The sequence below is a fragment of the Micromonospora jinlongensis genome (assembly GCF_013410645.1).
GTDB lineage: Bacteria > Actinomycetota > Actinomycetes > Mycobacteriales > Micromonosporaceae > Micromonospora > Micromonospora zamorensis.
This window is the reverse complement of sequence record NZ_JACCHK010000001.1, coordinates 5413445-5468486: the sequence shown is the minus strand read 5'-3', so window position 1 is coordinate 5468486 and position 55042 is coordinate 5413445. Positions and strand designations below refer to the sequence as shown.

The following is a 55042-nucleotide window of genomic DNA, read 5'->3' as shown; positions in this document are numbered from 1 at the left end:
CGGCGACCCCGGCCTCCAGGTGCAGACCGGGCAGGGTGCCGGTCTTTCCGGAGACCCGGACGCCCGGCGGAAACCCGGAGGCCAGCCGGGTCCAGAAGATCTGCCGGGCCATCCAGGTGCGGACCATCGCGCAGGCGGCAGCCGGCCCCGCCTCGTCCCGCCAGATCAGGGTGAGCAACCGGGTGATCTCCCGGGCGGTGCTGGAGGTGGTGTGCTCGGGGTCGAAGACCCGCATCGCCCGGACCCGGTCCGCCGACAACGTGGGGAAGATCCGGGCGAACTCCGCCTCGGTGCGTGCGCCCACGTCGGCGAGCATCAACTCGACCAGGTCCCGAGGGCCGCCGAGGACGCGGGTACGGCTCAGCCCCAGCTCGGCGGCGAGCATCGGCAGCAGGTCCGGGCCGACCCGGCGCAGCAGCAGGTCGGCGGCGGTGTTGTCGGTGACCGACATGGCGAAGTACGCGAGGTCGCGCAGCGACACCTCGGCGTCGTCGGTGCAGCCGGCCAGACCCCACCCGCCGAGCCGGTCGTCGGCGGTGACCAGGACCCGTTCGGTCGGGTCCAGTTGACCGGCCTCGACCTGCCGGGCGAACTCCAGCACCAGCAGGACCTTGAAGATCGAGGCGATAACCACCTGGTCGTCGGCCCGCACCCCGATCTCCAGAACGTCGCCGGGGGTCGGGTCGGTGGCGTCCACGTCCACCACGTGCAGGCTGGCCGTCACCCCCACGGCGGCGAAGATGGCCTCGATGCGCTCGCTGACGTCCACGTCAGCACGGTATCCAGCGGCCCGGCGCCGGCGCTGGCGTAGGGTCCGGCCGTGGATCTGCTCCGGCACCTGCGGCACTTCGTGGTGGTCGCGCACGAGCTGCACTTCGGGCGGGCCGCGGAGCTGCTCGGGATGGCCCAGCCGCCCCTGAGTCAGTCGATCCAGCGGCTGGAACGGGAGCTGACCGTCGAGTTGTTCGACCGGTCCCGCCGCCAGGTACGCCTCACCACCGCCGGTGAGCTGCTGCTCGGCGAGGCGGAGGAGTTGCTCGCCGGTGAGGGTCGGCTCCGCAACCTGATGGGGCAGGTCCGGGCGGGTGAGCTGGGCGTACTCCGGGCCGGGGTGCCACCCGAGACGCCCGCGGTGACGCTGCGCGCGCTGCTGGACGGGCTCACCACCCGGGCAGCCGGCCTGGACGTGGAGCTGCACGAGCTGACGACCGCCGAGCAGGTGCGGATGCTCGCCGAACGGACCCTGGACGTGGGGCTCGTGCACCACCCGGTGGCGGCGGACGGGCTGCGCTTCGGCGCCCCGGTCGACGTACCCCTGGGGGTGTTGCTGCCGCGCACCTCGCCGCTGGCCCGCGACCGGGAGGTGGCCCTCGCGTCGCTGGCCGGTCTGGATCTGGTGGCCGCGCCCCGGGCCACCGCCCCGGGCTGGCACGACCACCTGCTGGCGGTGTGCCGACAGCAGGGTTGGCGACCGGCCCGGGTGCGCCCCGCCCGCAACCCGGAGTTCCTCTTCGGGCTGGTGCTGGCCGGCGGCGCGGTGGCCGTGGAACCGGCGACGGTGGCGCGACGGGAACCCCGCGTCGCCTGGCGGCCGATCGCCGCCGCGCCGCTGGCCAAGCGGACGTCGGCGGCCTGGCCGGACCGGTCGGCACACCCGGCGGCGTCGATGTTCGGGCAGCTCGCCGCCGAGGTGCTGGCCGACGCCGAGCCCGCGCCGCCCGCGTCCGCCGCGACGTCGCCGCCGGCGGCACGGCCCTGGCCTGTGCTCTTCGACACGACCGGGTGAACCGTCCCGGCGTTGCGCTCGTCACCTCGGTTTGGGCGGTGCACCGGCCGCCCACCCGGGTATGGATGACAGGCAACGAAGATGACGCGAAGGAGCCGCAGTGGCAATCACCATTCCCGACATCAGCCTGAACGACGGCACCACCATTCCGCAGCTCGGCTTCGGGGTGTTCCAGATCGAGCCGAAGGACACCGTCGCGGCGGTGACGACGGCCCTTGAGACGGGCTACCGGCACATCGACACCGCCGAGATGTACGGCAACGAGGCCGAGGTCGGCGAGGCGGTCCGGATGTCCGGCCTCGACCGGGGTTCGGTGTACGTGACCAGCAAGCTGAACAACGGCTTCCACCGCCCCGACGACGCCCGCAAGGCGTTCGACTCGACGCTCGCGGCGCTGAAGATGGACTACATCGACCTGTTCCTGATCCACTGGCCGCTGCCGACCCTGTACGACGGCGACTACGTCTCGACCTGGAAGGTGCTGGAGGAGTTCCAGCGCGACGGCCGCGCCCGCTCGATCGGCGTGTCGAACTTCCAGGTGGCGCACCTGGAGCGGCTGGCCGCCGAGGCGGACGTCGTGCCGGCGGTCAACCAGATCGAGGCACACCCGTACTTCGGTAACGACGAGGTCCGCGCCTACGGCCGCGAGCACAACATCCTCACCGAGGCGTGGTCACCCATCGCGCAGGGCAAGGTGCTGGACGACCCGACGGTGGTCGACATCGCCGGTCAGCTCGACCGGACCCCGGCGCAGGTGGTGCTCCGCTGGCACGTGCAGCGCGGCGACATCATCTTCCCGAAGTCGACCACCCCGAAGCGGATCGAGGAGAACACCCGGATCTTCGACTTCGAGCTGGACGACACGGCGATGGAGCGGATCACCGCGCTGAACCGGGGCGAGGCCGGACGGCAGGGCCCGAACCCGGACACCTTCGCCTACGTCCCCCGCTGACCTGAGCCCGCCGCTCGGCGGACGGGTCTCCTGAATGCGTGATGCCTCACCGTCATCTTGATGACTGTGAGGCATCACGCTGTTCCCGGCGGGTCAATCACGCTGTTCCCGGCGGTCAGGAGCCGACGCGCTCGGCGAGCCGGCGGAACAGCGCCTGAGTGGGCGAGCCGGGCTCGGGGACGTAGACGATCATCCGCTGGTCGGTCTCCGAAACGTGCAGCACCCGGCACTCGAACTCCAACGATCCCAGCTCCGGGTGCGGCACCCGCTTGACGATGGGGCGGCGTTCCTCGACATCGTGCTCGGCCCAGAGCCGGGCGAACCGGGGCGAGGTGCCGAGCAGCTCGGTGACCAGCTCGCGGATCGCCGGGTCGGCCGGGTAGCGCCCGTAGGCGGCCCGCAGGTCCGCCACGGTGCTGCGGACGAAGCAGATGGTCTCGGCGTCGGTCCAGTGGCTGTTGGTCGCCGGACGCCGGAAGGTCCAGCGGATCATGTTGCGGTCCGCGTCCGGCACGGCCGTGAGGTCGCCCATGAAGTACGTGGCGAGCCGGTTCCAGGCCAACACCTGGTACGCGGCGTCGACGAGGTACGCCGGAGTCTCAGTCATGGCGTCGAGCAGGTGCCGCAGCCCGGGGGTCACCTCCCGGCTCGGCCCGCCGGCCGGCAGCGGATTCTCCCCGGCGATCCGGAACAGGTACTCGCGCTCGTCCTGACTGAGCAGCAGCGCTCGGGCCATCGACGCGAGCACCTGCCGGGACGGGTGCGGTCCGCGGCCCTGCTCCAGCCGGATGTAGTAGTCGATGGACATCCCCGCGAGTTGGGCGACCTCCTGCCGGCGCAGCCCGGGGGTGCGTCGGCGTTCGCCCTCGGGGAGCCCGACCTCGGCGGGGCGCAGCCGGGCGCGGCGGGTGCGCAGAAAGGCCGCCAGTTCGTCACGCCGCAGCCCGCTGCTCGTCATGCCTCCAGCATGCCCCGGTCCCGGCCGGCGAAGGTGGTACCGCCGGTCCCAGCCTCCGCCCGTCTCTCCCCCGGCGCGGCCAGCCCGGCGAGGCTCGACGGCATGACGAACATGATCGCCCTGATCACCGGGGCCAACAAGGGGATCGGCTTCGCCACCGCCCGCCAGCTCGGCGCCCTCGGGATGACCGTGCTGGTGGGCGCGCGAGACGCCGAGCGGGGTCGGGCCGCGGAGCGGGAGCTGCGCGACGGAGGCGCGGACGCGGTGTTCCTGCCGCTCGACATCACCGATGCCGAGTCGGTGACGGCCGCGGCGAAACAGGTGGAGGCGGAGTACGGCCGACTGGACGTGCTGGTCAACAACGCCGGCATCATGCTGGCTGACGGTGCACGGGGGCTGCCCAGCGAGACGACCCTGGCGACGCTGCGCACCGTCTACGAGACGAACGTCTTCGGGGTGGCGACGGTGACCAACGCGCTGCTGCCGCTGCTGCGCCGGGCGCCGGCCGCCCGCATCGTCAACGTGTCGAGCGAGGTCGGCTCGATCGCGGTCATGACCGACCCGGCGGGCGCGCTGTTCGAGCTGACCTCCGTGCCGTACCCGTCGTCGAAGGCGGCGCTGAACATGCTCACCGCGATGTACGCCAAGGAGCTGCGGGACACCCCGATCAAGGTGAACGCGGCGAACCCGGGCTACTGCGCCACCGACATGAACAGCAACAGCGGCTTCCGCACCGCCGAGCAGGGTGCCGAGGTGAGCGTGCACCTGGCGACGCTGCCGGCCGACGAGCCGAGCGGGCTGCTCTGGGGCTTCCAGATGGACGCCGGCGGCGGGTACGGCGTGCTGCCCTGGTGAGACACCGTGCGCCGCCCCGCCGACCTCAGCTCCCGGTCGGTGGGGCGGTCAGGTCGAGTTGCCAGTCGTTGGCGCGCATCAGCTGCCCCGGCGGGTATTCGAAGTCCGTCTCGCCGAGCAGGCTGAAACCGGCCTTGCGGCAGACCGCGTTCGAGGCGGGATTGTCGACCGAGGGGTAGGCGTGGGCGTAGCGCCGGTCCTGCCGGGCGCGCAACACGTCGATGACCGCCCGCACCGCGACGGTCGCCAGCCCCTGCCCCCGGTACGTGGGCAGCACCGCCCAGCCCAGCTCGTACACCGGTTGGTCGCGCCAGTCTCGGCCCCAGTAGCCGACACTGCCGGCCCGCGCGCCGTCCGGCAGCACGAGCGTGAACATCGCGCCCTGCCCGGTCCCGGCGAAGTGCACGTACCGGTCGTGCCGGGCGAGCACCTGCTCGTCGGTTTCCGGGCCGCCGGTGTGCTTGCGGGTATCCGGTGAGTTGAGCTCCCGCAGCAGGTCGAGGTCGTCCTCGTGCCACGGTGCGATGCGTACCTGTGCCATGCCCACTCCCCTGTCCGTCGACCACAGTCAAGCCGACCCCACTGACATTCCGCCCCGAAACGCCGCCCGCTAGATCCGATCTAGCGGGCGGCGTGTTGCTTTCTCGCGCCGAAGAGGTGGCACCGACAACTCGGGAGGGGGGATGATGACACCGCTCAGGATCGCCGTGATCATCGGCAGCACCCGGGAGGGGCGGGCCGGCGACCGGGTCACCAGTTGGTTCACCGAACAGGCCGCGCGGCACGACGACCTGGCGGTGACCGTCGTTGACCTGACCGAGTACGACTTCCCGGCCAGCTACCCCGCCGAACCGACCGCCTCGATCCGGGCGTTCGTCCGCGAGGTGGGTCGAGCGGACGCGTTCGTCGTGGTCACCCCCGAGTACAACCACAGCTTCCCCGCACCGCTGAAACAAGCAATCGACTACGCGTACGACGAGTGGCAGGCCAAACCGGTCGGCTTCGTGTCGTACGGCTGTCGGTCCACCGGCCGGTACGCGGTCGACCAGCTCCGCACCGTCTTCACGGCGCTGCACGCGATGACGGTGCGTGACGTCGTCGGGATCGACCTGCTGGCCGGCGAACCGACACCGCAGTGCACCGACGAGCTGCGCCGGGACGCCCGCGTCCTGCTCGACCAGCTCCGCTGGTGGGGTCTGGCCCTGCGCGACGCCCGGGCCGCTCGACCGTACGTCTCCTGAACACCTCCAAGACGCTGACACGTCCAGATCGAAGGGTAAGGATCATGAGTAGACGCACCACCGGCCTGGCCATCGAGGCCGAGGGGCTCACCCGATCGTTCGGGGACACCCGGGCGCTGGCCGGGATCGACCTTCAGGTGCCCGCCGGCACCGTCTACGGTCTGCTCGGCCCCAACGGGGCGGGCAAGACCACCGCGGTGCGGGTGCTCGCGACGTTGCTGCGTCCTGATGGCGGTTCGGCCCGGGTCTTCGGCCACGACGTGGTCACCGAGGCCGACAAGGTCCGTTCCCGGGTCAGCCTCACCGGCCAGTACGCCTCGGTCGACGAGGACCTGACCGGCACGGAGAACCTGGTGCTCCTCGCCCGCCTGCTCGGCCTGCGCAAGCCGGCCGCCCGGGAGCGCGCGGCGGCCCTGCTCGCCGCGTTCGGACTGACCGAGGCGAGTGACCGTCAGGTGAAGAAGTACTCGGGTGGGATGCGGCGGCGCATCGACATCGCCGCCAGCATCCTGAACACGCCCGACCTGCTCTTCCTCGACGAGCCGACGACCGGCCTCGACCCGCGCAGCCGCAACCAGGTGTGGGAGATCGTCCGGGCGGTGGTGTCGCACGGCACCACTGTGCTGCTGACCACCCAGTACCTCGACGAGGCCGACCAGCTCGCCGGGCGGATCGCGGTCGTCGACCACGGCCGGGTGATCGCGGAGGGCACCCCGGGTGAGTTGAAGTCGTCGATCGGCTCCGGCACGGTCCACCTGCGACTGCGGGACCCCGGCCAGCGGCCCGACGCGGAGAGGGTGCTCCGGGAGGCGCTCGGCGTGCCGGTGCAGCTCGCCGCCGACCCGGTGGCGTTGACCGCCCGCGTCGGTGAGGCCGGCACCGACCTCGATGCCAGCGCCCAGGCCTCGCGCGCGCTCGGCGAGCTGGCCCGTGCCGGCATCGTCGTGGACAACTTCTCCCTCGGCCAGCCGAGCCTCGACGAGGTCTTCCTGGCCCTGACCGATCACCCCGCCGTGCCGGCCGACGCGCCCGACAACGAGCTGGAGGCAGCCCGATGAGCGACACCACGACCACCACGACCGAACGGGCGCCGTCCGTCTACGTCCCGTCCGCCGAGGCGCTGGCGACCGTACTCGCGCCCGGTACCCGACCGCCCCGACCCAGCGCGCTGGGCGCGTCGCTCACCTTCGGCTGGCGGGCCATGCTGAAGATCAAGCACGTGCCGGAGCAGCTCTTCGACGTCACCGCGTTCCCGATCATCATGGTGCTGATGTTCACGTACCTGTTCGGTGGCGCCCTCGCCGGCAGCCCGCGCGAATATCTGCAGTTCTTCCTGCCCGGCATCATGGTGACCAGCGTCGTGATGATCACCATGTACACCGGCGTCGGCCTCAACACCGACATCGAGAAGGGCATCTTCGACCGGTTCCGGACGCTGCCCGTCTGGCGTCCGTCCGCCCTGGTCGGCATGATCTTCGGCGACGTGCTGCGCTACATCCTCGCCGCCCTGGTGATCCTGGGCCTGGGGCTGGCGCTCGGCTTCCGGCCCGCTGGCGGGGTCGTCGGGGTCGCCGTCGGGATCGGGCTGCTGGTGGTCTTCTCGTTCGCCTTCTCCTGGGTGTGGACGTTCTTCGGGCTGATCCTGCGCAGCGAGAAGTCGGTGATGGGGGTCAGCATGATGGTGCTGTTCCCGCTGACGTTCCTGAGCAACGTCTTCGTCGACCCGAGCACCATGCCCGGCTGGCTCCAGGCGTTCGTGAAGGTCAACCCGGTGACGCAGCTGGTCGCGGCGATCCGTGGGGCGATGAGCGGCGACTCCGACCCGTCGGCCACCATGTGGTTGCTGCTCTGGAGCGCCGGCTTCCTGGCCGTCTTCGGCACCCTGACGATGTACAGGTACAACCGCCGCTGACCCGGCCCCGACCCCGTCGACGGGCGCCGCCACGGCTGTGGTGGCGCCCGTCGGCTGTCTTCTGGGCGCCCGGGTGAACGCTGGCGGTCAGACCACCGCCGGCACCTCGGCCCGGATGGTGCCCCGCAGACGGGTGGCGTCCTGGCTGGGGGGCGCGCCGAACTGACGACGATATTCGCGGCTGAACTGCGACGGGCTCTCGTAGCCAACTCGGATGCCCACCCCGGTGACGTCGTTGGGGTGCGTGGCTAGCAGGAGCCGCGCCTCCTGCAGTCGGATCTGCTTCTGGAACTGGATCGGACTCATGGCCGTCACTGCCTGGAAGTTGCGATAGAACGCCGACACGCTCATTCCGGTCAGCCGCGCCAGATCCTCCACCCGGAACGGCTGCGAATAGTGGTCACGGATCCACCGGACCGCTCGGGCGATGTGACTGAGGCTGCTGTCGGCCAGACCGAGCTGCCGTACGGCCGCGCCCTGCTCCCCGGTGAGCAGCCGCCACAGGATCTCCCGCTTGATCAGGGGCGCGAGCACCGTGACGTCCCGGGGCCGGTCCAGCAGCCGAAGCAGTCGGATCACCGCGTCGCCGAGCTCGTCGGGAGCATCGCTCACCACCATCCCCGACGGCGTCGGCCCGGCCAGGGGCGGGAGGTCGCCCGGCGCCGCCTGCAACAGCAGCTCCGCGACCATGGCCGGGTGTAGCACCAGCCCGAAACCCAGAGCCGGCGCGTCGGCGCTTGCCTGGGTGAAGCGGCCGGTGACCGGCAGGTCGACCGACGCGACAAGGTACTGGCCGGCCCGGTACTCGTACACGCGGTCGCCCAGCGCCATCTGTTTGGCGCCTTGAGCGATGAGTGCCAGCACGGTGCCCGACATCGACGTGGTCGGTGCCGTCCGCTGCTCGACCTTGGAGATCAGCACCCCCTCGATGGCGGTGCTCATGTCCGGTCGCGCGTGCCGGGCCAGCAGTGCCCGCAGCTCGTCGAGGTCCACGACCCGATTGAAGCACAGGACCGATCCTCGCCACAACGAGAGGATCAGGCAAGAACCAGCGAGCATCCTTCTAACGTTTCGGCTGCTAAATGGGCTTCCATAGGAGTGTCAGTTTCCCGCACATTGCAGCACAGCTCAACGATCAGGAGTTTCCACGATGTCTGTCCACCACGGGTTCCAGGCCACCATGACCGCTCAGCCGGGCAAGGCGGACGAGCTGATCCAGTTGTTGCTGGACGCACCGTCCCTGCCGCACGACGACTGCGTGGTCTTCCTCGTGGCCCGCTCGGCGTCCGACCGCGACGTCGTCCACGTCATCGAAGGCTGGACCAGCGCCGAGGCGCACAGCGCGTTCTTCGCCGGCGAGCAGGCGCAGGCCCTCGTCGCGAAGCTTCAGCCGCTGCTGGCCGGCGACTCGGCGTACACCGACGCGGTGCCGGTCGGCGGCAAGGCGAACTTCTGAACCGGCGACCGCACCGATCACCCCTGACCGTGTCAGCGAAAGGATCCCCGATGAACCTCCCCCGACCCGGCATCGACCCCGAGTTGCTCGTACCCCTGGCCGAACTGCCGCCGATGCCACCCCTCGGCCCCGAGGTGATCGAGCAGCTGCGCCACTTCCCCCAACCGTCGATCGACAGCCAACTGGAAGGCCGTGCGGTCGAGCGGCGCGAGGTCACCGTTCCCGCCGGTGACGGAACGCCGATCCCGCTGTCCATCCTCAGCCCCACCGATCGTGCCGCCGGCGCACCCTGCGTCTACTGGATCCACGGCGGCGGGATGATGTGGGGCGACCGCTTCTCGAACATCGATGTCCCGCTGGAATGGCTCGACCGGTTCGGCGCCGTCGTGATCACTGTGGACTACCGGCTGGCCCCGGAGGCAACCGGTACGACTCTGGTCGACGACTGTTACCAGGGCCTGCTCTGGGTCGCCGAGAACGCCGTGGACCTCGGTATCGACCCGACTCGCATCGTCGTGGCCGGTGCCAGCGCCGGGGGTGGCCTGGCGGCGGGAGTCACGCTGATGGCTCGCGACCGCAACACCCCGACCATCGCCGCGCAGTTGCTGTCGTGCCCCATGCTCGACCACCGCAACGACACCATCTCCAGCCGTCAGTACAGCGGGCTGGACGGCGTGTGGACCCGGGAGATGAACGAGTGCGGGTGGCGCAGCGTCCTCGGCGGGCACACCGACCGGAACGTCTCCGCCTACGTCTCACCCGCGCTGGCGGACGACCTGTCGGGTCTGCCGACCACGTACATCGACGCTGGGACCGCCGAGGTCTTTCGCGACGAGGATGTCAGCTACGCGAGCCGGATCTGGGCCGCCGGCGGCCAGGCCGAGTTGCACCTGTGGGCCGGCGGCTTCCACGGATTTTCGGCGCTGTTCCCCGAGGTGCGCGTGTCGGCTGCGGCACGACGCGCCCAGACCGACTGGCTCGCCCGGGTCCTGGACCCCAGCCCCGATCCCAAGGACTGAGCCGGGGCCCGTGGCCGGCGCTGACCACCCGGCGCGGCGGCCACGGGCTCAGAGCCGCCAGCGCAGCGGCTCCGGCGGCAGATAGCGGCAGGTGGTGCCGGTGGAGACGGCGTCGCGCAGGTGGCTCGCTAGTGCCGGGTGCCGGTCGTCGAGCTTGCGTAGCGTGTCGCGAATTCGCGCGGTCACCGTCTTGCGGGCCCGTTCGGCCTCGTCGCCCAGGCGGCGGCTCCGGCCGGCGAGGCCCGCCGCGGCACGCAGCTCGTCGAGCAACGCACCCCGTTCGGCGTCCAGCGTGGACACCTTCCGGTCGTCGTCGCGGGCGGCGGCCCGGTCGATCTCCTCGTCGAGGCGGGCCAGGTGCCGCCGGTAGCGGGCCTTCGCCTCGTCGTCGAGGACCGGGTCGGCGCCCATCCGGCGGGCGGCGACCAGCTCCGGCCCGGCAGCCGGGTCCAGCAACTCGACGGCCGGTACGTCGCTGCCCGGACGGCTGAGCAGCAGGTGCAGGTCATGCAGGCCCTTGGCGTCGGGCAGGTGCACCACGACACCGTCGTACGCGAGCTGCCAGACCGGCCCGTCGCGCCGAAACTCGTACCCCTCGCCGGCTGGCGCGACAGCCGTGGCCTGACCGGGCGCGAAAGCCTGGCCTGGCCCGGCGTTGGCCGGCCCGACGCTCTGACCTGGGGCGGCACCCTGGCCCGACGCGGCGGCTGCGGCCGGCGCGACGGCCTGGCCCGGCGCGACGGCCTGGCGTGCGGTGGCGGTCTGCTCGGCCGCGTCGATGGGGGCCGGTTCGGCGAGCCGGTGCAGCACCTGCGTCATGCCCAGGGCCGTTGCCTGCTGGACGGTGGTGGCGCGCAGCGCGGCCACCGTCGCGGCGTCGCCCGGGTTGCCCCGGCCGGCGAGGGCGTTCACGAGGCCGGCACGGGCGATGAGCGACCAGGTACGGGCGCCCAGCCGGTCGGCGGACTCACGGGCGGCCGTGAAGCCGGCGATGGCGTCGTCCCAGCGTTGCTGGGCGGCGTCGACCAGTGCCAGCCAGTGGTCGACCGGGCCGCTGACGTCACAGCCGAAGAGCGCCACCATCCACTCTCCCCGGTGCGGGGTGAGTGCGGCCCGTGCGTCGTCGCAGCGCTGCGGGTCGGCGGACGCGGCGGCGGCCTGCGCGCGCAACCGTAGCCAGATCGGCGACACCGGACGCGGGTAGCGGATGGCGGCGGCCTCGATGCCGGCGGTCAGCCGGACCGCCGTCTCGCCGTCGCCCCGCTCCGCGGCGGTGATCGCCCGCAGCAACTCCTGATAGGGGTAGTCGATCGGGGCCAGCGCGTCCAGCAGGGTGTCGGCCTCGGCGAACCGACCCTGGAGCAGCAGCCGGGACCAGCGCAGGTGATGGCCCATGAACCCGAACTGGGCATGGCCCGGGTCGGAGAAGTCGCTGAGGACGGCGAACCGCTCGTCGGCCTCGGCGAAGTCACCCCGGAAAGCCGCGATGATCCCGCTGTCGATGGCCGCCGAAATCTGGTGCCGGCTGAGGTCGCCGTGCCGGTCCGCGCCGACGAAGGTGGTGAGCTCCTCGGTGAAGTGCGGGTCACCCAACTCCAGTAGCGCCACCCAGCGCAGCGAGGTGGCCCACAGCTCGGTCTCCCGGTCTCCCGTGCGGCGGGCCACGTCCCGGATCTCGGCGGTCAGCGCGGCGCGGGCCGCTGCGGTGCCCAACCCCCAGGTGGTGTCGTGGCGAGCCCAGAGGCTGAACGTCAGCGCCTCGTCGTCCTGCCCGCGCCGGGCGATCGTCTCGGTGGCGGTGATCAGGTCGGCGACCAGCGCGCCGACCGACGCGTCGGCGTCCGGTTCGCCGATCAGCTTCCGGTACGCGTCGCGCACCAACTCCGCCGCGTCGATCGGCTGAATGGCCTCCACCTGGCGGGCCCGGTTCACGATGAGGGCGACGCGGGCCAGCAACACCGGATCGTCGAGTGTGCGAGCCAACGCCCCGGCCTCGGCGAGCAGCGCGGCGGACTCCTCCCGGCCGGCGTGGTGATATTGCGCCTCGCCGAACTCGATGAGGATCCGCACGCGTTGCTCCCGGTCCTCGACGACCTCCAGCGCCCGGCGGAAGTGCACCGACGCCTCGTCGGCGGCCAGCCGGACGAACGCGTCCCGCCCGGCGGCGACCAGCAGCGTGGCCACCCGAGCGCGGTCGAGTGCGGGGCCGGCCAGGTAGGCGTGGCGGGCGAGGTCGGCCGGGACCAGCTGATCGGTGAGCTCCCGCAGGTCGTCGACCGCCCGGACGACCGCGCCGTGCCGCGCCTGCCGCTCGTCGTGGGACAACCCGTCGTAGATGGTCTCCCGAACCAGGTCATGGGCGAAGGCGAACCGGCCGCCGCCCCGGGCGACCACCAGTCGGGCGGTCACCGCACGGTCGAGCAGCCGGTCGACCTGCGCCACCGGGGCGGCGCCGCAGGCCGCAAGGACCTGACGGTGGAACTCGCGCCCCAGCACGGCCGCGACGGTGAGCGCCTCGACCACGGCCGGCGGCAACTGGGCCAGGCGACGGCGCACCGCTTCCCGTACGCCGGGTGCGATAGTGCCGGCCGCGTCGTCGGCGTGCCACAGCCTGGCGGTCTGCTCGATGAAGAACGGGTTGCCACCGGTGCGCCGGTGCACCTCGTCGACGAGGTCGGCGTCGGGCTCCCGCCCGGCGGTGCGTGCCATCAGCGCGGCCACCTCGTCGCGGGCGAGGCCGGTGAGGGTGATCGTGGTGGCCTTCGCGACGAGCGGCATCAGCAGGGGGCGCAGCGGGTGCTCGCCCGACTCGACCTCGGCGTCGCGGTAGGTGCCGACCAGCAGCAACCGCTCGAACCAGGTGTGCTGGGCGGCGAAGCTCAGCAACCGCAGTGAGGCCGGGTCGGCCCAGTGCAGGTCGTCGAGGACCACCATGACCGGCCGCTGCTGGGAGACCGCGACCAGCGCGGCGGTCACCGCGTCGTACAGCGCGAACTCTTCCTGGTTGGCGCTGTCCGTGTCGACGTTGGCGGTGTCCGTGTCGACGCCGGCCCAGCTGGCGAGGCGGTCAGCCTGCTCCTTGCTGGTGTCGGCCTCGCCGAGCAGGGCCGCGAGGGCCGGCTCGGCGTCCGGCCGTGCCACCGCCCAGTCGTCGGCGGAGCGCCGCAGGCCGCGCAGCACCTGCACCCATGGCCAGTAGCCGGGGGCGCTGTCGGAATCCCAGCAGGCGGCGCCGAGCACCAGCGCGCCGCGTTGCCGAGCTTCCCGGGCGGCCGACGTGACGAGGGTCGTCTTGCCGATGCCCGGCTCGCCGGTGACCAGGACCAGACCGCCGTGGCTGGTGGTGGCGCGGTCCAATTCGGTGCGCAGCAGACCTGCGGGGTGATCCCGCCCGATGATGGCGTCGCCGCGCCGCGCGTCCATGGTTTCCAGACGGTACTGGAACCGTCCGACAGCGCGAGCGGGTTAGCCGGCCGACCTCTCCCATCTTGACCTTAGGGTTATGCCCACCTGTCCCTAACCTTCCCTATCTCAGTAGGATAGGTAACAATGACGGAAGACATGTACTCAGTTGAGCAGGTCGCCGACCGGCTCGGGCTGCACGTGCGAACGGTGCGCAGCTATATCCGCTCGGGCCGGTTGCGCGCGGTGCGGATCGGCAAGCAGTACCGGATCGCCGCCAGTGATCTCGACGCGCTCACCGGTCAGGCCCCGGCCGCGCCCACCGTCGCCCGGCAGGCGGAGGTGTCGAGCATCGTCCAGATCGACGGCGTCGACAAAGCCGCCGCCGACCGGCTCGGCACGCTCGTGCTCACCAGCGCCAACACCGGCCACGACCAGGCCAACCCGCTGCGGGTGCAGGCCGTGTACGACGAGCAACGCCACCGCATGAAAATCATCGTCCTGGGTGACCCGGCCTCCACCGCCGAGTTGCTGCACCTGCTCGACGCCGTGCTCAACGCCGACAACGGCCTGCTCGACCGGGAGGTCCACCATGCCTGACGAGATCCAGGAACGCGCCGGAGTGCCGGTGCTGGTCTGTGACCCCGACGGCCCGCTACTGACCACCGAGCAGGACGCGCTGGACCTGATCGGCTCGGCGTTCCTCGGCGCCCAGGTGGTCGCCGTGCCGGCCAACCGACTCGACGAACGCTTCTTCTCGCTGGGCACCCGCTTCGCCGGCGACGTGATGCAGAAGTTCGTCAACTACCGGCTGCGGCTGGCCGTCGTCGGCGACATCTCGGGGCAGCTCGCGGAGAGTTCCGCGTTGCGCGCCCTGGTGCACGAGTCGAACCAGGGCGGGCACATCTGGTTTCTCCCCGACCTCGACGCGCTCGACGCCCGCCTCCGCGCGGCGCGATAGCCCCTCACCCGCCGCCGGCAACCGTCATCTCCACCTCGTCCGCCTCGACCGCCCTCACCCGGGCCTGCTCGGCCGCCCACCGCAGATAGGCCATCCATTCCTCGGACGACCAGCCGTTGCGCCCGCCGACGCCCGCCTCGGCGGGGAGCAGGCCGGCCACGACCCGGTCGAGGATCAGGGGCTGCACACCGCCCACCCCGCGCCGGTAGCCGACGAAGTAGAGAACCTTCGTGAACAGGCCCGGCCCCAACCAGGGCAGGCGAGCATGGTCGGGGTCGACGAAGCGGCGGTAGGCCGTACGCAGCGCCGCCTCGTCAGGCGTTGGCGCTGCCACCTCCTCCAGCGCGTACGCCAGGCGCTTGCCCTCCGGATCGGCGTCGAGTGACCTGGTGGCGCGCCACGGGCCGTACCCGATGGGTCCGTAAGCCCAGACCAGCACGGCGGTCAGCAGGTGCCGTGGGCTCGCGGAGCCCGCCCGGTACGCGTCGGCCACCGCGAAGACATCGCGCCGCCAGATTTTCCCGCTCGCTGGCAAGGTGTCGGGCCACGCGTCCGACGGCAGCCCCGCCCGCCACCGGTCGGCGTTCACAATGGCCGGCGCCTGTTCCCCCGGCAATGCCGCAGCCTCGCCTGCCTGCATGGTCGCCTCCCTCGAATCGCGTTCTCTGTCCGGACGGTAGGGCCGACGCGCACCGATCCGCCGCCCACGGACGGCATATCGCGGTATCGAATGCGCCGACGCCCACTTTGGGTAGTCAGCAGCCGACGCCCACCGCATCGAAGTCGGAGAACGTCGCATCGTTGCCCTAAGGTGCCCCGGTGACTTCCCGAAACGTGAAGATCCTCGATCAGGTTCGCGCCGAGGCGCTGCGCCGCGACATCCCAGCTGCCGACGTGGAGCGCTGGCTGGAGCTCGCCCGCCCGTCCGCGCTTCTGACGGTGATGGGTGATGGGCCGGTCGTGGGCGTGGTCCATGGCCCCCCGAAGCTGCCGGCCGACGCCGAGGACCCCAAGTACCCCCTGATCGCGAGCATCGACTGCGCCGCCCTCCCGGCGGGCGTGACCGACCTTCCCCTACCGCCCGACGGCCAACTGCTGCTGTTCGGCTGGCCCGAAGACAACGGCTACGGCGAGGTGCGCTATGTGCCGGCGGGCGTGGCCGTCGAGGAGCGAGAGCAGTATCCGTCGAGCTTTCCTCCGGAGGACGAGGAGTACTCCGAGGTCTACGCGGAGATGCCGCAGCACGATCTGCGCCTGACCGTCGACGTGTCTCTGCCCTACGTCGAGACGATCCCGGGGCCCCCGTGGTCGCCGCCGCTGCCGGGAGATCCCCCGTTCGAAGAGATGACCAAGGTCTGGCGGACGGTTCTGCGCGGCGTACCGGATGGGATGTTCGCCTACGGAGGGTATGCGGCGCGGCTGCTGCTCGGTGGGTACGGCACGGAATACAACGGCTTCAACCCTGCCTGGGTGGGCGCCAACCCCTCGGGCTACTCGTGCTACGACGGGCCGGTCCGCGGCGGTGGGCCACCCGACCATGGTGACTGGGTTCTGCTGGCCGAGTTCCACGGTCTCAGGTCAGGGGGCGCGACCATCCACTGGGTGATCCAGCGTGCCGACCTGAAGGAGCGACGCTTCGACCAGGCCAGGGTCCTCGTCTACTGGAATCCGTGAGGCCGGACGAGCACTGACGGATCGGCCTGGGGTTTTGCCGGGCGGCCCTGTCCTGACGAGCGTGATACCTGTGAGTCATTCTGATGACTCACAGGTATCAGGCATTTCGAGGCGGCTGTCCGTTTCGACCGGCTGCGGAGTCGCCGCCCCCGCGCGCTGCGGAATGGCCACGTCGGACGACCTGCCGATTACACCGTGGCGCAGATGGCGTACGCCGTGTCGGACCAGTTGCCGGCGAAAGCGTCCTCCTCGGACGCGGCGGACGTCGGGGCGGTGGCGGGGCCGCCGTTGGGGCGCAGGTCGTCGACGATGCCCTCGCCGGTGACGCCGTTCAGCTCGTAGCCGGTGCCGGTGCCGGTGCCGGCGCCGGCGCCGGTGAGCACCTTCCCGGCCGGGCACGTCGCCGTGGCGCTGTGGAAGTCGGTCGAGTTGCTGACGCTGGTCGCGGTGGCCCGCACCAGGCCGGGGACCGCGGCGGACGCCGGGCTCGCCGGGGCGATCACCGCTCCGGCCGCGACGAGACCGAGCACGAGTACGGACGCTCGGGCACCGAACCGCCGGACTTGCTTCTGGGTACGCATATGTATCTCCGTCTGAGGCCCGAGCGGCGGGTGTAGTGACGCCGACTCCAAGGCCGTTCCTGATGACGGGTTGACCTTAGGTAGTCGTCTGAACAGGCATTATCTCCAAACAGACTACGTCGCGTAACGAAACATGGAGATGGTCGGTCCTCGCGGGACACCTTGGATGCCCGCGAGCCCGCTGGTCCGGGAGGGCTTCCTGGCCGTTGGTCCCGGTTGACAGTCGCTGACGGGCCGGCGTCAGTCGGTCTGGGCGGCGGGTGTCCGGGTCTGCAGGAGGTTGGCGAGGTCAGTCATCGCAGCCTGGAAGTCGGTGCGGTCGGCAGTGTGGAACCGTCGGAAGAACCAGTCGGGAACGCGGGCCTGGCCCTGCCTACTGTGGAAGATCAAATCCTGGGTCTGCCGGGCGAGGGTGAGCAGTTCCGCTCCAGTCACCGGGTCGGCATCGTGCCGGACGGCGGCGGCAACCCGCTGCTGCAGGAGCGCGAGGGCTCGGTCCCGCTCGACGGCCACCCCGCGCTGTCCCCGGTAGATCTCCAAGCCGAGCAGCAGAGCGCCGAGCGACGGCACGAACCACTGCGTCAGCAACTGCGTGACGGTCAGGTCAGCGGTCACCGCGAAGACGATCCCCACCGTCGCCCAGAGCGCCACCCCGGCGAGCACGGCGTACGCGTAGCGTCGGCGCACCCGGGCACCCCACCCGAGGTTCTGCTGCTGGCAGGCGAGCACGTCGTACGGGCGGGACAGCGGTGGCACCTCGTAGTAGTCGCGGAGGTACTGCTCGTCTCCCCGGTAGGCGCGGTCGAGTCGGCTGACCTCCTCGGCACCGAGAGGTTCACCCGCCGCGACCGCGTTCCAGGGCAGCTCGAAGAGCCGTACGTCGAACATCTCCTGGAGGGTGGCCGCCCGGCGAAGCTGACCGGTCGACCAAGAGCCGAGCCCGATCGCGTTGACCACCGCCCAGAGGGCACCGACGGCCGTGACGCCACTGGACGACACGCCGGTGAAGGCGACCACCGCGCCGACGACACTGATGGCGATGGAGAGAGCCATCCGTAGGTTGTCGAGTCGTTGTGCCCTGCTGTGGCAGACCGACATCGCGTGCAGCAGCGCCATCATCTCGGGCCGGTTCTGCCGGCTGAGCAGGGGGTCAGTACGCTGTGTCACATCACCCTCCTATCCCAGTCACGGAGTCTATATCCAGCTCAATGCATGTGACTCAAAGTCATGAAACGACTCTCCATGGTGATCATTTAGCTACCATTTAGTAGGTTTCACGAGCGACTGCGAATTTCCCACTCGTTCGCCCGAACTCGGAGTAATCTCGGAGGCCGCGCACATCCCACGTGCCTCTCTTCTCGGCCGACACAAACCCGGTCACTCCTGTCCACTTTCGCTTGATAAAGGACCGATCGACGGGCATGAACGACGGCCTCGATGACCTGTTTCAGGACCCGCCAGCCGTGAGACGACTGCGGGGCTGGGCGGCGATGCTGGGTGGCACGGTGCGGGCACCGAGTCGGCCGCTTCGGATCCGCGGATACACCGATGCCTACCTGGTCACCATCGCCTTCAGTCGACGCGTCCCCGGGGGCGGCAACAGCACGGAGAAGCTGATCGTCAAGGTGCAGGACCGCGGGACGAGGGAGCCGGGGCGGCACGAGCAGGCGTGGTCGTCCAACGAGGACTTTGCTGTCCTCCACCTGGTGCGACAGCCCTACCCCGGGCTGGACGTCGACGACGACCGCATCCTGACCTTTCAGGAGGTCGCCGCCGGTGGCCGCCCGGTGATTCCCTTCGGCGACATCGGGGACGAGTGCGTCGTTCCAGCCTTCGCTTTGGTGATGGACCAGATCCTCAACAACCTGAACCGGCGCTCGGATGACGTCCGCCGCAAGGGCCGTCCGCTGGGCAGAACCACGATCAGCGACTACCTCTGCGGCGAACTGACGGTCGCCAGCGCTCTGCCCGAGGTGTCCCACCTCGCGGCTCGCGTCGGACTGTCGGACCCGTCGAGCGACTGGTTTGTCGTAGACGGTGTCGTCCTGCCGAATCCGCTGCGGCTGGTCGCGCCGGATTCGCCCCCCAAGGACGTCTACATCGACTACGTCGTGGGGTACGCGCACGGCGACCTGCACGGGGGCAACATCCTCGTCCCCTTCGACAAGGCCCCTCGACCCGACGAGTTCCAACTGGTCGACCTCAGCGCGTTCGCGGAGAAGGCACCCCTCAGCCGGGATCTGGTCTGCCTTCTGCTGACCACCGTGCTGCGCTACGTCGCACCCCGAGGAGCCGCCGGTGAACCCGGGCTCCCGTCAGCGCAGGCTGCGGCACTCATCGACAAGCTTCTCAACCCAGCGTCCGACCGGCCGAGCCTGGTGCTGCCCCCTGTGCTGAACGAACTGGTGGACGCCGCCCACAGTGCCGGTTTGAGCGCCGTGCAGGGCAGTGGCTGGGGCGAGGAGTGGGAGACGCAGTTCCGCCTCTCCCTCATCGCCCAGGCCCTAGTCTGCGTGACCTTCGACAACCTCAGCTTCGCCGGCCGTCGGTGGTGCTTCCGACTGGCCGCGGAGGCGTACCGGAAGAGTTTCTGCTCGGTGGCGGCGCCCGCGCCGGCTGGACTGCCGGTGCTGCCACGCGCGAGCGACCAACTGGCGCCACCGCGCACCGCCGAGTGCTCGCCGGTGCCACGGCCGGTCGACGACCGGCTCGACAAGGGATGGTTGGCCAACCTCACGGCCGAGCCGGGATCGCAGCACGGCGACTACCCCCGTCCGGCAGTCACCGGCGTCAGGGCCGGCAACGCTGGGCGGTCAGCGCACACCGGACCGATGGACAACTGGATCCGCCCTGCTCCTTGGGCGGGCAATCAGTCGGCACTCCAGCGACCAGCCCTGATCGGCGACGGCGTACCGCAGCCGAGGCAGCCGCTGAACGACGGCATGAACTGGTCTCAAGCGGCAGCGAAGCGCCGGACCATGCCGAGGGCAAGCCTGCGGTGGATCACCGCGGCCATTCTCGGCGGGGCCGCCCTGGGCACCGCCGCCGCTGTCGCCATTCCCTCACCGACCGGGCTGGATCGACCGGAGGGGAAGATCACACCCCACCCACGCTCCGCCCCGGAGGCACCGGACCGTGGGTCGTCCCGGGACGAGGCAAGCCAGCGGTTGACTGGGTTGGCGCTGCAGGTCGCCATGCTGCGGGAGACACCGCCGCCAGGCGGCTACACCTTCATCTGCCGCCGCGTCTGGGGTCTCGAGGCGACTGATGGGCGCGGCCCGCAGAAAATACTCTCTCAGGAGACCCGCCTCTGGTGGAACTCCCGCCGGTCGGGCCGTTCCGTCACGACGACTGAGGTGAATGGGCGCCGGACAGAGCCGCCGGACGTGGAAACGTACGGCGAAGGGGAGCTGTCGGCGGTCCTCCCGCTCCCGGCAGACGACCTGACCGAGCTGCGCGACCAACTCGGGGAGCTCTTCGATGAGTTGACGCCAGCGCGGCGCAACGCGGCCGGGGCGCTGCGACTCGTGGCACAGTTCCATCAGAACCACCTGTTGACGCCCGGCCAGCGGGCGGTGCTGCTGTCGTACCTGGCCGAGACGCCGGGGATCACGTACCGCAAGAAGCAGCTCGACCAGGCGAACAGGCCCGGTCACGGGTTCAGCGCCGACGATGGCGAGAGTCGCCGCGACACCTTGATCATTGGCGAGGACGGGCGGCTGCTCAGCCACGAGCTGACGAGCGTCGGCGGCGCGGTCCTCAGCCACGAGCTGCTGGTGACGAGTACGCGGACCGAGACGACCACCGACCACGACTGCGACTGACCCCAAGGTGCGGTCCTGGCGGCGTCAGCGGCCCTTCACGGGCAGTACCGGTCCACGTAGTTCGGCCACTCCCGGTAGGGTGCGGCGTCGCTGCGGACACGATTGCCCGTGCCGACGGCGAACAACTTCATGTCGTAGTAGTAGAACCACACGGACCCGCTGCCGAGGTTGTAGTGCGCGGACTCGACCCGGTCCTGCCACTGCCAGGTCGCGAGGTTCTGGCGGCCGCACGAGGAGAGCCGGCCGCGGGGGTACCCGAAGTTGGGCAACTCGTAGAAGCAGTACCAACCCGAGGGACAGTCAGCCGTGGCGAGCACCCCGGTGGGCGCCCGCAGGGTGACGATGAATGTGCCGTTCTGATAGCTGATCTCGTTATCGCTGATCGCCGCACCACCTGGGTGCTCGGCGAGATAATTCGCCATCTCTTGGCGGAGAGCAGAATGATCGGCCGCCGCGGCTCGGGCTGGGGCTGGGGCCAAGAACAGGACCAGGAGACAGCCGAACATGGCGGACAGCGCCGCCTGGAAAGGCGGAGAAATCATCATTCGACACCTCGCGATGTGAGCGCGCAGGGACGTGAAGGGCGCACCCATGGTCGACTCAACAGCGGGTGCGAGACGCGGGGAATCGGTGGAATCCACCGCCCGGCAAGCATATGAACAGATCCCTATGATCACCAGCGGGGCGCCAAAAGAAGACGTAATGCCGTTTCCGCAGTACGCAAATCGACGCATTCGGTCCTGCCGCCGATTACCTCTGACCGATTCATGGAAGTTGCATTCGGCACCTGGTCGCGCAGCACAAACAGACATTGATGCCTGATGATAGATCGCTTACGATTCGGTCATGAGTGCCCGCCGTGTCGCCGCCGTCGTCGCCCTGGCCGCGCTGGCGAGCCTGCTCGCCGTCAACGCCGCGAGCGCGGACGGCCCGGCCATCAGCACCCCCGGCAACCCCGTGGTGGTGGCCAACGAACCCCACCAACTCACGCTCAGTTGGGCACCCTCCACCTGGATCGGCGATCCGGCGGCCCAGCAGCCGATCAACTACGAGGTGCAGGCACTGCTGGGCCCCAACACGTACCGCTGGCTCGGCACCACGCTCGACACCACAATCACCCTGACCGACCTGGCGCCCGGCACGACGTACTGGATCGCGATTGGCGCCCGTGCGCTCGGCGGCTATTCCGACAGCTCGCCCGGCATCACCGTGCGCACCGCCAGCGGACGCGCGACGGTCAGCTACCTCAACCTGGACTGGTCCCCGACGAACAACCAGATCCAGCACCTTCTGAAGGTCACCAACACCGGCACCGGGCCGCTCGACCTGAGCGGGGTGCGGGTGCGCTACCACCTGCGCTTCGAGGGCGGCAACACGTCGCTGGTGCCGAACTGCGACTGGGCCGCGCTGGGCTGCGACCGGATCCGGCAGACCGTGCAGTTCTTCATCCCGCCGGGCGGGCCGTCCCCGTTGACGACACCCGGGCCGGGCTACCCGATCCCGGGCACCGCGGCCCCCGGCTGGGTGGAGCTGACCTTCACCGGCGGGGTGCTCGAACCTGGCGCGTCGACCGGGCCGATCCAGCTACGGCACCACCGGCACAGTTGGAGTGACATCGAAGAACGCGACGACCCGAGCTGGCTCGCCGCCACCAGCCAGTGGACCGAGAACGACAAGATCACGCTGGACGTCGACGGGGTACGCGAGTTCGGCGACCTCTCCTCCTGACCGCGTCCGGCGACCGGCGGGAGCGGTGACCGGCCGGCGATGTCGTGACGAGCGGTATACCTGTGAGTCATATTTATGCCTCACAGGTATATGCAATCCGAGCATCAGCGTCACCACTACCGGGCTGGTCAACCCCCGACCGGCCGCTCTGCGGGCAGGTGGATGCGTGCGGCGGGGACACCGAGGGCGAGCAGTCGTGGCCGCGCACCGGCCAGCATCGCCCCTGGGCCGCAGAGGTAAACCTCCTGGCCGGGCCGGTGGTGGTGAAGGGCGATGGTCAGGGCATCACCCCGCTCGGCCGGTTCGGCGCAGGGGTCGTCGGAGAAGGCCGGCACGATGGTCAGCCAGTCGTGGGCGCACTGCAGCTTGTCGAGGCTGACCGAGTCGTACAGGTCTGTGAAGGTGCGCGCGCCGACCACCAGCGTCACCCGCCGGCCGTCCGGTGCGGCGGCGACCTGCTCGACCAGGGAGCGCAGCGGCGCCAGGCCGGTGCCACCGGCGACGAGCAGCAGATCGCTCGCGCACGCCGGGTCGAGGCGCAGACCCGTGTCGCCGGGTGGGCCGAGCCAGAGCAGCTCGCCGGGGCGTACCTCATGGACCAGTCGGTGGGAGACGGTGCCGGCGGGTACGGCGCGGACGTGCAGCTCGACGGTGCCGTCGGCGCGTGGGGCGTTTGCCGGGGAGAGCCAGCGCCAGTGCCCCGACAGGCGCGGCGTGCACACCGGCACGGCCTGACCTGGTTGGAAGGGCAGTCGCCGCCAGGGACGTACCGTCAGGATGGCGATGTCGGGCGACGGCCGGTCGTGGCCGATCACCTGGACGTGCCACCAGGCCCGGCCGTCGCCGGCCTGCGCGGCGGCGCGCCGCACGGCCTGCGTGGCTCGGCACAGGGCGCGTTCCGCGGCCGGGGCGAGCTGCGGCGTCCACAGTGGTCGGACGTGGCGGGCCACGGTGGCGAGCACCGCGTCGCCGATCGTGGTGGCGTGCGGGAGCAGGTCGAAATGACGGTACGCGCGGCCGAGCACCATGAGCAGCGCCGCCCGGCTCGCCGGGTCGTCCCCGCCGACCATGAGGCGGCCCAGCGCGGTGAAGAACAGCGGCGCGTCGCGGTGTGGAAGCAGGCCGGGTCGACGGTCTTCGACTGTGCACCAGAAGTCGCCGGCGGCCCGCACGTCGACCGACGCCCAGGCGGCGGCAAGACTCACGCGAGCCGAGTGGTCGTCGTCGATCAGGGTGGGCATGTCGGCTCCGAGACGTTGACGGATCGAGAGGCACCGGGGCGGGCGGGACGCGGCTGCGCCGTTGAGGGCCGGCGCAACTCCGAAACCAGCACCCGCCCCGGGCCATGGGCCGACTCTCGCGCTTGACCAGGCAATACGGCATGTCACAGTGATCGTCGACAGCATGCGCGGCCCGTATGCGGTCAACCAGGCGCCACCCTGGTCGGGCAGACTGCGGGCATGATGGAACACCCGGTGCTGTATCTGGTCGTCTGCGCCGCGGGTCCGGCGGAATACATCGACGAGCTGGTCGATGTGCTGATCGCCGACGGGTGGCGGGTGTGCATGATCGTCAGTCCTACCGCCGCTCCGTGGCTCGACCGGGAGGCGTTGCAAGACAAGACCGGCTATCTCGTACGCGTGGAGTGGCGCATGCCCGGCGACCCGGAGCCGCACCCGCCGGCCGATGTGGTGGTGGCCGCCCCGCTCACGTTCAACACGGTGATGAAGTGGGCGCTGGGCATCAACGACACCCTGGCGCTCGGTGTCCTCAACGAGTCGCTGGGCGCGGGACTGCCGATCCTTGCCTTCCCGCACGTCAAGGCGGAGTTGGGCGCGCATCCGGCGTACGCCGGTCACCTGGCGGTGCTGCGCGCTGCCGGCGTTGTCGTCGCCAAGGGGAAGGTGCTGAACCCGACGGACGAGAAGGATCGTTGGGCCATGGTCGTCGAGGCGCTGCGGCTGCTTCGCCCAGTCTGAGCGTCTGCTCCCTCGGACGGCGGTCCTTGAGATATGCGTCGTGCGTATACCAGCGCTCCACGCAGCGTGTTCAATGGACAGGCTCGATGAGGCGAGACGGACGGAGCCGCCGGTGACCCACGCGAACTGCCCTCGGTGCGGTGGACGGCTGGCCCGGGACAACGACAGCGGACGGTGTACGCCGTGCCAGGCCGCCGAGCGGGACCGGTTGAGCGCGCCGATGGTTGTGCCTCCAAGCTTCTGGGAGCACGAGCCGGTACGACGGGCCCTGGCGGAGCGGCATCTCGGGCGGGTGATCAGGGCGTACCGGTGCCATCCGTACCACGGGCGGGTCGCCTTGCCGCAGACCGTGGTGGCGGGGTGGTTGGGGATCACGCAGGCGCAGTTGAGTCGGGTGGAGAACGGGCCGCCGCTGGTGCACCTGGACCGACTGGCGCACTGGGCGCAGCTTCTCGGGATTCCAGCTTCTTGCCTCTGGTTCGGTCTCCCTGGGCAGCCTTACCGAGCCGACGACGGCGCAGTAGAGGTTCCTCATGCCCACGACCCGATAGCTGAGCAGGGCGATCTGCCTGCCATGGCGGTTACCGTGGATGGGGCATCAACCCGAGGGGGTGGCGCTACGGACCGGCGACGCTTCAACGCAATGGCCGTGATCGCGGGACTCGCCGCAGCCGGTCATCCTTACCTGCTCGCTGGACATGCTGACCCAGGGAATATCGGCATGGAACAGGTACGACTGGCCAGCTCGCTGGTCGAAGATCTCCGGCGAGCCGATGCGGCAGCCGGTGCCGACCAACTCTGTGACGTCGCCATTCAAGTGCACACCAGGCTGTCGAGCTGGGCGGCGGGAGCGAGCTACAGCAGAGACGTTGGCGACGCCCTTCAAAGCGCTTTGGCTGACCTCGGCATTCAGGCCGCCTGGCTCGCCATCGACGCCGATCGCAGGCCGGAGGCCAGGCCCTACCTAAACGAGGCCATTACTCGGGCCCGCATCGCCGATGACCCCCGCGTGGAAGTACGAGCGCTGACCCAGCTATCTATGCTGCTCCGCGAGAGTCAGCCCGGAGAGTCGCTGCACTGTGCTGAAGCGGCCCTACGGGTCTCAGCCGGGTGGGCTACACCTCGACTCACCGCGCTGCTGCACCTGCGGAGGGCGCACGCCCACGCCGTGCTCAGAGATGTGAGTGGCTTCAGCCGGGAGATGACCAAAGCTCGCCGCGAGTTGGAGCGCGGACCACACGAAGATGATCCGGGATTTGTCCACTTCGTTAACTCGCAAGAGCTGAACGGCATCGAAGGGCTTTCCTACCTTGCGATGGACAGACCCGGCCGCGCGGCCCAGTCGTTCCACGCGATCATCGCCAGTCCGTCGCCGGACCATCGACGTAACCAGATCTACTACACCGTGCACCTCTCCGAAGCGGCGTACCAGCAGGGCGACATCAACGGGGCAGCGCGCACCGCACTGGACGTACTGCCCGCGGTAACCCGAATAAATTCGGGGCGGGTCAGCCGGCACCTTGCGCGTCTGCGCTCGAACCTGGCGACATCACGGCAAGCGACCACGGCAGCGCGTCAGTTCGTCGACGCCTACGACCAGGCGGTGAGCCTGTGATCGAGGGCTTGCGGCTTCGCCACCACCTCGCCGACGAGGCTTATGGAATCTTGGATCAGCTTGTGGACCTCTACCTGGAGGTCTATGCGGGCGGCGGCGAGTTCTACAGCGAGGACCGGTACCGACGTCAACTCGACCTCCACATGCAGCGCGTTGGGTGGGAGCTGGTCACCGCCACGGTCGACCGGGCCCTGGTCGGCTACATCTACGGATTCCCGCTTCCTGCACAGACGCGGTGGTGGGAGGGAATCCACCAGCCCGTGCCGCCTGGGTTCACCGACGAGGATGGCAGACGCACCTTTGCGCTCAGCGAACTGCTAGTACATCCCAACTGGCGACGTAAGGGCATCGCTGCGGCGCTGCATGACGACCTGGTTGGTGGCCGGACTGAGCCGCGAGCCACGCTGCTGGTCCGTCCCGACAACGTCGCCGCCCAAAGGGCGTATCGCTCCTGGGGCTGGAGCAGCCTCACGAAACTACGGCCGAATTGGGAAGCGGCGCCAACCTTCGATGTCTTCGTTCGCTCTGCCCATATCGTTGAGCCGAAAGGACTGCATGTCGGGGCGGCGCCGTCGCATCCACGCCCGCTACCGTGCCAAGATGACGGATCTTGAGCGGGGGCTTTACGAGCACCTGATCACCCGCGAGTTGGCCGACCGCCTCCAACACGTCGACCCCGCCCTGGTCCAGCACCACAAGCTTGACCCCGCCGACGCGCACAACACCCTCGCTCGGCACATCGCCACCATGGCCGCCCGAGCCCTCCAGTCCATCCCGAACGGCGACGACAAGCTCCATCACCAGGTCGAGATGGCGAACCAGATCGCTGACGCCATCGCCACCCTGAGCCCCAAGGCCGCGACACACCAGGACCAGGTAACCGACGCCAAGCACCTGCTCCACGCCATCGCCGCCCCACCAGTCCCGCCCGCGCCACCAGCCTTCCCCCAGCGCCCCACCACCCCGCTCTCCACCGGCGCGCTGCTGGTCAACGGCCGCCACCAGCCCCGCATCGGCCACGAGGTCAACCACGAGATGGCGTCGGCCGAGAGCGTCGACCTGCTCTGCGCGTTCATCAAGTGGTACGGCCTACGCATCGTCGAGCCGGCCATCCGCGAGCTGATCGCCCGAGGCGGCAAGGTCCGCGTCATCACCACCACCTACCTCGGCGCGACCGACCAGCGAGCCCTCGACCGACTCGCCGAGCTGGGCGCTGAGATCAAGGTGTCGTACGAGACGAGGACCACACGCCTGCACGCCAAGGCGTGGCTGTTCCGCCGCAACAACGGCACCACCACCGCGTACGTCGGCTCGTCCAACCTGTCGAAGACCGCGCTGGTCGACGGCGTGGAGTGGAACGTGCGCATCTCGAACATGGAGCAGCCGCACGTCATCGACACGTTCGCGGCGACGTTCGAGGACTACTGGAACGATCCGGCGTTCGAGCCATACGACGCGACCAGGGACGCCGAGCGTCTACGGCACGCGTTGAGCGGGGAGCGCCGCGACGATGCGCCGACCGAGATCTCGAACCTGGACGTGCGCCCGTACCCGTATCAGGCGGAGATCCTTGCCGACCTCGACGCCGAACGGCTGGTGCACGGGCGCTGGCGCAACCTCGTGGTGATGGCGACCGGCACCGGCAAGACGGTGGTCGCCGCCCTCGACTACCGCCGGCTCCACAAGGCGGGACGAGCAGACTCGCTGCTCTTCGTGGCCCATCAGGAGCAGATCCTGCGGCAGAGCCTGTCCACGTTCCGGCAGGTCATGGGCGACGGCAGCTTTGGCGAAACCCTCGTAGCGGGCGAGAAGCCCAACGGCTGGAAGCACGTCTTCGCCTCCATCCAGTCGCTGCACCGGCGGGAGGTGGATCCCGAGGCGTACGACATGGTGATCGTGGACGAGTTCCACCACGCCGAGGCACCGACGTACGCGCGGCTGTTGGAGCGGCTGCGTCCCCGCGTACTCCTGGGGCTGACGGCGACCCCCGACCGCGCCGACGGCGGCGACGTGCGCCGGTGGTTCGACGGACGCGCGGCAGTTGAGCTGCACCTGTGGGAGGCGTTGGAGCGGCAGTTGTTGGCTCCGTTCCAGTATTTCGGGCTGCACGACGACGAGGACCTGTCGCGTGTCACCTGGAAGCGCGGTCAGGGTTACGACCTGACGCAGCTCAGCACCATCTACACCGGCAACGATGCCCGGGCGCGGACGGTGCTGCGCGCGGTCCGCGAGAAGGTGGACGTTGGGCGAATGCGGGCGCTCGGGTTCTGCGTGAGCATTGGGCACGCGGAGTTCATGGCTGCGTTCTTCCGGAAGCACGGTGTCGAGGCGGCGGCGGTGACCTCGAAGGCCGGCACCGATCGGGCGGGGCTGTTGCGGGACTTCAAGGCCGGCAAGCTGCGGGTGCTCTTCACGGTGGACCTGTTCAACGAGGGCGTTGACCTGCCGATGGTCGACACGATCCTGATGCTGCGGCCCACCGAGAGCGCCACGATCTTCCTCCAACAGCTCGGCCGTGGCCTGCGCCTCGACGACGACAAGCCCTGCCTGACCGTGCTCGACTTCATCGGCGGGCAGCACGCCAACTTCCGCTTCGACCTGCGGTGGCGTGCCCTGACCGGGGTGAGCCGGCGGGCGATTACGGAGGCGGTCCGCGACGATTTCCCGAGCCTGCCGAGCGGCTGCCACGTCGAGCTGGATCGGGTGGCGAAGGAGGTCGTGCTCGCCAACCTGCGATCGGCGTTGCCCACCTCCAAGGCCGGCCTGGTGTCTGAGCTGCGGCAACTCGGCGACGTCAGCCTGGCGACGTTCCTCCGCGAGACCGGCTTGGAGATCGAGGACGTGTACCGGTGGGCCAGCATCGGCGGCTGGGCCGGGCTGCGGCGGCTCGCCGGTATCGAGACGTCCGCGCCCGGCCCGGACGACCGGGAGCTGGGCCGGGCCATCGGTCGCATGCTGCACACCGACGACATCGACCGGCTGGAGCTGCTGACCAGGGTCGCGGCGGGACCGCCCGCGCCAGGTCAGCAGGTGTACGCGGGCAATGGCCGCCTACTGGACATGCTGCACTTCAGCCTGTGGGGACCAACCGCACCCCTAATGACGCGCGACGAGCGGCTGGCCCGATTGTGGAAGGACCCGGCCCGCTGCGCCGAGTTGCGCCAGGTCGCCGAGGTGCTGCGCGATCGCATCCACCGGGTCACACCCACTGCCGCTCTGGGTGAGGTGCCGTTGCGGGTGCACGCCCGGTACAGCCGCAACGAGGCGTGCGCCGCCTTCGGGATGACCAACCCGGGGTCGCTGCGCGAGGGGGTGAAGTGGTTGCCCGACGCCCAGGCCGACCTGTTCTTCGTTACCCTGATCAAGTCGGAATCGCACTACTCCCCCACCACCATGTACGCCGACCGGGCCATCACCGACACCCTGTTCCAGTGGGAGTCGCAGAGCACCACCTCGTCGGCGTCGGCAACCGGGCAGCGCTACACGTCGGGCGGCTCGACGGTGCACCTCTTCGTCCGGGAAACCCGGATCGCCGACCGCGACCTGGGCGCACCGCCGTACCTGTACGCCGGCACCATGACGTACGAGTCGCACACCGGCGACCGACCCATGCGCGTCCTGTGGAACCTCCACCACGCCCTACCCGCTGACGTGTATGCCACCGCTCGAACGATCGCCGCTTAGTGGGCCGCCGGGTCCCCCGGCCGCCGCCTCATCGTTCAAGAGGCCGGATTGAAGTTCCCCTGGTTCAGCCGGACTCGGACAGAAAGCCGCTGACCGCAACGGCGAACTGCGCTTGAGCATCGTGATGCACGACGTGACCTGCTGGCAGCTCGGCAAGACGGGCCCGGCCGGCACGACGGGTGGTCATCTCCCGCGCGTGAGCGGCGGTCAGCTCATCACTGCGCGTTCCCCGGATCAGGAGGGTAGGGCAGGTCACCGACACCCAGTCCTTCCAGTGGTCACCGTTGAGCGCCTTCTGGGATGCCACCGTGTCATCGATGTCGAACGAGAAGCCCCAACCGTCCTTCGACTGACGGAAGGAGCACTCCAGATAGGGGGCCGCCGCGCCCAGGGCCGAGGCCAGCGCATCGCGGTTTGGCGCGTGGCGAGGGAGACTGGTGGTGAACGACCAGTCGCAGTCCACGACCGCGCCGATGTCCTCGACCACCAGCGCCGTGACCCGATCCGGTTGCCAGCCGGCGTACTGGTAGGCGTTCACCCCGCCGAGTGAGTGGCCCAGCACCGGCACAGGGCCGATTCCCAGATGGCGATGGAAGGCGGCGAGGTCGGCAACGTAGTCGTCCCGCCCATAGCTCTCGGCACGGTCGGACTCTCCATGCCCGCGCTGATCGAGCGCGATCACCCGCCACCGCGGCGCCAACGCCTCGGCCAGCGGCGCGAATGCCGAGGCTTCGTTGTAGTGCCCGTGCAGGGCGAGGAGCGGAGCACCCGAACCACCAAAGTCCAGATACGAGAGCCTGCGACCCTCAACCTCGAAGAACCCACGCATGACCTGGAATGCTAGATCAACGACCGTTCGAGAGGCCCTGGGAGCCGGACGTGGTCAAGCCGCTCTGAGTCGCTGAAAGGCCTCGGCACACCAAGCGGTGAGCAACGCGGGCCGCGTGTCACACCCCGTCGTTAGCGTGACGTCCGCCCTGAACCCGTGACTGGAGGAACCCGCGATGATGGATCATCTGTCCGTGCAGGTCCGCGACGTGCCAGCCAGCGCCGCCTTCTACGACGCGGTGCTCGCCCCACTCGGCGGTCGCCGCCTGTTGGAGTTCCCGAACGTCGTCGGCTACGGCACTGACCGCCCCGAGTTCTGGCTCGGCCCCACCGACACCTCCGGCGAAGCGCGCGAGCTGCACCTGGCCTTCACCGCCGACGACCGCGCCACCGTCCAGGCGTTCCACGACGCCGCCATCAAGGCCGGCGCGGAGGTCCTGCATGCACCTCGGGTGTGGCCGGAGTACCACCCGACATACTTCGCCGCGTTCGTCCGTGACCCGGATGGCAACAACGTCGAGGCTGTCTGCCACGCCCCCGAGTGATCGCACGTTAGGTTGAGGACCATGGAGCAGCGCATCAGCCTCGTCACCCTGGGCGTCTCGGACGTAGCCCGCGCAAAAGCGTTCTACGAGCAGCTCGGCTGGCACGGTCAGGAGGTCGAGGAGACGGTCTTCCTCCAGGCCGGCGGCCTGGCCCTCGTTCTCTGGGGCCGCGAAAAGCTGGCAGCCGACGCCGGCATCAGCGATCGGCGCGCGGACGGCTTCGGCGGGGTGACCCTGGCTCAGAACGTCCGCTCGCGGGAGGAGGTCGACGAGCTGATGGCGACGGCGACCAAGGCTGGCGGCAGGGTGACCATGCCGGCGAGGGAGACGTTCTACGGCGGCTACGCGGGCTATTTCGCCGACCCGGACGGTCACCTCTGGGAGATCGCCTGGAACCCCGGCTTCACCCTCGCCGCGGACGGCACCCTGACCGTCCCCGACTTCAGTGCCATGGACTGAGCACACCCAAACGAAAGCACGCCCGCACGAAGCACGCCAGCACCAAAGCATTGCGCGGCACGCCAGCACGAACGCACGAAGGCACGCACACCGATCAGGGTGCCGGAGACGGGCAGAGCAACGGGTCCAGCAACGGAAGCTGAAGAGGATCCAGGCAGACCTTCAGCAACGCAGGTGACGGCGTCGCAGAAGGAGCTGGCGAGATCGACGCGGCGGGCGGCGTCGGCAGCGCCGGCGTGGGCGGATCCGTGGTGGGGACCGGGCCAGGTGTCGGCACCGAACTGGCGGACGGTGCCGGGGCGACGGACGGTGTGACGACCGGCGGCGGGGCCAGCGCGACCGACGGTCCCACGACTGTGGAGACAGCCACCGGCCGGACCGGGGCGGCATCCGGCCGGCTCTGCGCGGCACCGCTGACCGATCCGGTCCTGGCCTTGGGCGCCACCGGCCCGACGGGACGTATCGAAATAAGGGCAGCCTCCAGGGCGACGATTTCCGCCCGCTGCACGGGACCAACCTGTTCCGACCGCAGGACGCGAGGCCCCACAGCACCGGACCCCGGAGCGCCAGGGCCCAACGCGCCGGGACCCAACGCGCCGGGACCCATCGTCGCGAACAGCACCGCCGCGACGGCGGCAGCACCGAGCGCCCGGCGGTCGGGTCGTACCGCCGTCAGCGGTGCCTCGTCAGGTGACACCAACACAGAGGGCGAAGGCCGGGCGGCCCGGTGGGCGGCCAGCAGAGCGTCGACCTGCGCGGTGACGGTGGCACGATCGTCGGCGACCGCGAGGGTGAGGTAGAAGCGGAAGTTCACCACGGCGTTGGCCGCGACCAGCAGCCCAAAGAGTCGACCGTGGTCCGGCAGCAGGGTGACCGGCACGTCGGGGTGGTGGGCGGGGCCGACCAGGTTGGCGTACCGCCACTCGCGTCGGCGCTCTCGGCCGGCGAAGGCGACCCGGTGGCTGGTCACGACGGCCATGCCGGTGTCGACGACCCGCAGGCCCGCCGGCAGCGCCTCGCCCGACACCTCCGCGAAGGCACAGGAGCCGCCCGGGGTGGGCAGCCCGGGGATGTGCCGGGCCTCCGCCTCGACCAGCTCGGCGACGGGGAGGACGCGGAAGACGAGTTCGTCGTCGTCAAGCTCCACCGGGAGGCCGGTGCGTGGCTGCGTACACCCGAGGAAGCTGGCGGCTTCGATGCGGAGCCGGGCCAGGTGGTCGTCGCGGCGCAGCCAGGCGTTGGTGGCGTCGCGGTACGCGCGCTGCCTGCGCTCGTTCTCACGCTCGGCCCAGGCGATCCGCCAGGGGGAAGATGCCAGTGAGGTCACGGTCACACGCGGTACAACCGCTCACGTACGTGACAGGCAACGCGGACGAGATCGATGCATCCCGTTGCGCCCGAAAGGAGAGTATTGACGGACACCAGCGTCGGTGCCGCGGAGCTAGCCTGCCCAGGACCCCCATGGCCGAGGAGCTTCCTGATGCTTGATGACATGCGCGTGCTGCGTGACGCGGTACGCGACTATCGCCTCGCGGCGGCGGCGGCCGGCCTCGACTGGCCCGACCAGCCCGAGTCACCGGCCGGGCAACCGCCGGAGCAGGTCCGCCGGATCTTCGGCGTGGAGCACATCGCGGAGCAACTGACCTGGTTGCAGGCGCAGCGATGGCCCGACCATCAGTTGCTGCCCAACGTGGGGTGGCGGATGCCATGGCCGGAGGGCGGGGAGGCACTGGACTATCTGGGGTTGTCGATCGGCACGCCGTTCCCGTGGCGGCAACAACTGCCGCTGTTCTTCTTCGATGCCCTCCTCTACACGTTCGTCCTGGCCGGCGACCACGAGGGTGAGATCTGGCGCTACGAGATCTCGCCCGACGCCTGGGACTCGGTCCGTGCCGCCACCAGCCTGGCCACGCTGTTCGACCAGTGGACCAGGGGAATCGCCGCCGGTGTGGTCGTCTACGACGAGCACAGCAAGTGGCTCCTGGTCGACGACCTGGGCTCCGCTCCCGGCCTCGACCCGCTCGCCTTCCCGATCGCCCCGGTGGAGGAGACCCTGCTGCGGGCGCGGCAGCGCGAATGCGGCGTCAACATGGCCATTGTCGAGGACGGCTTCGAGTACACCGAGGAACTGTCTGACGCCATCGACGCCGCCAAGGCGTCGCTCGGCGGCGCGTAGCCCGGTGCCGGCGGCCGCTCAGGGAAACCAGAGCAGCCGCCGGGCAGGACAGGCGAACTACAGCGACTACGGGCGCAGCGAGGTGAAGAACTGCCTCATCTCACTGGCCAGCAGATCCGGCTCCTCCAGCGGCATGAAGTGCCCGCCCCGGCCCGGCTCGCTCCAGTGCCGGATGTCGGTGCAGGCCCGCTCGGCGATCTCCCGGGGGAAGTTGGCCATCGAGGGTTCGGTGCTCACCGTGAACGCGGCCGGCACGGTGATGTCGGGTCGTGGCGTGTTGTGGTCGAAGTCGGCGTACTGCCGAAACGACGAGCCGATCGTGCCGGTCGCCCAGTAGAGCGTGATGATGGTGAGCAGGGTGTCGGTGTCGATGCTGTTCGCCAGGTCGCCGTGGTTGTCGCTCCAGTCGCGGTACTTGTCGACGATCCAGGCGGCCAGCCCGGCCGGCGAGTCGGCGAGCGCCGCCGCGAGGGTGTCCGGGCGGGTGCCCATGATGGCGCTGTAGCCGCCGTCGGTCTCGTCGTACGCGGCTTCGGCGTCCAGGTACGCCTGCTCGGCCGCCGACAGTGGACGGGCGTCGAAGCTGGCCGGGAACGGTGGATGGATCATGTGGATGCCGGCCACCTGCTCCGGATGGAGGGCACCCAGCCAGCCGGTGACCACTCCCCCGACGTCGCCGCCGAAGGCGCCGTACCGCTGGTAGCCGAGCACGCCGGTCATCAGTTCGTGCAGCGTCCGAGCCAGCAACGCCCTGGTGACCGGCTCGTCCGGGACCTCCGAGAAGCCGAAGCCGGGCAGCGAGGGCACCACCACGTCGAAACCGCCGCCGGCGGGGCTGGTCAGCCGGTCGACCAGCGGCAGCATCTCGACGAAGCTGCTGGGCCAGCCGTGGCTGAGGATCAACGGCAACGGCGCGGGCGTACCCGCCGGGCGCGCGGCCCGGACGTGCAGGAAGTGCAGCTTCCGGCCGCCGACGACGGCCAGGTGCTGGGGGTACGCGTTGAGCTCGGCCTCGCGAGCGCGCCAGTCGAACCCGTCGTGCCAGTAGGACACCAGGTCCCGCAGGTAGTCGGGGTCGACGCCGCCCTGCCACGGCTGGTTGCCGCTGCGGTCGGTGAATCGGGTACGGGCCAGTCGGGCCCGCAGGTCGTCGAGGACCGCATCGGGCACGTCGATGCGGAAGGAAGAGAAAGACATTGGTCCTCCGATAAGGAGGGCGCTCCCCACGCGGAAGGTCAGCGGAGGGGGACGGCCGAGAGGAGCGCCCAGGAATGACGATGGGTGGTCACCGGGCTCACCTCCTCTCGTGGCTGACGAAGATCACTCTAGCCGAGTGGGTCGGGGAGCCGTCCCCGGGTTGGAAACCGCGACCGGGTCCGTGGCGGGTACGCCTCGCAGTGTTCGGCCCAGTGCTGGGCGGCGGTGGCGAGGGCGTCCGCGGAGACCGTGAGGACCAGCGGGTAGATCGCTGTGGACGGGCGGCGCATCCACGGTGGCAGCGACTCGGCGGAGAACTCCACGATCAGCTCCAGCCGGCGGCGGCGCAGCACCCGGCTGCGCAGGGCCAGGTTGGGTTCGGTGAAACGGACCAGCGCCGGCGGCGCGCTCAGCCCGAGGGCGGCGGTGGCCTGCCCGTGCAGCCAGCCGCCGAGGGCGCGGGCCTCCTCGACCATGAGGCTCGGGTAGTGGTGTGACCAGGTCTGACCGTCGGCGGTGCGGGCGTCCACCTCGATGAGCAGCCAGTCGTGCCAACCGGGCGTGGGTCCGTCGGGGTCGTCGGGCGGGTCGATGCCCGGCTGGTAGCCGACGGGGCGTATCCGCACCCGAGCGCCATCGTCAGACCGGATCTCCACTCGATCATTCTGGCCGACCGAAGCAGACTTTCGCCCCCAAATCGGTCACTTGGCGACGGTTCGCCGCACCCCACCGTGCTCCGCGCAGGCATTGGACCGGCCGCCGGTCAGGCTGACCGAACCGTCCCGACACTGCACCAGGTAACCCCGACCGGACCAGAACTGCGGAACGCAGTCGAACCAGTCGCACACCTCGGCGGCCGGCTTGCGGATCCGCGTCCCGCCGCAGAAGTCGTACCCCAGCGGGTTTTCCGGCGCCCCGCAGCGCGGGCCCTGAGACGCGCTCGGTGACGACCGTGGCGGCTTGGTCGACTTGGTCGACCTGGTCGGCTTCGGCGGCGGGGTGACCCGCACCGGCGACGGGCGGATCAGCGCGGGCGCCACGCTGTGGGTGGGTGCCGGGGTGGCGGCGACGGCCTCCTCCGGGCTACCGGTCGGGTCGGACGGGTCCGACTCGATCAGCGCCGCCGGCACCAGCAGCGCGATGGCGGCGGCCACCGCGAGGGTCCGCCGACCACCGGGCACCCGCGCGGTGAACCGGGCCTGTGCGGGGGTGTTCACGGCCGGCCGGAACGGCTTGAGCTGGGCGTGCTCGGCGATCAGCTCATCGAGCTGGGCGAGTACCGCGGCGCGTTGTTCGATCGCGTCGGCGAAGGCCAGCGTCAGCTTGAACCGGAAGTCCGGCGCGGCGTCGGTGGGCAGCAGCAACCCGGAGGTGAGCCGCCGGTCCAGCGCCTGGATCAGGGTGACTGGGGCTGCCGGGTCGTGGGCCAGCCCGGTGATTCGCCCGTACGCCCACTCGCGCCGGCCTCGCCCGCCGAGCAGCACCAGTCGACGGCTGGTGATCACGGCCATGCCGGCGTCGGTGACGCGTACGCCGTCGGGGCGGCGTGGACGCAGCGGGCCGGTCTGCGGGGCGACAGTCAGGTCGGGCGCGGGCAGCACGGTGGTGTGCCGCACCTCGACCAGTTGCGCCGCGGGCAGTGCCCAGAGCACCACCTCGTCGGCGGCCAACTCCAGCGGCAGTCCGGCACCGGCCGCCGCGGAGCCCTGGAAGTCGGCGGCCAGGACGCGCAGCCGCCGTAACTCGTCGTCGCGTCGCCGCCACGCCGCTTCGGCGCCGCGGTAGGTGCTGACCCGCCGCACGTTCTGCCGGTGCGCCCACCGGTACCGCCAGGTGGAACCCGTCGATTCAGTCTTTGCCACGCCGACTCCTTCGCCGCGCAGGCCACCAATCTGGGGTGTCTCCCGGTTCAACGGGGGCGGCGCGTCAGCCGGACACGCCGGAACGGGCAAAATACCCGATCGGCGTAGCAACCAGCACGATAGGGCGATACTGGGGCCGACGATTCACCTTTACCGAGGGGGTACGGGCCGTGCCGCAGGACAGGCCCGCCGTGGTCGTCGGCGTGGACATCGGCACCACCAGCACCAAGGCCGTCGCGTACGACACCGACGGGCGGCAGCTCGCCAGCCACTCGGTCGGCTACCCGCTGGACGACCCCCAACCCGGGTACGCCGAGCAGGAGCCGCAACTCATCCTCGACGCCGTGCTGAAGTCGATCAGCATGGTGGTGGCCGAGCTGGTCGAGCCGGTGTCCGGGCTGTCGTTCAGCTCCGCCATGCACAGCCTGATCGGCCTGGACGCGGCCGGCAACCCGCTCACCCCGTCGATCACCTGGGCCGACTCGCGCGCGACCCGGCAGGCGGAGCGGCTGCGGGCGGTGCCGTCCGGGCTGGCCCTGCACCGTCGCACCGGCACGCCGGTCCATCCCATGTCACCGCTGCCCAAGCTGCTCTGGTTCGCCGAGCAGGAACCGAAGCTCTTCGAGAGCGTCGCGCACTGGGTGGGCATCAAGGACTGGGTGCTGTTGCGGCTCTGCGACGCGCTGGTCGTCGACCACTCGATCGCCTCGGCCACCGGCCTGATGGACATCCACAAGCTGGAGTGGGACAGCGAGGCGCTGACCATCGCCGGCATCACCGAGGAGCAACTCCCCCAGCTCGTCGCCACCACCGCCGTGCTGCCCAGCCTCACCCCGCAGGTCGCGGCCGTGACCGGTCTGCCGGAGCGCACCCCGGTGGTGGTCGGCGCCGGGGACGGGCCACTGGCGAACCTGGGCCTGGGCGCGGTGCACCCGGGCATGGTGGCCTGCTCGATCGGCACCAGCGGCGCGATGCGCGTGATGGTGGAGCGGCCGGGCGTGGACCCGCTCGGCGGGGTGTTCTGCTACGCGCTGACCGAGCACCGCTGGACTGTCGGCGGCGCGATCAACAACGGCGGCATCGTCCTCAAGTGGGCCGGTGCGGCGCTCGCCCCGGACCTGGGCGAGCACGCCGAGGAGGAACTGGTCGCCCTCGCCGCCCGCGCGCCGGCCGGCTCGGGCGGGCTCATCATGCTGCCGTACCTGCACAGCGAACGCGCGCCGCACTGGAGCGCGCTGCCGCGCGGCGCGTACGTGGGGTTGACCCACGGGCACCGCCGCGAGCATCTGATCCGGGCGGCGTTGGAGGGGGTCTGTCAGCAGCTCGCGCTGGTGCTCAGCTCGGTGCGCGGGGCCGGCAACGAGGTTCGCGAGATCCGGGCCGGTGGCGGTTTCGCCCGCAGCGGCCTGTGGCGGCAGATGCTCGCCGACGTGCTCGGCCTGCCGGTGAGCTTTCCGGCCGCGCACGAGGGGTCGAGCTTCGGCGCGGCGCTGCTCGGCATGCAGGCTCTGGGGCTGATCCCCAGCATCGACGTCGCCGCCGACCTGGTGCGGATCGAGGAGACGATACGCCCCGACCCGGCCGCCGCCGCCACCTACGCGGCGCTGCTGCCGCTCTTCGCCGAGCTGTACGACGCGCTGGTGCCCGCCTTCACCTCGATGCGCCGGCTGGCGCCCAGCCTGCCCGCGGAACCCGAGCCCTCGGCGGGACCGCCGATGTGACCCTGCGGCCGTGGGTGAGCCCGGTCAGGGTGCCTCGACGCCGGAGATCAGGTAGCGCTGCACATCGGCGTCGAGGATCTCTACTTCCTGCGTGTCACTCGGCCCGGAGCCCCGGAACGCGGCCAACTGCTCCGCGGACTCCCAGCGTTCGTAGACGTGGACCCGTCCCGGCTCCAACGGGTCGGCCGCGAGCAGGAAGTCGAGGCAGCCGGCGGTGGCGCGCGCCTGCGCGATGACCTGTTCGCAGTCCGACAGGTAGGCCTCGCGTGCGGCCGGCTCGACCTGGAGGCTGCCTGCAATGATCAACATGGGGACCTCCGGGGGTCGGTACCGATGATGAGGCTGATGCCAGTGAGTCATTTTTATACCTGTGAGTCATCACGCTCGTGCCGACATCGCCGCCCGGACGAGTGACGCCGATCCCGCTGGTCTCACCAGCCCCCGGCGCTTCATATCGTGCAAACGTGAGAAAAAGCGACAAGAAGCGCTCATCTTCCCCGCTGTGGGCCCCTGTCCGCGTACCCCTGAAGTGGCTGGCGGCGACGGTCGCGCTTGCCGTGGTCGCGACGACCGGGCCGGCCACCGCGGACGGCCCGGACCACGGGCCCGGTGTGGAGCCGACGCCGGAGCGGGCGCTGACCGCCACCGGCGACGAGACGGTCCGTCGGATGGCCCGTACCGTCTACGACTTCCTCGTCACCCCCACCGAGGGGGCGGTCGAGGAGTGAGCCGTCAGGCCCCGGGGATGTTCGCTGGCGGGTTTTCGCCGACCAGGTCGGCCGCCGGCGGGTCGGCCGACACCGGCGACCCGAAGTCCGAGTACGTCAGGTCGAGCTGGGCGGTCTGCGACTGCTCGCTGGCCAACTCGATGCGGTAGCGCACCAACCGCCCCTGCTCGTCGACGGCCGCCGTGAACGGCACCGCCCCGGCCCGGTCACCGAGCACACCGCCGACCCCTTCGCCCAGCACCGCGCCGCTCTGGCGCAGGTCCAGCGTGCCCGCGTACTCCCGCGCGCCGGTCTGCCGGACGGCGGTCGCCGTGCCGAGCGTGCCGGCCAGCTTGGTGTTGTCCAGGCCCTGCTTGGCGGGGGGTGAACCCGGAGCGCCGACATGCCACCAGGTCTTGCCGTCCCAGACCGGAACGCGCCGGTCCGGGGCGCTGATCCGCACGTAGACGTCCGGCCCGGTGGTGAGCCGTTCGATCTTCACCTCGCCGGTGGGCACCTTCAGGGAGGTGGTTTCCAGACCGCGCTTCGCCTTCGGGTCCCAGAGCACCACGGTGCCGTCCGAGCCCGTCGTCCCGCCGCTGCTCAACGCCAGCTTGTAGGTCTGCTGGTCAACCTTCCCGGCGGCGGCCTTGAGCACACCGACCGGGTCGGTCGGGCCCGCCGACGCCGCCGGGCGACTCTCATCGGACTCGTCCCCGGTGGCGACTAGTGCCCACACCCCGGCGGCGACCGCCACGACGAGGGTGGCACCAGCGGCGATCAGCTTCGGTTTCTGCACGGTCATCTCCCCCGGGGGCGGTGCGGTCCGGCCAGACTAGCCGGACCGCCCGTCGTCACGCGCGGCTGATGGCGTTGGCGTGGATCGCCTCGTGCAGGTACGCGGCCAGCCCCGGGGCGATGTTCTCGTAGTGCGCGGTGAACCGCTCGTCGGCCAGGTACATGTCGGCCAACCCGGTCTGCATCTCGTACGAGCACTCGTAGAACCAGCGGCTGATGATCTGCCGGTGCTCCTCGGCCAGCTCCATCGCCTCCGGGCCGTCGGCCGGGGCGCCCGAGGCCATCACCGCGACGATCCGTCGGCCCCAGTCCTCGTTCTCCGCCTTGATCCGTAGCCAGTCCTCCTTGCCGTAGCGGGAGGCCCGCCGGTTCGACTCCCGGTACGCGTCGGTGTCGCCCCAGCGCTGCTCCGCCTCGGCCTGGTGCTCCTCCGGGCTGAAGTCGCCGAAGACCTCGAACCGCTCTTCCGGAGTGAGTTGGATGTCCAACTTGCTCGCCTCCATCGCGAACTCGATCGCCGTGACCATCTCCTGCAACCGCTTCATCCGTACCGTCAGCAGCTCGTGCTGCCGGCGCAGGTGGGCGGCCGGGTCGGCCGCCGGGTCGTCGATGATCGCGGTGATCTCCTCAAGCGGGAAACCCAGCTCCCGGTAGTACAGGACGAGTTGCAGCCGTTGCAGATCCGCGTCGTCGTAGCGGCGGTAACCAGCCGAGGTCCGTCCGCTCGGCGAGAGCAACCCGATCTCGTCGTAGTGGTGCAACGTCCGGATCGTCACGCCAGCCAGCTTCGCCACCTGACCCACCGTGTACGCCATGGTTCCCCTCCCTTCCGGGAACCAGGCTCCCGCCTGCCGCTACGTGAGGGTCAAGCCCGATTCTGGCCCACCATGGCCGGGCCGTCCGGCCGCCCGTACAGATAGCCCTGGCCGCGCGGGCAACCGATCGCGGCGACCGCCTCGTGCTGGCGCTCGGTCTCCACTCCCTCGGCGACCACCGTCAGGTCGAACGCGCCAGCCAGCCGGGTGATCATCTCCACGGTGGCGTAGGCCCGGTCGTCGGCACCCAGCCGGGCCACGAACGAACGGTCGATCTTCAGCTCGGTGGCCGGGATGCGGTGCAGGTAGCTCAGCGACGAGTAACCGGTGCCGAAGTCGTCGATGGCGATCCTGATGCCCAGCTCACGGATCTGGTGCAGCCGCTCCAGCACCGCGTCGGTGCCCTCGATCAGCGCCGACTCGGTCAGCTCCAGGGTCAACGCCCGCGGCGCAAGGCCGGCGGCACTGGTGGCCGCGGTGACCGTGGCGATCAGGTCCGGCCGGCGCAGGTGCGCCGCGGCGATGTTCACCGCGACTGTCGCCTCCGGCACCCGGCCCCGCCAGGTCGCGGCGGCCCGGCACGCCTCGTGGATCACCCAGCGGTCGATCGGCAGGATCAACCCGGTCTCCTCGGCCAGCGGCAGGAACCTCGCCGGCGGCAGCATCCCCAGGCGCGGGTGCCGCCAGCGCACCAACGCCTCGGCGCTGCGAACCGCGCCGGTGCACAGGTCGACGATCGGTTGGAACTCCAGGTGCAACTGCTCCTCGTCGACCGCGCGGCGCAGATCGGCGATCAACTCGGCGCGGGAGACGGCCGACTCGCGAAGCGCCGGGGTGCACGTCCGGTACGCGGACTTCCCGGCCGCCTTGGCCGCGTACATGGCGATGTCGGCGTCGCGCAGCAGGTCGGTGTGGGAGGCGTGCTGCGGACCGTACTCGGCGATGCCGATGCTCGCCGACGGGTGCACCCCGACGTCCTCCTCGTCGCCGGAGGGCCGCAGCGCGTCCAGCAGCCGCTCGGCGAGCCGCTCCGGTGAGACCGGCCGCTCGCCGTCGACCAGCACCGCGAACTCGTCGCCACCGAGCCGGGCGATGGTGCCGTCGCCGTTCACGGCGGCCCGCATCCGGGCCGCCAGCCCGGTCAGCAGGGTGTCGCCGGTGGCGTGCCCGAACCGGTCGTTGACCTGCTTGAACCCGTCCAGGTCGAGCAGCAGCACGGCCACCGGTCGCCCGTGGCGCAGGGCCAGGCGCAGCCGCCGGTTGAACAGCAGCCGGTTGGGCAGCCCGGTGAGCTGGTCGCCGTACGCGAGTCGGCGCAGCCGGGCCACCAGCCGCAGGTTCTCGTTGGCGGCCAGCCCCTGCCGTACGGCGAGGGCCGCCAGCAACACCATCATGGTGATGAAGACCAACTGCGGGGCCTGCCCGGTGGGCCGACGGGTGAGCACCACCGCGATGATCGCCCCACCCACCGGCAGGTACGGCAGCGCCACCCGCCACCAGGGCGGCAGCGGTGACTCGGCGGCGTCGTCGGTGCCGTCGCAGTCCGGTGGTGGCGGGTTCCGGGTGGCCAGGCCGATCAGCAGGTAGCTCAGTGGCCAGCACAGGTCGATCGGGTGACCGGCGGCGTAGTCGGCACGGGCGACCAACGACACGTAGACGACGTCGGCGACGACCCGCAGGGTGAGGCTCGCCGCGAGCATGCTCATCGGCCGCCACATCGGCCGGGCGGGGCCTGCGACGGCGACCAGGATGGTGAGCTGCATCAGGTCGAACATCGGGTAGAGCAGCCCCAGCGTGCGCGCCGGGTCGGCCAACTCGGCAGCGGCCACCCCGCGGAACACCAGCACCCAGCCGATCGGCACCAGCGCCAGCGCGACGATCACGCCGTCCAGCAACGTACGGGCCCGCCCCACCGCCGTCCGGGGCGCCGACGGCGAGCTGAGCAGCGCCGCCGTGCCGGTGAGGATGCCGGCGCCGAAGACCACCCCGACCAGCGGTGTGTGCGGCAGATCGCCGCCGACGAGGCGCTGCGTCGTCCAGATCGCCCGGCCGAGCGCGGCGAGCGCCATGGTGACGGCGAGCAGCGTCCAGAACCGACGCAGTGGTGCCGGATGCCGGCGGGCCACCCCGACGCACGCGAGCGTCGCCCAGCCGGCGACCAGCATCCCGCCGAGGTCACTGACCAGCGCGGCACCGGGCAGCGCGGCGACCAGCCAGATCGCCTCCAGCAGGATGACTGCGACCGCGACGACAGCACCGGCGGGGCTGAGCAGCCCCGCAGCCTGCTTTCCGTCCTGTCGGGACACGGTCGCTCCGGCTCTGCGTCGTGCGTGCACCCTCGGAAGACCGGTCCACGGCAAACCACGAAAGCCTAACCACCGCTCAGGTACGCCGCCAGGGCCGAACGTCCCCGTAGGTCCAATCAGGAACGACTGCCCAGCTGCGGCGAGGGACCCTGGTGACGGTCCCTGTAGACCTGCCCCAGATGTGGGGCGGGGCGGCCCCGAGCCACGGTGCCTACATTCCGACTCTCACGCGAATCCGGGCGCGCCGAGCGCCGGAGAGGGTCAGCGGCCGGCGGAGCGGTTCCAGGGTGAGCGGGGCAGGGCGGTGCCGGCGATCGGACGGCGTGCCCGGCGGCGTTTGCGCCGGCCGGGGGTGCAGGGCGGGCGGGCAACGGTGTGCACTGCCACGTCGACCGGCGGCGTCGGTCGGCCGATCAGCCAGCAGAGGAAGCGATCCATCGTCGGATCAGCCGACCGGAAGGCGCTCGACGTCGGACTTGGAGATCTCGTACTCCGCCCCGCAGAACGTGCACTGCTGCGCGTACCGGGTGCGGATCGGTATGAGGGGGATGAAGAAAAGGGTGAACCTGGTCGACCGTCGGGTGATCACCTGTGCGGCCTGATTGCCACAGTGGCGGCAGACCTGCTGCACGACACCGGACCGGTCGACCTTGGTACGCAGACCAAAGATGAAGAACATCGCCCGCCATTACCCACTCGACCGCGAAAAGTCACCAGATCCGGCCAGCGGATCACCGGAACCCGGCCCCACCGGCTCACATCGAGCACAATCGGGGGGCCGGGCACCGGCGGGTGTCAGCTGGCTGGCTGGGGCTCCAGGCCGGGGATCTCCTCGGAGATCCAGATCGGCTGCCAGTCCGGCACCTCGTGGAAGCGGCGCAGCTCGTACAGCCCGGCAACCGACCCACTCCAGGCCCCGTACGGCGGGTTGGCCTCGTCGAAGCCGGACTGCACGAAGGTCAGCGTGGTGCGACCGTCGGACTCGGCCAGCTCCCAGTTCGTGACCCCGGTCGGCCCCCAGTCGACGGACATCCGCCGGCCGGGCTCCAGGTCGACGACCTTGGCCGCGTAGCCGGTCTCGAAGCCGCCCATGGCGTATCGGCCGCCGACCCAGGGCTCGATGCCGATCGGGTAGCCGAACCAGGCACTGGCCTGCTCGGAGTCGGTCAGCGACTCCCACACCTTGTCGGCGGGGGCGGCGATGACCAGCTCACCGCGCAGGTCCGCCGAGGTGAAGTCGGTGCGCGGCAGCAGTGGCTTGCCCTCCAGGTGGGCGGCCAGGTTGGCGATGGCCAGCGCCCAGAACGTCTGGAGCACGCCCCGGATGCTGGAGCCGCTCATCGCTTCGGCAAAGTCGAAGTGGCTCTGGGTCAGCGTCAACACGGTGCTGTCCGTGCCCTCGGCGGTCAACTGGAACTCGGTGGTGGTCTCCACCCCGTCGAGCAGCCAGCTGAAGCGCAGCGTGTCGTCGTCAGCGTGCAGCAGCCGCTGATGCGGGGCGTCACCCTCGGGCGTGTAGCGGCCCCAGAACTCGTACCGCTGGGGCAGCTCGACCTCGGCGTGCTCGGCCAGCCAGAGACGCAGCTCCGCCGGGTCGGTCAGGGCCTCACGGACGCGCCCGACGGGCGCGGAGAGACGGGCCTGGACCTTCAACGGGTCACTCATTGTAATTTCCTTTCGGATAGCAGGCGACGGCGAGCTTGAAGGCGTCTCCTTCACTGCCGCCGTAACGGGCGAACAGGTCCTGAAGTGCGGTTTGCAGGTCGTGCAGGAACTGCGGGCGAAGCTCGGCCGGCACCCGGATCTCGCCGGAGACGCCGATCGAGGGCAGCTCGGGGGCGGCCCGGTCCAGGGCCGCGACGTCGGCCTGGACCTCTTCCATCAGGTCGAGGAGGTAGCCGAGGCTCAGCTCGTCGCGGGCCCGGCGCAGCCCGATCCGGCCGACGAGCCGGGGCGACAGCCAGTAGGACCGGGCGGCGGCCTGGTAGATGCCCTCGGTGATCCCGCGGACCTTGCGCTCGTTGACCAGCTCGACCAGGCCGGCCGCGACGAGCTGCTTGACGTGGTAGTAGACGCGCTGTGGCGTCTGGTCGAGTCGGGCCGCGACCTCGGTGCAGGTGCGCGGTTCGGCCAGTTGTCGCAGCACCTCGACGCGCTGCGGCTTGAGCAGGACTTCGGCCTGCTCGATCTGCTCCAGGTACAGGACATCTCTCATGGCAAAATCAGTTTGTACGTACAAAACTTGTTTGTCAATCGGTTCGCGAGAAGCCGCGCCGACTTTCTCGACGCGGCTTCAGGCAACGGTCAGCAGGTGATCAGGGCAACCAGTCCGGTCGCAGCGGGTAGCCGTTCACACCGTCCGGGCCGTTGTGCGTGGCCAGCACCTGGTGCAGCTGGATGCCGTTGCGCTCGAACGCCATCCGCGACCCGGCCATGTACAGCCCCCACACCCGGGCGGTGCCCACACCCACCTCGGACACGCAGAAGTCCCAGTGCTCGACCAGGTTGCGACACCAGGCAGCCAGCGTCAGCGCGTAGTGCTGGCGCAGGTTCTCCTCGTGGTGCACCTCGAACCCGGCGTCGTGCACCTCGCTGATCAACCGGCCCGGACCGGCCAACTCGCCGTCCGGGAAGACGTACCGGTCGATGAACGCGCCGGAGCGGTGCGGCGCCCGATTGTCCGCGCGGGTGATGCAGTGGTTGAGCAGGCGTCCGCCCTGCCGCAGCCGACTACGCAGCGCCCCGAAGTAGGCCGGGTAGTTGCGCACCCCGATGTGCTCGGTCAGCCCGATCGAGGAGATGGCGTCGAACTGCTCCGGCGGCGCGTCCCGGTAGTCCAGGTGGCGCACCTCGGCCAGCCCGGTCAGACCCTCCCGCTCGATCGCGGCCTGCGCCCACTGCGCCTGTGCCTGCGACAGGGTCACCCCGAGCGCCTTGACGCCGTACTCACGCGCGGCGTGCCGCACCATGCCACCCCAGCCGCAGCCCACATCCAGCAGCCGCATGCCCTTCTTGAGCCCCAGCTTGCCGGCGACCAGGTCGTACTTCGCGGCCTGGGCCTGCTCCAGCGTGTCGTCCGGAGACCGGTAGACCGCGCAGGTGTACGTCATCGACGGGCCGAGCACCTTCTCGTAGAAGGCGTTGGAGACGTCGTAGTGGTGCGAGATCGCCGTGCTGTCGCGCACCCGGGAGTGCCGCAGGCCGTTCATCACCCGCTTCCAGCGCGGCAACGCCTCCTGCGGTGGTGCCGGCGGCGGCATCAGCCGCTCCCAGCCCAGCCCCCGCACCAGCGCCAGCCCCTCGGCCAGCGACGGTGGGCGCAACCGCAGCTCGTCCTTGAGCACCCGCAACGCCTCGTACGGGTCGCCTGGGTGCACGCCCTGCAACGCCAGGTCGCCACTGACGTAGGCCCGGGCCATGCCCAGGTCACCGGGCGCGGTGAGCAGATAGGACAAACCCCGCTCGGATTGGATCGCCAGGGTGATGCCCGCGTCGGACGGGCCGACGGAGCTGCCGTCGTACCCGGTGATCCGCACCGGCAACGGCCCCGAGGTGACCGCGCGGACGACATCCGCCACGGTCGGACCCGTTTGCCGGCCCCCCGCCGGTGGGGTGGCGGGGACGCTCGCCGCCCCCTGATCTCTGTCGGTCAGGCTCATGCTCGTGCTACCGCCTTTTCGTACAGTCCCGTCAGCCGGTGGTCCGGGTCGTAGCGGTCTTTCACCGCGCGCCACGTGTCGCCGCCGTAGAGGCGATCGAAGGCGTCCCGGTCGTAGTACGCGTCGGAGTAGAGCGACTTGTGCCCGCCCGACTCCGACACCCTGCGTTCGATCGTGCGGTTGACGTCGCCGTCGGCGGCGCCCGGCGCGATCGGCACGCTCCCCCAGAACCCGATGTTGACGTAGTCCTGCCCCGGCCGGAGTGGATACAGCGGCCAGGACCGCGCCGAGCCGGGCCCCGCCGGCTCACGCAGTCGCAACGGACACAGCCACACCGGGTTCATCCCCACTGCGCTGGCGAACCAGCGCAGGAAGTCAGCCGTCTCGTGCAGCGGGATCTCCACGTCCTGCACGACCCGCTCCCGGGCCGGTTGCCCGCGCAGCCGGTCGATCCGGGCCGCCACCTGGTGTCGGTGCTCAAGACGGACCAGCCGGTGGTAGAAGTCGCTGCGCCGGTAACGCGCCGGCCAGAACCTGCGCATGACCGGGTGCTGCGCACCGAACGCCGCCGAGCACCAGAACCAGTCGGTGTCCCAGCGCCAGAGATAGTCGTGCGCGGTGAGCACGTCGCGGGTGCGCTGGCGCAACGACCGGTAGTAGATGGCCTGGCCGGTGTAGTCGCTGGGCGGGCCGGCCGTGTCGGTGAACGTGGCCAGCACCAGGTACGCCTCACCGGGGCTGAACATGACCCCGTCCATCGCGTCGACCGGCTCGCCGGCCCAGGATCGGGTCGCGGTCACCTCCGCGATCGCGTCGGTGAGCGCCTCCAGCTGGGTGAACCGGACGTTGCGCAACGCCACGTACCGGCCGACCGGTTGCAGCTCGATGCGCAGCCGGGTGGCGTAGCCGAGGCTGCCCAGCGAGTTGGGGAACGCGGCGAACAGGTCGGCGTGCTCCCCGTCGGGTCGGGCGGTGACGATCTCACCGGAGCCGGTGAGCACGTCCAGCTCCCGGACCGACTCGTGCGGCAGGCCGTTGCGGAACGAGGTCGACTCGATCCCGAGGCCGGTCACCGCGCCGCCCAACGTGATGGTGCGCAACTGTGGCACCACCAGCGGCATCAGCCCGTGTGGCAGGGTCGCGTCGACCAGGTCCTCGTACGTGCACATGCCCTGCACGTCGGCGGTGCGGCCGGTCGGGTCGACCGACAACACGCCGTTCAGGCCACTCACGTCGAGCCCCGGGGTCCGGGGAGCGGACCGGGGACGGAACAGGTTGGACGTGCGTTTGGCCAGCCGGACAGGCTCGCCTGTGGGCACCGCGGCGTACGACCGTCGCAGCGTGTCCACCGCTTGATCATGGTCAATGGGGTGATCCACACGCTCAGCGCGCATGTGATCACCTTACGCTCGCGCTCCAAAAACCGTGGGATGTCGACGATGGCAGTTTCCCGTCCGCTGACCGGCTCGGCCGTTACCGTGGCGGGCATGCCATCGCCCGCGATCGCCGCCCTGGAAGCCGCCCAACTGCCATATCGGCTGGTCAGCCGCGGTGAGGCCGGCAGCCTCGCGGAGGCCGCCGCGGCCCAGGGTGTGGCCGTCGCCGATGTGGTGAAGACGATCGTGGTCCGCCGGAGTGCTGACGATCACCTGTTCGTGCTCACTCCCGGGGACCGGGTCGTCTCCTGGCCCAAGCTGCGCGCCCTGCTCGGAGTGCAACGGCTGTCCATGCCCGACGCGGCGGGCGCACGGGCCGCCACCGGTTACGAACGCGGCACCATCACCCCGTTCGGCGCGAGCACCGCCTGGCCGGTGATCGCCGACGAGCGACTGCGCGGCCGGCAGATCAGTCTGGGCGCCGGTGAACGCGGCCTCGCCATCGCCGCTGACGCCGATGCCGTGATCGCCGCCCTCGACGCCACAGTGGCCGACGTCACCGACCCGCAGCCAACCCGCTGAGCGCTGCCGGCGTCACTGCCACGGCCTAGTGTTGGAGGCATGCCAAAAGCCGTGTGGAACGACCTGGTCGTCGCCGAGAGCGACGACACCGTGCTGGTGGAGGGCAACCACTACTTCCCCCGCTCCGCCCTGCGCGACGACCTGATCCGGGAGTCCGCGACGCACACCGTCTGCCCGTGGAAGGGCACCGCCTCGTACTACACCCTTGAGCACGAGGGCAGCACCAGCGCGGACGCCGTCTGGTATTACCCGGAGCCCAAACCGGACGCCGAGATGGTGCGTGACCGGGTGGCGTTCTGGAAGGACGTCCGGGTCGTCGACTGAGCGCCGGGCTGGCTCCGGCGCGCCGCCGTGGGCGAGGATGGCGCCTATGTCCGCGCCCCACGAACGCCCCGACCCCGCCGGCACCGTCTATGGCGGGCGACGGGCACCCCGCCCCGGGCCACTGGCCGACCCGCTGCTGCGGGTCGCGGTGGCTGTCGGGGTCGTCGGCGCGCTCCTCGGGGTGGTCTTCGCCACCGGGCTGCTCGACGGGCAGGACGAGCAGCCCGTGCCGGCGACGGTCGGCGCGTCGTCCAGCGGCGCGGCGCCAACCGACCCGGCGGCTGAACCGAGCGCACCGGCCGAGCCGTCACCGACCCCGTCGGCGACCCCGGCCGGGCCACCCACCGGGCCCCGGGTGCTCCGGGTCGCCTCCGGGCTCTGCCTCGGGCTCGACGGCGACGGCGAGAAGGCCGGCGCCCAGTTGGCCGCGTGCAGCGGCGGCCCGGAGCAGCAGTGGGTGGTCAACCCGGTCGGCGCGGACGTGCTGACGTTGACCAACGCTGCCCACGGGCAGTGCCTGGACGTCGAGGGCGGCAGCCGGGACGACGGCGCACGGGTGGTGCAGTGGCCCTGCCACGGCGAGGCCAACCAGCAGTGGCGGCTCACCGCGACCGGCACCGGCCCGGTGCTGCTGGTCGCGGCGCACAGCGGCAAGTGCGCGCAGGCCGACGACGACGGCGTCGAGGCGGGCGACGAGGTCCGGCAGCGGCCCTGCGACGGCCGGCCGGCCCAGCAGTGGACCGTGAGCTGACCGACCGCCGCAGTCGCCGCCGCCCGCCCGGCCTCAGCCCCGGAAGCTCCACGCCTTCGGCGCGGTCGCGGCGGCCAGCACGGCCTCCGGCACCGGCCGGCCCGGTCGCCGACGCAGCAGCAGCGACAGTCCGGCCGCGCCGATCGACAGCGCGCCCGCCACGTACCAGGCCATCGCGTAGTCGCCGAGCCGGTCCCGGACCAGCCCCGCACCGGTCGCCGCGACCGCCGCGCCGAGTTGGTGCGCGGCGAACACCCAGCCGAACACCACCGCTCCGGCGCCACCGAAATACTCCCGGCACAACGCCACGGTCGGCGGCACGGTGGCCACCCAGTCCAGGCCGTAGAAGACGATGAACACCAGCATGCTCGGCTCGGCGATGCCGGAGAACAGGCTCGGCAGCACGAGCAGGGACGCCCCACGCAGCGCGTAGTACATGCCGAGCAGCAACCGACTGTCCACCCGGTCGGTGAGCCAGCCGGAGGCGATCGTGCCGACGATGTCGAAGAGCCCGACCAGGGCGAGCAGCCCGGCCGCCGTGGTCTGGGCCATGCCGTGGTCGTGCGCCGCCGGCACGAAGTGGGTGCCGACCAGGCCGTTGGTCGTCGCACCGCAGATCGCGAACCCCCCGGCCAGCAGCCAGAACGGGCGGGTCCGGGCCGCGGTCGCCAGCGCGCCCAGCGCCCGGGTCGCCGCGCCGCCGGTCGCCGTTGGCGCCGCGACGACCTCGGCCGCCCCGTAGGCGGGCAGACCGAGATCCGCCGGGTGCTCGCGCAGGAACCACACCACCAGGGGTACGACCGCCAGCGCGGCTCCGGCCACGACGAGTGCCGCCGTACGCCAACCGTGGTCGCGCACCAGGATGGCGATCAGTGGCAGGAACACCAGTTGTCCGGCGGCCCCTCCGGCGGTCAGCACCCCGGTGACCAGCCCCCTTCGGCGGACGAACCAGCGCCCGGTGATGGTGGCCACGAACGCCAGCGCCATCGACCCGGTGCCCAGGCCGACCAGCACACCCCAGCAGAGCAGGAGCTGCCAGCTGGCGCTCATGAAGACCGTCAGCCCGCTGCCCGCGGCGACCAGCAGCAGCGCCACCGAGACCACCCGGCGGATGCCGAACCGGTCCATCAGGGCGGCGGCGAACGGCGCGGTCAGCCCGTAGAGCAGCAGGTTGACCGAGACTGCCGCGGAGATCGTGGCCAGTGGCCAGCCGAACTCCTCGTGCAGCGGGTGCAGCAGCACCGACGGGGTGGCGCGGAAGCCGGCGGCACCGACCAGCGCCACGAAGGCGACGGCGGCGACCAGCCAGGCGGGATGCAGACGGCGGTTCTTGAACACGGCACCAGTCTGGGCGGGGCCGTACGGCAGGACGAGTGGCCGGAAAGCCATCATGCGCAATAATCGGGCCATGACCGTTCGCCCGCACCGGATCGCCGTACTCGCCCTGGACCACGTGGTCGGCCTGGACCTCGGCACCCCGTCGCAGGTCTTCAGCACCGCCCGGGCCGCCGACCAGACGCCCTTCTACGACGTGCGGGTGTGCACCCCGGGCGGGCGACCGGTGCGCAGCACCGCCGGCTTCCAGGTGGTCCCCGACCATGGTCTGGAACTGCTCAAGACCGCCGACACGGTGATCGTCCCGGGCATCCACGACGGCACCGCGTTGATCTCGGGCGCCGTCGAGCCGGAGGTCGCCGAGGCGCTGCGCGGGGCACACGAGCGGGGTGTCCGGATCATGTCGATCTGCACAGGAGCGTTCGTGCTGGCCGCCGCCGGGCTGCTCGACGGGCGTCGGGCAACGACCCACTGGGCGTACGCCGAGCGGTTCCGCAGCCTGCACGGCCGGGTGGACCTCGACCCGGGCGTGCTCTTCATCGCCGACGACCAGGTGCTCACCTCGGCCGGGGTCGCCGCCGGCATCGACCTCTGCCTGCACGTCATCCGCCTCGACCACGGCAGCGAGGTGGCCAACCGGGCGGCCCGGCGCTGCGTGATGCCGCCGTGGCGCGACGGTGGCCAGGCCCAGTACATCGAGCGGCCCGTCCCGAAGGCTACCGACACCAGCACCGCGAGCGCCCGGGAGTGGGCGCGGCAGCGGCTGCACGAGCCGATCGCCCTGCGCGACCTGGCCGAGCAGGCGCGGATGAGCGTGCGCACCTTCACCCGGCGCTTCCGGTCCGAGACCGGCCTGAGCCCGGCCCAGTGGTTGCTGCAACAACGCACCGACCACGCGCGACTGCTGCTGGAGACGACCGACCTCACCGTCGACCAGATCGCCCACCGCTCGGGTTTCGGCACCACCGCAGCCCTGCGCCAGCAGCTCCACCAGCGCATCGGCGTGGCGCCCTCGACCTACCGCCGCACCTTCCACCCGCGAAGCGAGCTGATCAGCGGCTGATCCCGCCAGACACCGCGTCAGGAGCGGAGCAGGTGCAGCTGAGCCTGGTGTTTGGGCAGGTGGACCCGGGTGTGCAGGTCGAGGGTGCGGGACCACGGCAGCGACTCCTCGACGACGAGGTCGAAGCCCTCGCGCAGGTGAGTCTCGACCGGGGTCTCCGCCGCCAGGCCGAGCTGGTCGACCAGCCCGCACAACCGGTCGCTGGTGCCGTGCAGCAGAGCCGTGAGACCCCGCAGACCGCCCTGCTCGGCAGCCAGCGCGTCGAGCTGCGGACGATGAAAGTCCTCCTCCATCTCGTAGTAGGCGAACGGCGACCCGGCCAGCAGCGCCTCGGTGGCCTGGATCATCAGCTCGTCGTTGGCGACCAGATGCGCGACGATCTGCTCGGCGCTGAGCTGCCCCTCCGGAGCCGGACCGAACCCGCCAGCGTCGACCTCCGCGAACAGGGCGCCGTAAGCCCGCCGCATTCCCCCGCTCTCCATTCCCCCAGTCAACCCGCCCCGCCGGGAGTTAGCGGCGGGATTGGCGGGAGCGGAGGTAGTCGGAGACCACGTACTCGCCGAGGTCGTCGGTGTCCGGCGTGAACATCCGGCCCCGACTGCGGCGGGCCACCGCGTCCACGAAACGCCGCAGGCCCGGGTCGTCGCCGAGCATGAACAGGTTGAGCGTGGCACCGTAGCGACTCAGCCGGTCCACCTCGCGAACCGTCGCCTCGATCGTCTCCGGCAGCGGCGGCCAGTGGAACAGCGCCTCCCCGTCGTCCGGATCGAGGTGGGCGGTCGGCTCGCCGTCGGTGACGACCAGGACCACCGGCTCGGCGTCCGGGTGTCGGCGTAGGTGCCGACCAGCCAACCGCAGCGCGTGCTGGAGGTTGGTGCCCTGTTCCCCGTCCGGCTCGACGGCGGCCAGCTCCTGCTGGGTGAGCGTCGTCGCCTCCCGGCCGAAGCCCACGATCTGCAGGGCGTCCTGCGGAAAACGCGTCTCCATGAGGTGCGCCAACGCCAGCGCCGTCTGCTTCATCGGCCCCCAACGACCCTGAGAGATCATCGAGTACGACAGGTCGACGCAGAGCACCACCGCCGCCGACGCCCGCTTCTCGGTCTCCACCACCTCGAAGTCGTCCACCGCGAGCTGCACCGGAACCGTCGGCCCGGCCCGGCTGACCGCCCGGGTCAACGTCCGGACCACGTCCAACGGCTGCTCGTCGCCGTACTCCCAGGGTCGTGACGCACCGCTGACCTCGCCGGCGGCCCCCGCCGAGCGCAGGTCGTGCTGGCCGCGCGGCCCGGCGGTCAGGTCGGAGAAGACCCGTCGCAGCGCGGTCCCGCCGAGCCGGCGCAGAGCCTTCGGGCTCAGCGTGAGCCCTTCGGCGTCCCGGCTCACCCAGCCCTGCCGGCGAAGCTCCCGCTCCAGATCGCGCAGTCGGCGGACGTCGTCGGCGGCGTCCCGTCCCAGCGTCCGGGCCACCGCGTCGACGTCCACGTCGTCCAGGGTCGCCCCGGGGTGTTCCTGGTCGAGCTGGTCCAGCAGGTCGTCCAGCTCGCCAATCTCACCCAACGCGCCAGCCGCGTCGGCGTAGTCCAGTGACTGGTCGCCCCGGACCCGTTCGCCACGCCCCCAGCGCAGGTCGGGGCGCAGTGCCCGCAGGTTCGCGTCGAGCGCGGACAACTCCCCGGCGAGGCGGTCGCCGAGCGACTGCTGCATCAGACCGGCCAGCTCGGCGCGCTGCCGGTCGGAGAGCGAGTTCATCAGCCGCTCACCGGCCGCCGAGCGGCGGGCCAGAACGTCGATCAACTCGTCGACGGTCTCCGGCTTCTCCGGGAAGAAGTCGCCGTGTCTGCGCATGAACTCGGCGAACGCGTCGGTGGTGTCCTCCGCGCGACCGTGCCGGGCCAGCAGGTCGTTCAGATCGCCCATCATCTCGGCGAGCCGCTGCTGGGCGGCCGGGTCGGCGGACGCGCGCACGGCGTCGCGCAGCCCGGCGAACCGCTGACCGAGCACGTCGTCGCGAAGTTGGTCGAGGATCTGCTGGTACGAGCGGCGGGCCTCGTCGCTGGCCCACTGGTAGCCGGACAGCTCCTCCACCGCCCGCGCGGTGGAACGGGGCAGGTTGTCCAGCACCGACTCGGCGAACCGCGCGGCGTCGTCGTCGCGCCCGCGCAACTCGTCCCGCTCGGCGGCGAGAGCCTGGTCGAGCAGAGCCTGGGCCCTGGTCACCGCGCCGTCCAGGTCACCGCGACGCAGCGCCTCCCGGCGCAGCCGCCGAGCCCTGGCGGCCAGGTCGTCCAGCCCGCCCCGCCCCTGAGGGCCACGGCGCAGCAGGTCGCGCAACGCCTCCCGTAGGCTTCCGCCGGCCAGCACCTCGGCGCCGACCGCGTCCACCGCCTCACGCACGTCGTACGGGGGTGCGAGCGGGTCGGGCCCGCCGTTCCACTGCCCGTACCGGAACCGGTTGCCGGCCACGGTCAGCCCCGGCCGCCGTAGACGGTGCGCCCGGAGTCGGTGACGTCCTTGCCGAGCCGGCGGGTCAGGTGCAGCCCTTCCAGCACGAACTCGACGGCAGCCGCCGCTTCCTCCGGGGTGGGCGCGTCACCCAGGCCGAGCCGGTCGAGGACCTTCGCCAGACCGGGCACGGTGCCCACCTGGCGCAGCAGCTCGGAGGCGCTGACCAGCTCGCCGGTCTCGATCGCCGCGCCGTCCTCGACGAGCGCCGTGAAGCCGGACAGGTCCAGCCCGGCCAGGTGCGCCCGGAACGTCTCGGCGGTCGCGGTCCGCAGCAGGTGAGCAAGGATCTCGATCTCCCGCCCCTCCTCGCCGCTCTCGAACTCGACCTTGCCGCGCAGGGTGCTGGTCACCGACACGGCGTCGCCGACCCGAGCCACCGCCGCCTCGGGCCGCCCCTCCGGGGTGG

The 55042-nt window shown here is 70.8% G+C and carries 55 protein-coding genes and 1 pseudogene (2 of these 56 cut by a window edge); 27 read left to right on the top strand and 29 right to left on the bottom strand.

What is annotated here, in order from left to right:
* Positions 1-769, bottom strand: partial view of a serine hydrolase gene (locus tag HNR22_RS24645; RefSeq protein WP_179782334.1) — the 5' portion only. The gene continues 134 nt to the left of window position 1, outside the view; the window shows 769 of its 903 coding nt (coding positions 1-769); it begins with the start codon at positions 767-769; its stop codon lies off the left edge, out of view.
* Between the two features lie 51 nt (positions 770-820).
* Between HNR22_RS24645 and HNR22_RS24640 the strand changes: the two genes are divergently transcribed.
* Both HNR22_RS24640 and HNR22_RS24635 read left to right on the top strand, forming a co-directional pair.
* Complete coding sequence (locus HNR22_RS24640; protein ID WP_179782333.1) at positions 821-1786, top strand: LysR substrate-binding domain-containing protein; 966 nt, start codon at positions 821-823, stop codon at positions 1784-1786.
* A gap of 100 nt (positions 1787-1886) precedes the next feature.
* The gene (locus HNR22_RS24635; RefSeq protein WP_179782332.1) at positions 1887-2738 is read left to right on the top strand and encodes an aldo/keto reductase; all 852 of its coding nucleotides are present in this window, start codon (positions 1887-1889) and stop codon (positions 2736-2738) included.
* Between the two features lie 115 nt (positions 2739-2853).
* Here HNR22_RS24635 and HNR22_RS24630 read toward each other — a convergent pair whose 3' ends face one another.
* A complete protein-coding gene (locus HNR22_RS24630) occupies positions 2854-3696 on the bottom strand; it encodes a helix-turn-helix transcriptional regulator (protein ID WP_179782331.1) in 843 nt (280 codons plus the stop codon).
* A 102-nt stretch (positions 3697-3798) separates the two neighbouring features.
* On the opposite strand from HNR22_RS24630, the gene HNR22_RS24625 reads away from it, so the two are divergent.
* Entirely contained in the window at positions 3799-4551 is a 753-nt protein-coding gene (locus tag HNR22_RS24625) for an SDR family oxidoreductase (RefSeq protein WP_179782330.1), read from the top strand.
* A gap of 25 nt (positions 4552-4576) precedes the next feature.
* On the opposite strand, the gene HNR22_RS24620 is transcribed toward HNR22_RS24625, so the two are convergent.
* A complete protein-coding gene (locus HNR22_RS24620; protein ID WP_179782329.1) occupies positions 4577-5092 on the bottom strand; it encodes a GNAT family N-acetyltransferase in 516 nt (171 codons plus the stop codon).
* Between the two features lie 142 nt (positions 5093-5234).
* On the opposite strand from HNR22_RS24620, the gene HNR22_RS24615 reads away from it, so the two are divergent.
* From HNR22_RS24615 to HNR22_RS32115, 4 genes are all read left to right on the top strand, one after another.
* Positions 5235-5792 (top strand): NADPH-dependent FMN reductase, encoded by a 558-nt coding sequence (locus HNR22_RS24615; RefSeq protein WP_218906679.1) that lies wholly within the window; start codon positions 5235-5237, stop codon positions 5790-5792.
* Between the two features lie 44 nt (positions 5793-5836).
* Positions 5837-6850, top strand: a complete 1014-nt coding sequence (locus HNR22_RS24610) for an ATP-binding cassette domain-containing protein (protein ID WP_179782328.1) — start codon at positions 5837-5839, stop codon at positions 6848-6850.
* Positions 6847-7704: an ABC transporter permease gene (locus HNR22_RS24605; protein WP_179782327.1), complete on the top strand. Its 858-nt coding sequence runs from the start codon at positions 6847-6849 to the stop codon at positions 7702-7704. Before HNR22_RS24610 ends, HNR22_RS24605 begins: the two co-directional genes overlap by 4 nt.
* 80 nt (positions 7705-7784) lie before the next feature.
* Positions 7785-7889, top strand: coding sequence for a hypothetical protein (locus tag HNR22_RS32115; protein WP_484502658.1), 105 nt, complete (start codon positions 7785-7787; stop codon positions 7887-7889).
* On the opposite strand, the pseudogene HNR22_RS24600 reads toward HNR22_RS32115, so the two are convergent.
* Positions 7858-8646 (bottom strand): annotated as a pseudogene (locus HNR22_RS24600) (AraC family transcriptional regulator); the annotation flags it as partial. The gene HNR22_RS32115 and the pseudogene HNR22_RS24600 overlap by 32 nt on opposite strands.
* Before the next feature lie 208 nt (positions 8647-8854).
* On the opposite strand from HNR22_RS24600, the gene HNR22_RS24595 reads away from it, so the two are divergent.
* Both HNR22_RS24595 and HNR22_RS24590 read left to right on the top strand, forming a co-directional pair.
* Positions 8855-9160 carry a putative quinol monooxygenase gene (locus HNR22_RS24595; RefSeq protein ID WP_179782325.1) on the top strand — a complete coding sequence of 102 codons (306 nt, stop codon included), beginning with the start codon at positions 8855-8857 and terminating at the stop codon, positions 9158-9160.
* 50 nt (positions 9161-9210) lie between these two features.
* Complete coding sequence (locus HNR22_RS24590; RefSeq protein WP_179782324.1) at positions 9211-10179, top strand: alpha/beta hydrolase; 969 nt, start codon at positions 9211-9213, stop codon at positions 10177-10179.
* A 48-nt stretch (positions 10180-10227) separates the two neighbouring features.
* Here HNR22_RS24590 and HNR22_RS24585 read toward each other — a convergent pair whose 3' ends face one another.
* On the bottom strand, positions 10228-13602 hold the full coding sequence (locus tag HNR22_RS24585; protein ID WP_179782323.1) for an ATP-binding protein: 3375 nt from the start codon (positions 13600-13602) through the stop codon (positions 10228-10230).
* Positions 13603-13728: 126 nt separating this feature from the next.
* On the opposite strand from HNR22_RS24585, the gene HNR22_RS24580 reads away from it, so the two are divergent.
* Positions 13729-14181, top strand: coding sequence for a helix-turn-helix domain-containing protein (locus HNR22_RS24580; RefSeq protein ID WP_218906675.1), 453 nt, complete (start codon positions 13729-13731; stop codon positions 14179-14181).
* Positions 14174-14542, top strand: coding sequence for a DUF4180 domain-containing protein (locus HNR22_RS24575; protein ID WP_179782322.1), 369 nt, complete (start codon positions 14174-14176; stop codon positions 14540-14542). The genes HNR22_RS24580 and HNR22_RS24575 overlap by 8 nt, the downstream gene beginning before the upstream one ends.
* A gap of 4 nt (positions 14543-14546) precedes the next feature.
* Here HNR22_RS24575 and HNR22_RS24570 read toward each other — a convergent pair whose 3' ends face one another.
* Positions 14547-15182 (bottom strand): 8-oxoguanine DNA glycosylase OGG fold protein, encoded by a 636-nt coding sequence (locus HNR22_RS24570; protein ID WP_179782321.1) that lies wholly within the window; start codon positions 15180-15182, stop codon positions 14547-14549.
* Positions 15183-15361: 179 nt separating this feature from the next.
* Between HNR22_RS24570 and HNR22_RS24565 the strand changes: the two genes are divergently transcribed.
* Complete coding sequence (locus HNR22_RS24565) at positions 15362-16216, top strand: YwqG family protein (protein ID WP_179782320.1); 855 nt, start codon at positions 15362-15364, stop codon at positions 16214-16216.
* 188 nt (positions 16217-16404) lie between these two features.
* Here the strand turns inward: HNR22_RS24565 and HNR22_RS31745 are convergent, their stop codons facing one another.
* Entirely contained in the window at positions 16405-16797 is a 393-nt protein-coding gene (locus tag HNR22_RS31745) for a hypothetical protein (RefSeq protein WP_179782319.1), read from the bottom strand.
* A gap of 240 nt (positions 16798-17037) precedes the next feature.
* Positions 17038-17964, bottom strand: a complete 927-nt coding sequence (locus HNR22_RS24555; RefSeq protein WP_179782318.1) for an S-4TM family putative pore-forming effector — start codon at positions 17962-17964, stop codon at positions 17038-17040.
* A 296-nt stretch (positions 17965-18260) separates the two neighbouring features.
* Between HNR22_RS24555 and HNR22_RS24550 the strand changes: the two genes are divergently transcribed.
* Positions 18261-20621, top strand: coding sequence for a hypothetical protein (locus tag HNR22_RS24550; protein WP_179782317.1), 2361 nt, complete (start codon positions 18261-18263; stop codon positions 20619-20621).
* Positions 20622-20656: 35 nt separating this feature from the next.
* Here the strand turns inward: HNR22_RS24550 and HNR22_RS24545 are convergent, their stop codons facing one another.
* The gene (locus HNR22_RS24545; protein ID WP_179782316.1) at positions 20657-21043 is read right to left on the bottom strand and encodes a peptidase inhibitor family I36 protein; all 387 of its coding nucleotides are present in this window, start codon (positions 21041-21043) and stop codon (positions 20657-20659) included.
* 424 nt (positions 21044-21467) lie between these two features.
* Between HNR22_RS24545 and HNR22_RS24540 the strand changes: the two genes are divergently transcribed.
* Positions 21468-22349 (top strand): cellulose binding domain-containing protein, encoded by an 882-nt coding sequence (locus tag HNR22_RS24540; RefSeq protein WP_179782315.1) that lies wholly within the window; start codon positions 21468-21470, stop codon positions 22347-22349.
* Between the two features lie 128 nt (positions 22350-22477).
* Here the strand turns inward: HNR22_RS24540 and HNR22_RS24535 are convergent, their stop codons facing one another.
* Complete coding sequence (locus HNR22_RS24535) at positions 22478-23590, bottom strand: FAD-binding oxidoreductase (protein ID WP_218906673.1); 1113 nt, start codon at positions 23588-23590, stop codon at positions 22478-22480.
* Between the two features lie 219 nt (positions 23591-23809).
* On the opposite strand from HNR22_RS24535, the gene HNR22_RS24530 reads away from it, so the two are divergent.
* From HNR22_RS24530 to HNR22_RS24515, 4 genes are all read left to right on the top strand, one after another.
* On the top strand, positions 23810-24328 hold the full coding sequence (locus tag HNR22_RS24530; RefSeq protein WP_179782314.1) for a flavoprotein: 519 nt from the start codon (positions 23810-23812) through the stop codon (positions 24326-24328).
* 73 nt (positions 24329-24401) lie between these two features.
* The gene (locus HNR22_RS32110) at positions 24402-25943 is read left to right on the top strand and encodes a helix-turn-helix domain-containing protein (RefSeq protein ID WP_484502655.1); all 1542 of its coding nucleotides are present in this window, start codon (positions 24402-24404) and stop codon (positions 25941-25943) included.
* On the top strand, positions 25940-26557 hold the full coding sequence (locus HNR22_RS24520; RefSeq protein WP_179782312.1) for a GNAT family N-acetyltransferase: 618 nt from the start codon (positions 25940-25942) through the stop codon (positions 26555-26557). Before HNR22_RS32110 ends, HNR22_RS24520 begins: the two co-directional genes overlap by 4 nt.
* Positions 26544-29627, top strand: a complete 3084-nt coding sequence (locus tag HNR22_RS24515; protein ID WP_179782311.1) for a DEAD/DEAH box helicase — start codon at positions 26544-26546, stop codon at positions 29625-29627. Before HNR22_RS24520 ends, HNR22_RS24515 begins: the two co-directional genes overlap by 14 nt.
* A gap of 64 nt (positions 29628-29691) precedes the next feature.
* On the opposite strand, the gene HNR22_RS24510 is transcribed toward HNR22_RS24515, so the two are convergent.
* Complete coding sequence (locus HNR22_RS24510) at positions 29692-30456, bottom strand: alpha/beta fold hydrolase (protein WP_179782310.1); 765 nt, start codon at positions 30454-30456, stop codon at positions 29692-29694.
* Positions 30457-30631: 175 nt separating this feature from the next.
* On the opposite strand from HNR22_RS24510, the gene HNR22_RS24505 reads away from it, so the two are divergent.
* Together HNR22_RS24505 and HNR22_RS24500 are read left to right on the top strand one after the other, a co-directional pair.
* The gene (locus HNR22_RS24505) at positions 30632-31000 is read left to right on the top strand and encodes a VOC family protein (protein ID WP_179782309.1); all 369 of its coding nucleotides are present in this window, start codon (positions 30632-30634) and stop codon (positions 30998-31000) included.
* A gap of 21 nt (positions 31001-31021) precedes the next feature.
* The gene (locus tag HNR22_RS24500) at positions 31022-31459 is read left to right on the top strand and encodes a VOC family protein (RefSeq protein WP_179782308.1); all 438 of its coding nucleotides are present in this window, start codon (positions 31022-31024) and stop codon (positions 31457-31459) included.
* A 94-nt stretch (positions 31460-31553) separates the two neighbouring features.
* Here HNR22_RS24500 and HNR22_RS24495 read toward each other — a convergent pair whose 3' ends face one another.
* Entirely contained in the window at positions 31554-32786 is a 1233-nt protein-coding gene (locus HNR22_RS24495) for a hypothetical protein (RefSeq protein ID WP_179782307.1), read from the bottom strand.
* Between the two features lie 153 nt (positions 32787-32939).
* On the opposite strand from HNR22_RS24495, the gene HNR22_RS24490 reads away from it, so the two are divergent.
* On the top strand, positions 32940-33635 hold the full coding sequence (locus tag HNR22_RS24490; protein WP_179782306.1) for a hypothetical protein: 696 nt from the start codon (positions 32940-32942) through the stop codon (positions 33633-33635).
* 66 nt (positions 33636-33701) lie between these two features.
* Here HNR22_RS24490 and HNR22_RS24485 read toward each other — a convergent pair whose 3' ends face one another.
* From HNR22_RS24485 to HNR22_RS24475, 3 genes are all read right to left on the bottom strand, one after another.
* The gene (locus HNR22_RS24485) at positions 33702-34832 is read right to left on the bottom strand and encodes an epoxide hydrolase family protein (RefSeq protein WP_179782305.1); all 1131 of its coding nucleotides are present in this window, start codon (positions 34830-34832) and stop codon (positions 33702-33704) included.
* Between the two features lie 128 nt (positions 34833-34960).
* Complete coding sequence (locus HNR22_RS24480; protein WP_179782304.1) at positions 34961-35488, bottom strand: WapI family immunity protein; 528 nt, start codon at positions 35486-35488, stop codon at positions 34961-34963.
* A 45-nt stretch (positions 35489-35533) separates the two neighbouring features.
* Positions 35534-36694, bottom strand: a complete 1161-nt coding sequence (locus tag HNR22_RS24475) for a hypothetical protein (RefSeq protein ID WP_179782303.1) — start codon at positions 36692-36694, stop codon at positions 35534-35536.
* Between the two features lie 170 nt (positions 36695-36864).
* Between HNR22_RS24475 and HNR22_RS24470 the strand changes: the two genes are divergently transcribed.
* The gene (locus HNR22_RS24470) at positions 36865-38415 is read left to right on the top strand and encodes a gluconokinase (protein WP_343059948.1); all 1551 of its coding nucleotides are present in this window, start codon (positions 36865-36867) and stop codon (positions 38413-38415) included.
* Positions 38416-38439: 24 nt separating this feature from the next.
* Here HNR22_RS24470 and HNR22_RS24465 read toward each other — a convergent pair whose 3' ends face one another.
* The gene (locus HNR22_RS24465; protein WP_179782302.1) at positions 38440-38724 is read right to left on the bottom strand and encodes a putative quinol monooxygenase; all 285 of its coding nucleotides are present in this window, start codon (positions 38722-38724) and stop codon (positions 38440-38442) included.
* A 155-nt stretch (positions 38725-38879) separates the two neighbouring features.
* Between HNR22_RS24465 and HNR22_RS24460 the strand changes: the two genes are divergently transcribed.
* Positions 38880-39143, top strand: a complete 264-nt coding sequence (locus HNR22_RS24460; RefSeq protein ID WP_179782301.1) for a hypothetical protein — start codon at positions 38880-38882, stop codon at positions 39141-39143.
* Positions 39144-39147: 4 nt separating this feature from the next.
* Here HNR22_RS24460 and HNR22_RS24455 read toward each other — a convergent pair whose 3' ends face one another.
* The 9 genes from HNR22_RS24455 to HNR22_RS24415 form a co-directional block, all read right to left on the bottom strand.
* Positions 39148-39921 carry a hypothetical protein gene (locus HNR22_RS24455; RefSeq protein WP_179782300.1) on the bottom strand — a complete coding sequence of 258 codons (774 nt, stop codon included), beginning with the start codon at positions 39919-39921 and terminating at the stop codon, positions 39148-39150.
* A 55-nt stretch (positions 39922-39976) separates the two neighbouring features.
* Positions 39977-40735, bottom strand: coding sequence for a MerR family transcriptional regulator (locus tag HNR22_RS24450; RefSeq protein ID WP_179782299.1), 759 nt, complete (start codon positions 40733-40735; stop codon positions 39977-39979).
* 50 nt (positions 40736-40785) lie between these two features.
* Positions 40786-43041 (bottom strand): EAL domain-containing protein, encoded by a 2256-nt coding sequence (locus HNR22_RS24445; RefSeq protein ID WP_179782298.1) that lies wholly within the window; start codon positions 43039-43041, stop codon positions 40786-40788.
* 261 nt (positions 43042-43302) lie between these two features.
* Positions 43303-43479 (bottom strand): hypothetical protein, encoded by a 177-nt coding sequence (locus HNR22_RS24440; RefSeq protein ID WP_179782297.1) that lies wholly within the window; start codon positions 43477-43479, stop codon positions 43303-43305.
* A gap of 7 nt (positions 43480-43486) precedes the next feature.
* On the bottom strand, positions 43487-43720 hold the full coding sequence (locus tag HNR22_RS24435; protein WP_179782296.1) for a zinc-ribbon domain-containing protein: 234 nt from the start codon (positions 43718-43720) through the stop codon (positions 43487-43489).
* Positions 43721-43836: 116 nt separating this feature from the next.
* Positions 43837-44706, bottom strand: coding sequence for an SRPBCC family protein (locus HNR22_RS24430; RefSeq protein WP_179782295.1), 870 nt, complete (start codon positions 44704-44706; stop codon positions 43837-43839).
* Positions 44699-45256 carry a winged helix-turn-helix domain-containing protein gene (locus HNR22_RS24425; RefSeq protein ID WP_179782294.1) on the bottom strand — a complete coding sequence of 186 codons (558 nt, stop codon included), beginning with the start codon at positions 45254-45256 and terminating at the stop codon, positions 44699-44701. The genes HNR22_RS24430 and HNR22_RS24425 overlap by 8 nt, the downstream gene beginning before the upstream one ends.
* Before the next feature lie 100 nt (positions 45257-45356).
* On the bottom strand, positions 45357-46700 hold the full coding sequence (locus HNR22_RS24420) for a class I SAM-dependent methyltransferase (protein ID WP_179782293.1): 1344 nt from the start codon (positions 46698-46700) through the stop codon (positions 45357-45359).
* Positions 46697-48094 (bottom strand): FAD-binding oxidoreductase, encoded by a 1398-nt coding sequence (locus HNR22_RS24415; RefSeq protein WP_179782292.1) that lies wholly within the window; start codon positions 48092-48094, stop codon positions 46697-46699. Before HNR22_RS24415 ends, HNR22_RS24420 begins: the two co-directional genes overlap by 4 nt.
* A 93-nt stretch (positions 48095-48187) precedes the next feature.
* On the opposite strand from HNR22_RS24415, the gene HNR22_RS24410 reads away from it, so the two are divergent.
* Genes HNR22_RS24410 through HNR22_RS24400 form a run of 3 tightly spaced genes read left to right on the top strand, consistent with a single transcriptional unit; the run spans position 48188 to position 49733 of the window.
* Positions 48188-48658, top strand: a complete 471-nt coding sequence (locus HNR22_RS24410; RefSeq protein ID WP_179782291.1) for an aminoacyl-tRNA deacylase — start codon at positions 48188-48190, stop codon at positions 48656-48658.
* 39 nt (positions 48659-48697) lie between these two features.
* Positions 48698-48982 (top strand): DUF427 domain-containing protein, encoded by a 285-nt coding sequence (locus tag HNR22_RS24405; protein WP_074317101.1) that lies wholly within the window; start codon positions 48698-48700, stop codon positions 48980-48982.
* A 46-nt stretch (positions 48983-49028) separates the two neighbouring features.
* On the top strand, positions 49029-49733 hold the full coding sequence (locus HNR22_RS24400; protein WP_179782290.1) for an RICIN domain-containing protein: 705 nt from the start codon (positions 49029-49031) through the stop codon (positions 49731-49733).
* A gap of 33 nt (positions 49734-49766) precedes the next feature.
* On the opposite strand, the gene HNR22_RS24395 is transcribed toward HNR22_RS24400, so the two are convergent.
* Positions 49767-51122, bottom strand: a complete 1356-nt coding sequence (locus HNR22_RS24395) for an MFS transporter (RefSeq protein ID WP_218906670.1) — start codon at positions 51120-51122, stop codon at positions 49767-49769.
* A 19-nt stretch (positions 51123-51141) separates the two neighbouring features.
* Between HNR22_RS24395 and HNR22_RS24390 the strand changes: the two genes are divergently transcribed.
* Positions 51142-52131 carry a GlxA family transcriptional regulator gene (locus HNR22_RS24390; RefSeq protein WP_425488075.1) on the top strand — a complete coding sequence of 330 codons (990 nt, stop codon included), beginning with the start codon at positions 51142-51144 and terminating at the stop codon, positions 52129-52131.
* A gap of 17 nt (positions 52132-52148) precedes the next feature.
* On the opposite strand, the gene HNR22_RS24385 is transcribed toward HNR22_RS24390, so the two are convergent.
* The 3 genes in view from HNR22_RS24385 to HNR22_RS24375 are tightly spaced (at most 28 nt apart) and all read right to left on the bottom strand, a layout consistent with a single transcriptional unit that may run on beyond the window.
* On the bottom strand, positions 52149-52613 hold the full coding sequence (locus HNR22_RS24385; RefSeq protein WP_179782287.1) for a hypothetical protein: 465 nt from the start codon (positions 52611-52613) through the stop codon (positions 52149-52151).
* Positions 52614-52641: 28 nt separating this feature from the next.
* Positions 52642-54594 carry a VWA domain-containing protein gene (locus HNR22_RS24380; RefSeq protein WP_179782286.1) on the bottom strand — a complete coding sequence of 651 codons (1953 nt, stop codon included), beginning with the start codon at positions 54592-54594 and terminating at the stop codon, positions 52642-52644.
* A gap of 2 nt (positions 54595-54596) precedes the next feature.
* Positions 54597-55042, bottom strand: partial view of a magnesium chelatase ATPase subunit I gene (locus HNR22_RS24375; protein WP_179782285.1) — the 3' end only. Its footprint extends 1015 nt past the window's final position; the window shows 446 of its 1461 coding nt (coding positions 1016-1461); the start codon falls outside the window, past its right edge — the gene reads right to left on this strand; its stop codon occupies positions 54597-54599.

Coding starts and splice junctions, on each gene's coding strand:
- HNR22_RS24630 (WP_179782331.1), bottom strand. CDS start 3,696: ATGACGAGCAGCGGGCTGCGGCGTGACGAACTGGCGGCCTTTCTGCGC.
- HNR22_RS24625 (WP_179782330.1), top strand. CDS start 3,799: ATGACGAACATGATCGCCCTGATCACCGGGGCCAACAAGGGGATCGGC.
- HNR22_RS24620 (WP_179782329.1), bottom strand. CDS start 5,092: ATGGCACAGGTACGCATCGCACCGTGGCACGAGGACGACCTCGACCTG.
- HNR22_RS24615 (WP_218906679.1), top strand. CDS start 5,235: ATGATGACACCGCTCAGGATCGCCGTGATCATCGGCAGCACCCGGGAG.
- HNR22_RS24610 (WP_179782328.1), top strand. CDS start 5,837: ATGAGTAGACGCACCACCGGCCTGGCCATCGAGGCCGAGGGGCTCACC.
- HNR22_RS24605 (WP_179782327.1), top strand. CDS start 6,847: ATGAGCGACACCACGACCACCACGACCGAACGGGCGCCGTCCGTCTAC.
- HNR22_RS24595 (WP_179782325.1), top strand. CDS start 8,855: ATGTCTGTCCACCACGGGTTCCAGGCCACCATGACCGCTCAGCCGGGC.
- HNR22_RS24590 (WP_179782324.1), top strand. CDS start 9,211: ATGAACCTCCCCCGACCCGGCATCGACCCCGAGTTGCTCGTACCCCTG.
- HNR22_RS24585 (WP_179782323.1), bottom strand. CDS start 13,602: ATGGACGCGCGGCGCGGCGACGCCATCATCGGGCGGGATCACCCCGCA.
- HNR22_RS24580 (WP_218906675.1), top strand. CDS start 13,729: ATGACGGAAGACATGTACTCAGTTGAGCAGGTCGCCGACCGGCTCGGG.
- HNR22_RS24575 (WP_179782322.1), top strand. CDS start 14,174: ATGCCTGACGAGATCCAGGAACGCGCCGGAGTGCCGGTGCTGGTCTGT.
- HNR22_RS24570 (WP_179782321.1), bottom strand. CDS start 15,182: ATGCAGGCAGGCGAGGCTGCGGCATTGCCGGGGGAACAGGCGCCGGCC.
- HNR22_RS31745 (WP_179782319.1), bottom strand. CDS start 16,797: ATGCGTACCCAGAAGCAAGTCCGGCGGTTCGGTGCCCGAGCGTCCGTA.
- HNR22_RS24545 (WP_179782316.1), bottom strand. CDS start 21,043: ATGGCGAATTATCTCGCCGAGCACCCAGGTGGTGCGGCGATCAGCGAT.
- HNR22_RS24540 (WP_179782315.1), top strand. CDS start 21,468: ATGAGTGCCCGCCGTGTCGCCGCCGTCGTCGCCCTGGCCGCGCTGGCG.
- HNR22_RS24535 (WP_218906673.1), bottom strand. CDS start 23,590: ATGCCCACCCTGATCGACGACGACCACTCGGCTCGCGTGAGTCTTGCC.
- HNR22_RS24530 (WP_179782314.1), top strand. CDS start 23,810: ATGATGGAACACCCGGTGCTGTATCTGGTCGTCTGCGCCGCGGGTCCG.
- HNR22_RS32110 (WP_484502655.1), top strand. CDS start 24,402: ATGGACAGGCTCGATGAGGCGAGACGGACGGAGCCGCCGGTGACCCAC.
- HNR22_RS24515 (WP_179782311.1), top strand. CDS start 26,544: ATGACGGATCTTGAGCGGGGGCTTTACGAGCACCTGATCACCCGCGAG.
- HNR22_RS24510 (WP_179782310.1), bottom strand. CDS start 30,456: ATGCGTGGGTTCTTCGAGGTTGAGGGTCGCAGGCTCTCGTATCTGGAC.
- HNR22_RS24505 (WP_179782309.1), top strand. CDS start 30,632: ATGATGGATCATCTGTCCGTGCAGGTCCGCGACGTGCCAGCCAGCGCC.
- HNR22_RS24500 (WP_179782308.1), top strand. CDS start 31,022: ATGGAGCAGCGCATCAGCCTCGTCACCCTGGGCGTCTCGGACGTAGCC.
- HNR22_RS24490 (WP_179782306.1), top strand. CDS start 32,940: ATGCTTGATGACATGCGCGTGCTGCGTGACGCGGTACGCGACTATCGC.
- HNR22_RS24485 (WP_179782305.1), bottom strand. CDS start 34,832: ATGTCTTTCTCTTCCTTCCGCATCGACGTGCCCGATGCGGTCCTCGAC.
- HNR22_RS24465 (WP_179782302.1), bottom strand. CDS start 38,724: ATGTTGATCATTGCAGGCAGCCTCCAGGTCGAGCCGGCCGCACGCGAG.
- HNR22_RS24450 (WP_179782299.1), bottom strand. CDS start 40,735: ATGGCGTACACGGTGGGTCAGGTGGCGAAGCTGGCTGGCGTGACGATC.
- HNR22_RS24440 (WP_179782297.1), bottom strand. CDS start 43,479: ATGGATCGCTTCCTCTGCTGGCTGATCGGCCGACCGACGCCGCCGGTC.
- HNR22_RS24435 (WP_179782296.1), bottom strand. CDS start 43,720: ATGTTCTTCATCTTTGGTCTGCGTACCAAGGTCGACCGGTCCGGTGTC.
- HNR22_RS24430 (WP_179782295.1), bottom strand. CDS start 44,706: ATGAGTGACCCGTTGAAGGTCCAGGCCCGTCTCTCCGCGCCCGTCGGG.
- HNR22_RS24425 (WP_179782294.1), bottom strand. CDS start 45,256: ATGAGAGATGTCCTGTACCTGGAGCAGATCGAGCAGGCCGAAGTCCTG.
- HNR22_RS24420 (WP_179782293.1), bottom strand. CDS start 46,700: ATGAGCCTGACCGACAGAGATCAGGGGGCGGCGAGCGTCCCCGCCACC.
- HNR22_RS24415 (WP_179782292.1), bottom strand. CDS start 48,094: ATGCGCGCTGAGCGTGTGGATCACCCCATTGACCATGATCAAGCGGTG.
- HNR22_RS24410 (WP_179782291.1), top strand. CDS start 48,188: ATGCCATCGCCCGCGATCGCCGCCCTGGAAGCCGCCCAACTGCCATAT.
- HNR22_RS24405 (WP_074317101.1), top strand. CDS start 48,698: ATGCCAAAAGCCGTGTGGAACGACCTGGTCGTCGCCGAGAGCGACGAC.
- HNR22_RS24400 (WP_179782290.1), top strand. CDS start 49,029: ATGTCCGCGCCCCACGAACGCCCCGACCCCGCCGGCACCGTCTATGGC.
- HNR22_RS24395 (WP_218906670.1), bottom strand. CDS start 51,122: ATGGCTTTCCGGCCACTCGTCCTGCCGTACGGCCCCGCCCAGACTGGT.
- HNR22_RS24390 (WP_425488075.1), top strand. CDS start 51,142: ATGACCGTTCGCCCGCACCGGATCGCCGTACTCGCCCTGGACCACGTG.
- HNR22_RS24385 (WP_179782287.1), bottom strand. CDS start 52,613: ATGGAGAGCGGGGGAATGCGGCGGGCTTACGGCGCCCTGTTCGCGGAG.